Source organism: Nocardia sp. NPDC004573 (assembly GCF_053602135.1).
Map to the genome: position 1 here is coordinate 115,344 of NZ_JBSGDA010000013.1, position 57,198 is coordinate 172,541.

Sequence of the window (57,198 nt, forward strand, 5' to 3'; positions counted from 1 at the left end):
ACTTCTTCACCGATGTCGCGCTGACCGGCACCAATCCGCAACAGGTCACCTACACCATCAATCCCGCGGCGGTCTGGTCCGACGGCACGCCGATCACCTGGGAGGACCTCGCCGCGCAAGCACACGCGCTCAGCGGCCGCGACAAGCGCTTCCTGATCGCGATCACCAACGGCTTCGAGTTCGTCGACAAGGTCGAGCGCGGTGTGGACGACCGGCAGGCGGTCCTCACCTTCGGCCATCCCTACGGCGAATGGCGCGGCCAGTTCGCGGGCAACTCCTCGCTCTTCCCGAAATCGGTGACGGCGACCCCGGAATCGTTCAACAAGGGACTGGTGGACCGGCTCGGCCCCAGCGCGGGCCCGTTCGTCGTCCAGTCCACCGACCGTGCCCAGGGCCGGATCGTGCTCAGCCGTAATCCGCGATGGTGGGGCGAGACGCCGAAGCTGGACACCATCACCTACAGCGTGCTGGATCATGCGGCCTGGACGGGCGCGCTGCAGAACAACGAACTGGATCTCGTCCGGCTGGCCTCGATCGACGAGGTCAAGACGGTCCGCAATACCGACGGGCTGGTGATTCGCCGTGCGCCCGGTAACCGCTGGCGGCACATCACCTTCAACGGCGCACCCGGCTCCATTCTCGCGGATGCGCGCGTGCGGGTGGCGATCGCGAAGGCCATCGACCGGCAGGGTATCGCGACCGCGACCCAGAACGGCCTGGTGGAGAATCCGAAACCGTTGAACAACCACATCTTCCTGCAGGGGCAAGACGGTTACCGGGACAATTCGGCGCCGGTCGCCTACGACCCCGACCAGGCAGCACGGGAACTCGACGCGCTCGGCTGGAAGCTCAACGGCGACGTCCGCGAGAAGGACGGCCGCAAGCTGGAAATTCGCGATGTGATGTACAACGACCCGCTGTGGGTCCAGATCGCGCAGATCATCCAGCAGAATCTGGCCCGGATCGGCGTGCGGCTCACCATCGATACCAAACCGGGTGCCGGTTATTTCACCGACGTCATCATCCCCGGTGATTTCGACGCCGCGCAGTTCATCTTCGCCGGGGACGCCTTCGCGATGAGTTCGATCCGCCAGATCTACTACTACGACCCGAACGATCTGCAGGGCAACTACGGCCGTATCGGCTCGCCCGAGCTCAATGCCCTGATCGAGCGCACGCTGACCGAACTCGACCCGAAGAAGGCGATCGAACTGGCCAACGAGGTCGACCGCAAGGTGTTCGAGGAAGGGCATTCCCTGCCGCTGACCCAGTCCGACGGCAGTTTCGGCGCCCGCGCGGACCTCGCCAATATCGGTTCCCCCGGACTGGCGTCCTACGACTACACCAAGATCGGATTCGTGAAATGAGACCAGCACAGGCAACTCTCGACCGCCGGCGGCGGGCACGCAGCGTGATGGTCCGGGCTCTCACCGTTGGCACGGCGCTCGCGATGCTGGTCGGCTGTGGTTCCGGCGGCAGCGAGGTGAAGTCGGGTTCCAGCGCGCTCGGATCGACCAACGACATCAATCCCCGAGACCCGAGCGAAGTGCGCGACGGGGGCAATCTGCGTCTCGCCATCACGAATTTCCCCGCGACGTTCAATTCGCACCACGTCGACGCCGACGGTGACCTCGCCGAAGTGGTCGACTGGACATTGCCGGGGCCGATCACCGCCAACGCCACCGGCGAACTGTCGATCGATCACAACTTCTTCACCGACATCGCCCTGACCGAGACAAACCCGCAACGGGTGGTCTACTCCATCAACCCGAAGGCGGTGTGGTCCGACGGCAGCCCGATCACCTGGGAAGACCTTCGGTCTCAGGCGGAGGCGCTGAGCGGCCGCAACACCGAATACCGGGTCTCCGCGACCCAGGGCTACAACCGGCTGGCCAAGGTCGAGCGCGGCGTCGACGACCGACAGGCCGTCGTCACCTTCGCGCAGCACTACGCGGAGTGGCGAGGACTGTTCAGTCAACTGATGCCGAAGGAATCGACCGAGACGCCACAGGCGTTCAACGAGCGCGACCGCAACGGGCTCGCCAAGTCGGCCGGACCGTTCGTGATCACCTCTGTCGACCGGGCGCAGCAACGCATCGTGCTCAGCCGCAACCCGAAGTGGTGGGGGGAGACGCCGAAGCTCGACACCGTCACCTACAGCGTGCTCGACTATTCGGCCCGCCTCAACGCCTTGCAGAACAATGAACTCGACGCCATCGATATCTCGGGCATCGAGGAGGTCAAGTCGGCGACCAACTCGCCGGGCATCATCGTGCGGCGCGCCTCGCGCCCGTACAACTCGCACATCACGTTCAACGGCGCGCCCGGGTCGATCCTCGCGGATGCGCGCTTGCGCGTCGCGATCGCGAAGGCGATCGATCGCCAGGGCATCGTCACCGCGCTGCAGAACGGGATCGTGGAGAATCCCAAGCCGCTGAACAATCACATCTACCTCGACGGGCAGAAGGGCTACCAGGACAACTCCGCGGTGATCGCCTACAACCCCGACGAGGCGGCCCGCATGCTGGACGAACTCGGGTGGAAGCTCAACGGCGACGTCCGCGAGAAGGACGGGCGGCAGCTGGTGATTCGGGATGTGATGTTCCAGCAGGACACCTGGGTGCAGATGGCGCAGATCATGCAGCAGAATCTGGCCCGGGTCGGGGTGAAACTGGTGATCCAGACCTTCCCCGGCAACGGCCTGTTCACCGATGTGATCGACCCCGGCAACTTCGACATCGCCCAGTTCAGCTGGTCCAGGAGCATTTTCCCGCTCGGCGCACTGCCCCAGATCTACGCCTACGACCCGGCGAACACGCTCAGCAACAAGGGACGGATCGGATCGCCCGAACTGAACGAGCTCATCGAGCAGACCATTTCCGAACTCGACCCCGAGCGGGCGATCGAGCTGGCGAACAAGGCCGACCGGATCATCTTCGAGTTGGGCCACTCGGTGCCCATCGCGCAGTCGCCGGGCAATGTGGCGGTTCGAGCGGGCCTGGCCAACTTCGGCGCCTTCGGCCTGGCTTCCACGGACTACCTCCGGGTGGGCTTCGAGAAGTGAGGCCGTTCCGCAGGACGTAACGAGCAGGAAGGATCACCATGCGGATTACCTCTGCGTCTACCCGGCTGGCGTTGTCGCTGGTCGTGGTCGGGCTGACCGTCACGGGTTGTGGCGGCGACAACGCCGCCGCGCCCGGCACCAGCACGGTCGGCAGTACCAACGACATCAATCCGCGGGACCCCGGCGAACTGCGCGACGGCGGCAATCTGCGGCTGGCGCTCACCAACTTCCCGGAGACCTTCAACTACCTGCATGTGGACGGCGGCACCGAGAGCGTCTCCTCCATCGTCGAAGCGACGATGCCCACCGCCTTCGTCAGCGACGCGGCGGGACAGCTGAGCGTCGACCGCGACTTCTTCACCGACATCAAGCTGACCGGGACCAGCCCCCAGCAGGTGGAGTACACCATCAACCCGAAGGCCATGTGGTCCGACGGCTCACCGATCACTTGGGAAGACCTCCGCTCCCAGGCGAATGCCCTGAGCGGCAAGGACAACGCGTTCCTCGTCTCGGGCACCGGCGGTTTCGAGCGGGTCGGCAAGGTCGAGCGCGGCGCCGACGACCGGCAAGCCGTGGTGACCTTCGACCAGCCCTACAGCGAATGGCAAGGGCTGTTCAACCCGCTGTACCCCAAGTCGGTCACCGCGACGCCCGACACCTTCACCAACGCGGCCAAGAACGGGTTGCCGGTCAGCGCGGGCCCCTTCGCGGTCACCTCCATCGATCGCAGCCAGAATCGGATCGTGCTCGGGCGAAACCCCCGGTGGTGGGGCGATACGCCGAAACTGGATTCGGTCACCTTCAGTGTGCTCGACCACTCGGCCTGGCTGCCCGCGATCCAGAACAACGAGCTCGACATCGCCTACATGTCCGGCATCGAGAACGTCAGCGCAGCGCGCAATGCCGCGAACGTGGTCATCCGGCGCACGCCGGAGCCGACCTGGTCGCACATCACGTTCAACGGGGCGCCCGGTTCCCTGCTCGCCGACCCGCAACTGCGGATCGCCATCTCCAAGGCGATCGACCGGCAGGGCGTGGTCACCGCCTCGCAGCACGGCGTCGTCGACGATCCCAAGCCACTGAACAATCACGTCTTCGTGTCGGGGCAGAAGGGCTACCAGGACAACGCCGCGCCCATCGCCTACGACCCGGACGAGGCGGCCCGCATGCTGGACGCGCTCGGCTGGAAACTCAACGGCGACGTCCGCGAGAAGGACGGCCGCAAGCTCGAACTCCGCGACGTGATGTACCAGCAGGACCAGTGGGTGCAGACCGCGCAGATCGTGCAGCAGAATCTCGCGAAAGTCGGAGTGAAACTGACCATTCAGACAGTGCCGGGCACGGGACTGTTCACCAATGTCATCGATCCCGGCAATTTCGATCTGGCCCAATTCAGCTGGAACGGTAGCGTTCTCCCCTTGAGCGGACTGCGGCAGATCTACTACTACGACCCGGCCAACCTGCAGGGCAACAAGGCGCGGATCGGCACCCCGGAACTCAACGCGCTGATCGACCGGACCCTCTCCGAACTCGACCCCGACAAGGCCATTCAGTTGGCCAACGAATGCGATCGGATGATCTTCGAGGAGGGGTACTCGATCCCGCTGCACCAGGCCGCGGGCACCTACGCCGTCCGGACCGATCTGGCGAACTACGGTGCCTTCGGCCTGGCCTCGCGTGACTACACCAAGGTCGGCTTTCTGAAGTGAGCACCGGACCGGGCCACGCGCTGGCCTATCCGCTCACGGTGACGATCGGCGCCCTCGCGGTCTGTGCCGCTTGGGCGCCGTTCGGCACTGTGGATCAGGTGGCGGCGCTGGTCGCCGTTGCCCTCGGCATCATCGGGTATACCGGGTACCGGCTCGCCGTCGCCTTCGGCGTGCTCCCGTTCCGGCGTTCGGGCGCCGCGCGCACCGTGCGGGTAGCCCGGATCCGCCAGCAACATCGCCTGGACAGCCGGTCGTGGTTGCAAGTCGCGGGCACCGGGCGGCCACGGTGGCTTCCGGTGTACTTCGACCCGGCGCTGACCATCCTCACCGAAACCGACGCGGACCTCACCGACCGCACGATCCACGTCGCCGGACAACGGCTCTACCCCTCCGGCCGCATCCGCGACGTCGAACCGCCCGGTCGTCTCGTCGACAATCCCAGCCGCCCCGACCCGGACGCACCCGCCCACACCGCGAAGGCCACCCGGCTGCGCCGTCGTCTGCTGCTCGACGCGCAGTCCACGGTCGCCGCCCCCGTCGCCGCACTCCTGTGGGTCTATCTCGACGGCGGTGGCTTCCCCGCCTTCGTCGCCGCCACCACCGTGGCCGCCGCCTGCACGATCTGGCTGTCCGCCGTCCGGGGCTCCGATCCCAGCTGACATCCGCGTGTCGGCGCGGATCATGGACTGTCCTGCCCAGACCCGACGGTGGAGCGAATCGGCTCCGCCCCACCGTCGGTACTGTCACACTGACGGTGCTAGTCGATGCCGAACGGTGCGGCGTAACGGACCGTGCCGCGCGGCAGCGGCTGAGCAGGGTCGAGTGTCAGCGCCATCAACGCCTCATCCGGGACATCAATGCTGAGGCCGATCCCGTGCTCGGACGCCCGGCCGAACCCGAAGCGCGGGTAGTACGCCGGATGACCGAGCACGATGACGAAACGCTCGCCCATCCGCGTCGCGGCCGCGAGCGCGGCTCGGATCGCGGCGGAACCCGCACCGGTCTTCTGGTAGTCGGGCAGCACCGCGCACGGGCCGAGGCACAGCGCGGGCGTCGTGTTCACGTGGCAGCGAGTCAGCAGTGCGAAGCCGACCGGGGTGTCGTCCGGCAGCGTACTGACGATCGACAAGCCGTCGATCCATGCGGGGTCGTCGCGCAGTGCGCCGACCAGCTCGGCCTCGTCGGCCCGCTCGAAGGCCGCGGCGTTGATCTCGTGGATCGCGGGAATGTCGGCATCAGTTTCGGCGCGCACGCGCCAATCGATGGTGGAACTCAACTCGGATTCTCCGTGTTCATGATGGTCGGGCCCGGTCACGGACACAGCGCCACCGTCACGCGAGCCGCGAGGCTCGCAACACGAACGCCGGACGAAGAGGGATCAGACCGGGACCCGGGACGTTGGGACAGTCCGGGCGGCGCGTGTGACGGCGGTCTTCGGCGCGGTCATCCCGCCCCACCTCCTCGGCAATGCTTCCACCGCGAATACGGACGAGCGGATGTTAACTCCCCCACGGCAAGCGGGACACCGAATTATTGCTGCGGACCCGGCACCTGCCGGCGCAGCGTTCCGAACGGTCCGATGAGTGCCATGTCGCCGCTCCGGTCAGAACCGGCGGTCGGCGAGACCGAAGATATCGCTCAGCTGTCGTACGCGTTGTCCGGCATGTCCTCCTCGATGCAATGGCCGCCGAGGGCAGCGATGCTGGCAATTGGTCTGACCACTTGACCTTCTGACCAAGCAGGCGCACAGTAGACGCATGGCGTTGCAACCTGTGGTCAAGCGGTCGGTATCGGCGGATGTGTTCGAGCAGATCGCCGCGGACGTGCTCAGCGGCGAGCTGGCGCCCGGGGCGACCTTGCCCAGCGAGCGGCAGTTGGCGGAGGCGCTCGGGGTGTCCCGGCCCGCCGTGCGGGAGGCGCTCCAGCGGCTGGCCGCGGCCGGGCTGGTAGCCGTGCGGCAGGGAGACGCGACCACCGTGCTGGACTATCGCCGCGGCGCGGGGCTCGAGGTGCTGCCCAGGTTGCTGATGCAGGCCGGGGAACTGGACCCCGCGGTCGCGCGCAGCATTCTGGAGGCCCGCTTGCACAACGGGCCGAAGGTGGCGGAGCTGGCCGCGCGGCGGGTAGGCGCGATCGGCGCCGACGGGGTTCGTCCCCTGCTGAAGGCGTCCGTCGAAGCGCTTGCCGCCGAGCAGGACCCGATCGCGCAGCAGCGGCACGCGATGGAGTTCTGGGATCACGTCGTGGACGCGGCCGACTCGATCGTGTTCCGGCTGATGTTCAACATGTTGCGCGCCGCCTATGAACCGGCGCTCGCGGCGCTGGCCCCGATCATGTCCGCCGAGGTGGGCAACATCGAGGCATACCGCGAACTGGCCGCCGCCATCGCGGCGGGCCGGCCGCAGAAGGCCGCCACCAGCGCTCGGGCGCTGCTCGAGCCGGCGACCACCGCCCTGATCGAGGTCCTCGGCGGACCGCCGGTCACGCACAGCTAGGAACGAACATGACGAAATCCAAAGCATCCGAACGGGCCTCGGTCGAGGCGGACGCGCGGGCGCGGGTGCGCAGGGACGAGCGGGCGTTGCGTCGCGGGCTCACCCTGGGCCAGGCATTCGCGGAATTCGTCCGGCATCCGTCGCCGTGGATGATCGGGACCACCCTGGTGGGCGCGCTGATCGCCCGCGTCGTCGTCGGCGACTGGCAGCCGGCCGACCTGCTGGTTCCGGCGGTGATGCTGGCGGTCTTCCCGGTCTTCGAGTGGGTCGTGCACGTCACCGTGCTGCATTGGAAACCACGGCGGCTGGGCCCGCTCGCGCTGGACAGCGAACTGGCCCGCAAGCACCGCGAGCACCACGTCGATCCGCGCGACATCCCGCTGATCTTCATCCCCACGAGAACCCTCGCGGTGCTGGTCGTGGTGTTGATCGCGCTGGCCGCGTTCGCCTTCCCCCGTCCGGGCCTCGGCCTGACCTTCCTGATCACCATCACTCTGCTCGGCCTCGGCTACGAGTGGACGCACTACCTGATCCACACCGACTACAAGCCGAAAGGCGCGCTCTACCGAGCGGTCTGGCGCAACCACCGCCATCACCACTACAAGAACGAGCACTACTGGTTCACGGTCACCAGCTCCGGCACCGCCGACCGCCTCTTCGGCACCTACCCAGACCCGGCCACGACCGAGACCTCACCTACCGCACGCAACCTGCATTCGGCTTGATCCCAGCAGGTGCCGCCTCGCGACGTCAGCGGGGCGGCACTGGTGCGCATGACCTCCTCCGCACCACCCGTTCCAGGTATTCGGACCTCTCCGACCACGGTCCCGCTACGACTCCACCAGACGGGCACGACGGCCAGCGGCTGATCCCGTTTCACCCAGCCCGGTCCGCGAATCATGGCGCGGGCCGGGCTTTCGTCTGCACCCGAACTTGACATCTTTATACCCTAGGGGGGTAGGGTAGAATGCATTCGGAGACAACCGCAGGAGGACAACGACCATGAGCACAACCACCGTGACCGTCACCGGCATGACTTGCGGCGGCTGCGCCGCCTCGGTCCGCACCGAGATCGGCCGCCTCGAGGGCGTCGGTTCCGTCGCCGTCGATCTCGCCGAGGGACTGGTGACCGTCGAGAGCGCGAGCCCGATCGAGCGCGCGGAACTCGCCGCCGCCGTGGCCCGCGCCGGCTATGCCGTCACCGACTGACGGACGGAGCACGTCGATGAACGCATCCACTAAATTCGGCGGCTTCGCCCTCGGCCTCGCCGCCGTCTTCGGCATCGCCCTCGCGGCCGGTGCGGTGATCGGGCCGGAGCCCGCCGAACCCGCCGCCCACGACGCGAAAACTCACGACGCCGACTCGGCCCAGGCCGACGCGCTACCAGCGGGAATGATGGCCACCGACCGCGGCTACACCCTGCGACTGGACACCGCCCAGACCACCGCCGCGGCGAACGTACCGTTGCGCTTCACGATCCTCGACCGCGACGGGAAACCCGTCACCAGGTACGTGCGCAGCCATGACAAGGACCTGCACTTGATCGTCGTGCGCCGCGACATGGTCGCCTTCCAGCACGTGCACCCGGTGCTCGACGGCAACGGAACGTGGAGCGTCCCGCTCGACCTCACCCGCGCCGGTGACTACCGGGTGTTCGCCGACTTCACCCCGGCGGGCGGCGCCGGGCTGACGCTCGGCGCGGACCTGCGGGTGGCGGGCCGCTACGACCCCCAGCAGTTGCCCGCGGCAACCTCCACCGCGAACGTCGGCGACTACACCGTGACGCTGGACGGCGCAGTGGTCCCGGGCCGGGCCTCGAAGGTGACCCTGTCGGTCAGCCGGGCAGGCAAGCCGGTGACGGATTTGCAGCCCTACCTCGGGGCCTACGGCCACCTGGTGGCCCTGCGCGCCGCCGACCTGGGCTATCTGCACGTCCATCCGGAAGGCCACCCCGGCGACGGCGTGACCACGGCCGGACCGGGCATCACCTTCGCCATCACGGCGCCGAGCGCGGGCGACTACCGCCTGTTCCTCGACTTCCAGCACGAGGGCGTGGTCCGCACCGCGGAATTCACCCTGACCGTCGCGCCGGGTACCCCCGCCGTAGACGCCTCGAACCAACAAGAACACACTGGTCAGCAGCCGGACGGCCACGCGCACTGACCCGACGACCGTCCGCGCACAGAACGGAGCAACCACGATGACCACCGCGACACAACCGCCGCCCTCCGGGCAGGTCGAACTCGTGATCGGTGGAATGACCTGCGCGTCGTGCGCCGCCCGCATCGAGAAGAAACTCAACAAGCTCGACGGCGTCACCGCGACCGTGAACTACGCCACCGAGAAGGCCCGGGTCGAGGTCACCGGCGACGTCTCGCCGGACGACCTGATCGCCACCGTCGAACAAGCGGGCTACACCGCGGCCCTGCCCGCTCCGCCGCAGCCACAGGAGAAGGCCGCCGAGGAAGATCCCGCCGCCGCCCTGCGCACCCGCTTGCTGGTCTCGCTGGTGCTGTCGGTACCGGTGATCGCCATGGCGATGATCCCGGCCTTGCAGTTCACCAATTGGCAGTGGCTGTCGCTGACGCTGGCCGCGCCGGTGGTGGTGTGGGGTGCGCTGCCGTTCCACCGTGCGGCATGGACCAACCTGCGCCACGGCGCGTCGACCATGGACACCCTGGTGTCGATGGGGACGCTGGCCGCCCTGGGCTGGTCGCTGTACGCGCTGTTCTGGGGCACCGCGGGCACGCCGGGCATGACGCATCCGTTCGAGTTCACCATCTCGCGGATGGACGGCACCGGCAGCATCTACCTCGAGGCCGCGGCGGGCGTCACCACGTTCATCCTGGCCGGGCGCTTCTTCGAGGCGCGGGCCAAACGGCGCGCGGGCGCGGCGCTGCGAGCCCTGCTCGAGCTGGGGGCCAAAGAGGTCTCCGTCCTGCGTGACGGAACCGAGCAGCGTATTCCGGTGGAGCAGTTGAGGGTCGGCGACCGGTTCGTGGTGCGGCCCGGCGAGAAGATCGCCACCGACGGCGTCGTGACCGAAGGTTCCTCCGCCGTCGACGCCTCCATGCTCACCGGTGAATCGGTGCCGGTGGAGGTCGGCCCGGACGACGTGGTGGTCGGCGCGACCGTCAACGTCGGTGGACGGATCGTGGTGCGTGCCACCAGGATCGGTGCGGACACCCAGTTGGCGCAGATGGCGAAGCTGGTCGAAGACGCGCAGACCGGCAAGGCGCAGGCCCAGCGGCTGGCCGACCGGATCTCCGGGTTCTTCGTGCCGATCGTGATCGCGCTGTCGGTCGCGACGCTCGGATTCTGGCTCGGCACCGGCGGATCGGTGGCCGCGGCGTTCACCGCGGCGGTGGCGGTGCTGATCATCGCCTGCCCGTGCGCACTCGGACTGGCCACGCCGACCGCGCTGATGGTCGGCACGGGACGCGGCGCGCAGCTGGGCATCCTGATCAAGGGCCCGGAGGTGCTGGAGTCCACCCGGCGGGTGGACACGATCGTGCTGGACAAGACCGGCACCGTCACCGCGGGCAAGATGAGCTTGCTCGAGGTGATCCCCGCCGAGGGCGAGCAGGTCGAGCGGATTCTGGAACTGGCCGGAGCTCTGGAGGATTCCTCCGAACATCCGATCGCCCAAGCCATCGCCAAAGGCGCCCGCGAGCGAGTGGGCGAGTTGAAGCCGGTCGAGGATTTCGCGAATGCCGAGGGCTTGGGCGTGCAGGGCACGGTAGACGGCCACGCGGTGGTCGTCGGTCGCGCCCGGCTGCTCGCCGACTGGTCACAGCACCTCGACGAAGTCTTGACCGCGGCGATGCGCGCGGCCGAAGCCGAGGGCAGGACCGCCGTCGCGGTGGGCTGGGACGGCGCGGCGCGCGGCGTGCTCGTGGTGGCCGACGCGGTGAAACCCACCTCCGCCGAGGCGATTTCCCAGCTGCGGGCCCTCGGACTCGCCCCGATCATGCTGACCGGCGACAACCGGGCCGCCGCGGAGGCGATCGCCGCGCAGGTCGGCATCGACGAGGTGATCGCGGAAGTGCTGCCACAGGACAAGGTCGACATGGTCAAGCGGTTGCAGGCCGAGGGCAAAGTGGTCGCGATGGTGGGCGACGGCGTGAACGACGCCGCGGCGCTGGCGCAGGCCGACCTGGGCCTGGCCATGGGCACCGGCACCGACGTGGCGATCGAGGCGGGCGATCTCACTTTGGTGCGCGGCGATCTGCGGGCGGCCGCGGACGCGATCCGGCTGTCCCGCCGGACGCTCGCGACCATCAAGGGCAACTTGTTCTGGGCCTTCGCCTACAACGTGGCCGCGATCCCGCTGGCCATGGCGGGCCTGCTGAACCCGATGCTCGCGGGCGCCGCGATGGCGTTCTCCTCGGTCTTCGTGGTGAGCAACAGCCTGCGGCTGCGCGGTTTCCGCTCGACCGCGAACTGAAACGAATCACCGGACGGGACGGCACACGTAGTGTCGTCCCGTCCGGGCGTCGTCAGCAGCCTATGCGGCAGTGCAGTTGACTCGGCGAATCATTCGCTTGCCGTAGGCACCACAAACTGGGCTGCCGCCGAACAAATGTCCCCGTTGATCGGGCAGGCCAGCGGATCGTAGTGGTTTCGGAGGGTTTTCAGCAATTGTGCATGCTCAGACCAGTCCCAACGCAGCCATCGATCAAAACACAAAGCCGTCACAGTGCGCGCGCCCGCATCCTTTACCGCGATCGCGGCCCCTTGCATACTTGCGCCGGTTGTCCAGGTGTCATCGACGATGAGTACATTTTTGCCCTCCACCGCTGAACGATACCTGTCCGGCACGATGAACCGGTCGTTGACGAGTGCATGCCGCACGACTATGCCCGGACCAGTATCGAGCAGGAACTTTGTGGGCATGATCGGCGGCGACGTCAGCTTCGTGAGCACTGCGTTGGCAAGCATCGATACAGGAGGCTCTCGCCCATTTCGCTGTTGCGAGGGGACGAATGTCAAAGAATCCCATTGCCAGCCGAGATGCGCGGAAATACATTGATGATGCAGTGTTACCGCCGACCTGATCACAAGCTGAAGATTCTCACGACACAAGTCGACGCCCTCTTTATAAGCACGTACTTCGTGCGCCGATTGATGCTTTCCGCCTGGAAGGTTACCCTGCGCGTACGTCAGCAAAATCGTCTTGTCGGCCAGCAGGCTTCCGTACGCCGTCCGGTGTTCTCGACAAGCTCCACAGTAATCGACATCGGACGCCGGGCCACGGCACACACGGCATATTCCGAGCGTCCCTGGAACGTACGTATTGTGGAAGGTGGTTCCTACCCGCTCTTGAACGACTTGCCGCAGCACGTCAGCCGCAGGGCTGATGGGTCTCATCGATCGCTGTGCAACCAGTTTCGCACCAGCGCACGATGTCCCAGAATAGTATCGATATGCCGTATCACTTCGTATGGAGAATCCGCGATGTAGACGCCCGGTTTTCCACGAAGCTGCCGCGCCCATTCTGTCGACTCGACAACCGTGGTATTCAGGATCACCGGCCTTCCGTGCGCAACCGCTTCCCGCGCCTGCGTACGGGTTCCACTGTGCTCTCCAGCTTCTACGATCACCGTCGCCACCCCATAGGCACTCATGATCACATTCCTTGCCAGAAATGAATATCTGGTGGGCGAATATTCGGGCAGGAAGTGCGTCAGCAGCATACCCCGCTCCGAGATTTCGCGCTGCAACTCACGATTCGATCGAGGATACACGTGGTTGAGACCGTTGCCGAGTACAGCGACCGTTCGACCGCCGGAATCGAGCGCCGCTCGGTGCGCCGCCGTATCGATTCCCTCAGCCAGTCCGGCCACGACGGATATATCGCGCGCAACCAGCCGACGGGCAACCTCCTCGGCAAAACGGATACCATCGTCGGACGATTTCCGAGAGCCTACGACACACACGCCGTCGTCGTGGTCGAGGAGCAGTCCGTGCGTGAAGACTACGGGCGGCATCTGCCGGACCGTGCGAAGTTGCGTAGGGTAGGAATCGTCACGGAACGTATGGAACTCGAAATCGGCGCGCTTCCATGCTTCGATGTCATTTCGCGCCGCTTCCAAGAGGTCAGCATTGTCTGCTTCACCGAATAGATCCCTGGGATGAGCGGCGTCCCAAAGCGCTCTGGCACCTCCATGCTGAATCACTTCTTCGGACAGGCAGGACCAGTCCCCATTCTTCGGCTTCAGCCGCATCAGGGACACGAGCGCGGCACGTTCACCGTCATCCCAGGTCAGCGAGTGGCCAGTCACGCTGTCCGTGGGCGCGTACGGGTTCGTCACCTACCTCCTCCAACCTGCTAGCTATCGAACGCACGTTCGATATATGTCATGATAGACCGACGAGCCATACCATGGGGTCTCCCCGAGCCATCTCGGGGAACGGGCCACGCTCGACGTTATACGATCCCTTCTCTCTGCGGTCGACCCCGACGCACGCGGAGAAGTCATGAGCAGTACGACCGGCCCATACCGCACGGCAGCCGGTCAGCGCTTCTTGAACTCCGCCGTCCCCATCCGTCCCGGTCAGACCCTCGAAGATCCCGCCTGATTGCTTCCAGGACGTCCCGGCATCCGACCGGCGACTACTCCCCCAGCCATCCGCCTGGCGCACGTTGCCGTGTGGATATCCGACATCCGGTAGGAGCGGATATCTGCCACCGAAGCAGCAGCCTTCTCAGCGATAGTCAGTCCTGGAACTGTCGACCGGCCCGCTGCAGGGCGCGATCCGGCCGGGCACGGCGGCGCGCTGTTTGCGTTCTTCGCGGCACGCTCGCGGGCGCCGCGATGGCGTTCTCCTCGGTCTTCGTGGTGAGCAACAGCCTGCGGCTGCGCGGTTTCCGCTCGACCGCGAACTGAACACCGGACGGGACGGCACACGTAGTGTCGTCCCGTCCGGGCATCCGCCAGGAGGTCTCCATGTCGGTAAGCACCGAAGGCGCGGCGCGGGTCGCGCGGCAGCCGGATGTCTCGCCGCGCGCTTGCGCGCCGCCGCTGTCCGAGCCCTATGCTCGAGCACAGCGGATTCGGGCAATGCATGCGCATAACGCCATGGGCGAGCATACCCCTGGCACACCGAATCACAAACGGGAAATAGCTCAGCCGCGCAGGGTGGTGACCGTGACCAGCGAGGGCTGGAGGAACGACCCGTAGACCTCGATCGACACTCCGCCGGTCGGGGATTCGCCTGCCCACCGGGCGTGCTCGGTGATCCCCTCGCCGAGCATTGCTTTCGCGCCCGGCGACCAAGCGACGGCCACTTGACTCAACGCCGGGCCGAGATTCATGTTCGCGATCGCAGCGGATTCATTGTTGTCGAAGTAGACCTCCGTGCCGCCGGGGAAAGGGTTCACCGCCACGGCGGACGCGCTCGCCCCGCCGAACGCGGCGGCGGACCCGCCTGCCACAAGCGCTACCAAGACCGTCATGACCCGTTGACGCATCCGAATTTCCTTTTCGTGTAAGCACACCGGCCGTTCAGCCGGTCATGTCACCCTTGCCGAGCGGACATCGTTCGGCAATTCGATGTGGCGCTGATCACATGCAGCCTACGGTGTGCTGTCGGCGGCCGCGAACGCACTCGCGTGATCGGCGGCCCATTCCGCGAAAGTTCTTGCTCGACCAAGAATTTCGATCACGTCGGCGGTCACGATCGCATTGTGCCCGGCACGCGCATATGCTTGCCCCGCCAGCGCACCGTCGGCGAATTCGACGGACATTCCGGACGCGAGCATATGCGCCCGCGCCTCGGTCTCGGGAATATCGGTCACATCCACCGGGCGGCCGGTGACCGTAGCCAAAGTCGCGGCCAGGTCGTGCGTGGTGAGCAATTCCGGCCCGGTGAGGGTGTAGACGCGGCCCGCGTGGTCGGCGGAAATCAGTGCCTCGACGGCGACTCCGGCGACATCACGGGGATCGATGACACCCTGGGCGGCGTTGCCGGTCATGTTCGGCACCGGTTGTCCGGCCCGGATCGCGGCGGCCCAGCTCAGCGTGTTGGAGGCAAAGGAGCTGGGGCGAAGAATGGTCCAGTCCACGCCGCTCTCGCGCGCGGCCTGCTCACCGGGCAGATGCCAGGTGCCGACGCGGCCGAGACCGCTGTCGCCGGTGCCGATGGCGGAAAGTTTGACGATCCGCCCGACTCCCGCGTCGCGCGCCGTGGCGATCAGCGCACGATCGAGTTCCACATACTCCGGCCCGAGCACGCCGACGATGAACGCGGCCTCCGCACCGGCCATCGCCTTCGCCATGGAAGCGGGGTCGGTGTAGTCGCCGCGCACCACTTCGACGCCTGTGGGGACGTGGGCCCGATCCGGGTTGCGGGTGACGGCGCGGATTGCGGTCCCGCGCTCGCTCAGCTGCCGGACGATTTCACTGCCGATGGTGCCGGTGGCACCGGTGATCACGATCATGTGGATCACCGTGCCGGGCATTCGCGCAGGTCTCTAGGAAATTCCGGCACACCTGCCGAGCGCGCGACTGCCTATAGTGGATGCGGTGACCACCCTGCCGCGCCCGCCCGTCGTGACGGCCGAGCTGGTCGAGACGTTCCAGCCCGCGCCGGAGTCACTGCGGCCGTGGCTGGCCGAACTCGGCCGCATCCCGACCGTGCTCGACCTGTCGGAGCCGTTCGCGCATGTGCCGCAGACGGCCACCACGATCGTGCTGCGCACCGAGCACGGAGAGGGCGGCGACCACCGTGTCGCACTGGTCGTCGGGCCGCAGACCAAGGCGAGCTACTCGCGCGCGGCCAAACCCGCGGGCTGTGTTCGCTTGCGGCTGGCCCCCGGTGCGGTCCCCGCGCTGCTCGGCGTTCCGGCGGCCGACCTCACCGATCGCGTATTGCGATTGGACGACCTGCCCGGCCCGGTCGCGCACCTGGCCGCCGAGCTGATCGAACTCGACCACGACGAGGTCGTGTCATACCTGGAGAACGAGCTGCCGCGCCGCATCCCCGACGACCCGGCCCAGCGTGCCCGCCGAGAACTGCTCACCACCGCCGTAGCCGCCATCGCCGCCGACCACCCACTTTCGGTCACCGAGCTCGCCGCGCGCCTCTCCGTCAGCGAACGCCAACTCCGCAATCTGTTCACCAACGGAATAGGCGTCTCCCCCAAGCATTTCGCGCGCATCGACCGAGTCCGCCGGGTCCTGTCCCGGACCGACGAGGCATCCTTGGCCGATATCGCCACCGGCACGGGCTATTACGACCAGTCGCACATGACGGCCGACTTCCGCAGCCTGATGGGCGTCCCACCCACCTCGTACCTCCGAGGTGAAGTCCCGGCCCCTTCCCCGTGCCGCGCACTCACCCGTTTGCGCTGATCGGGGCAACATCGCGTTCCTTGTGGAAATGATGCACAACCCGCGAGCTGACGACCGCCTTTCCCGGGCAGTGCACTTACCGGCCTCCACTGACCGGGCGTACGGCACGCGCGCAGTACAGACGTTCGCAAGGGAGGCGGGGGAAGCCCTCCACGCCGTCCGGAAGGATTTCGACCGCATCGGGGTAATGGGCGTGCCGCCATTCGCGCGCGAATGTCATCGCTGCCGTAATGCATGCGACGAAATCCATTCGCAGGCCGTGCAGGAAGACGCTCACGTGGACGTCATCCGACGGATTCGTGCAGGAATCACCGCACATCACGCACCTGATCCCAGTGTGGGCGTCCAACCGCCTCCGGTTTCGGCGCGGTTCGTTTCGGTGCGGCGAAAGAACCGGTAGTCCTCTCGGCTGACTATCACCGCCGCGACGAGCGTCGTACAGGACGAATAGTCACAGTCGTGGTGCAATACCAGCGCCTTCCTGGCATCCGCGGGACTGGATACCGGCCAGTGTGGGTTGTCATGCGAGCGACGGGACCGGAACTCGTCGACGCTGAGGAACCGCCGAGTGCGAGATTCGTCATCCGTCATGAGTCATCCCTGCCCTCCGCCGAGTACGCGGCATCTGATCCGCCCACGCCCGAACCGCTTCGACCACCACCTGACCCGATGGGCGGAAGGCATTGCGCGGCGGCACGATCCAATGCCGAATCGCTCCCACGGCAGCGGTGGGCGAAGGCAGCGCGATCGTCGCTCCTGACCGCGCGACCGCCACGTCCAGCCGGAACAACTCCGCGAACAGTCGCACGTCATCGGGCAGGTCGGGCCGTGTGAGGAAGGTCCAGCGCCCCGAACGCGGATGCCCCACGATCGGCCCGAGTACGACACCTCTGGTCTGCATGTGCGCTTTCACCGCCTGCCCGACGCGAGTTGGCATCGTCATCGCCCACACCGATCCCGCGCGCATGACTATTCGCCCGAGTTCCGGCGGATCGACCACAGCGGGGAGGCCGCACTCCCGCCGGTAGAACAGGCACCGCGACAACGGTGTATCTCCCTCTACATGCGTTTCCATCTGTTCCCCTCTCGCAACAGAAAGACGGTTGACGAGCGCCCGGTTCCGCCGACCCACGAAAGCAGCCGACCCTCCACAGCACGCGCGCAGCACAGCAGTCCCCCGCCACGCATGGGTGATCCAATGAGTGATTCGCGAAAACCTTCTCGTTTTCCCAGGTGACCACCCATACTTGCTGTTCGGTGGCACCCGTGGCGCCGCAGCAGCGTCATCCACAGCTCGGGGGTTGGGCCACCCACCAATGCAGTGCTTGCCATCTACCAGAAGGGGACAGCAGCAGTGGCCAAGCCGCTCACCAGGGGGAATTCGCAGCGCAACACAGTTTCGTCGTCATCCATGGCGCGGACTCCGGGCGTACCACATCGACAACTGGGCCGCGTCTTACGTGCGATGCGCCTGGAGTCCGGCCTGTCGATCCTGATGGCCGCGAAGGCGATCAGTCGGGGGTCCGGCACATTGCAACGGCTCGAGACGGGCAACGCGAACAAGATCTCCGATTCCGACATCGACAACCTGTGTCGGCTCTATCGACAGCCTGAGCGGGCAAGTGAGCTGAAAGCGCTCGCTGCTCAGCGAATGGAGCCGAGTTGGTGGGACGAGTACACCGACCAGGTTGCACCTAGTTTCGGGGTGTATCTCGGCTTGGAGTCTGCGGCCGAATCGGTGACCGTCTACCGGCCGGATATCGTGTCCGGCTTGTTCCAGACACGCGAGTACGCCGAGGCATTGGACCGGGTGTACTTCGTTGATGATTTGCCCGAAGAGCGCGAGCGGCGTCTTCGCGTACGACGGGAACGCCAGAACCTCATACTGCGCACAGTCTCTCCCCTCCACGTCGACCTCGTCATCGACCAAGGAGTTCTGCGGCGAGTAGTCCACGGTCCCAGAGTGATGGCGAGACAGTGCCGCCACCTCGCAGACTTGCCGCCGAACGTATCGGTGAGAGTGCTGCCCGACACGGCAGGTTACCCAGTGGGCACGACGGCCGGGCCGTTCACGATCCTTGATTTCGGTACCAGCAGCGATGGCAAGGCGCTCGAACCGCCAGTCGTGTACATCGAGAGTTACGCGGGCAGTATTCATCTCGAAAGGCCGGACAGCGTGCGCCGTTATCGCAACGCCTTCCAAAAGATTCAGCGAGTAGCGTTGGGACGAACCGAAAGCAAGCGCCTGCTACGGCAGGTGGCAAAGGAGTACGCGCCATGAGCATGGACCTATCCGGGACACGCTGGTTCAAGAGCAGCCACAGCGGCGGCAAGGACGATTGCGTCGAGGTCGCACACCTGGAAGGCGGCATGGTCGGCGTGCGGGACTCCAAAAACCCCGCTGGGGCCGCGCTGGTGTTCACACCTGGTGCATGGGACACATTTACCCTGAGCGTGCTCAACGCCAAGTACGACCAGCGGTGAATCCGAAGCCCGGCTGGGAGCGATCCGTCGCCACCGGGCTTCGTCGTACTGGCAGGGGTGCGTACACCGAGGTCCCGATGTCTCGATTCCATCGAGGTCATAGATGAGCAAGCGCGGCAACCTTCACAGAGATGCGCATACCTCCGCTGGTCGACGTGTCGGAGATTCGCTGGCGACCGAAATGGAGCGACGTGTCGTCGAGCTCCGGCATCTGGATGACAGCGTTGGTAGCGAGGACTTGTTCCCACTGGTACGACAGGAGTTCGAAAGCGCGCGAAAGGTCATCACGGAATGCAGCTACTCCGAGCGAGTGGGCAAGCGGCTGTTGACAGTCGCGGGTGAACTCGCACAACTTGCCGGGTGGGTGGCCAGCGACGCAGGTAGATACGACGACGCCCAACGGCTGTACCTGAGCGGCGCGTCGGCCGCCGACAACGCCGGAGATCGCGTGTTGACGGCACAACTTCTGTCGAGCCTGAGCTATCAAATCGCCAATATCGGAAATCCCAGCGAGGCGACGCTGCTCGCACGTACCGCCGTCAAAGGCGCGACGGGCGCGCCTCCGGTAGTCCGATCCCTGCTGACGGATCGCTTGGCGTGGGCATGCGCACGCTCACGAGATCACGAGGGAACCAAACGGGCGCTCGATGCGGTAGATGAGTCGTATGACCGCAGGTCATCGGATATACCTGAGCCCGAGTGGGTGTACTGGGTGGACCGCGCCGAGATAGATGTGATGGCAGGCAGATGCTTTGTGGAGTTGGGCGAACCGGCCAAGGCAAGCCCGCTGCTCTCGCGTGCGATCGGACAACTCTCGGCCGACCGAGTCCGTGAAGTGGCCCTGTATCGCACCTGGCTCGCGGAGTCGTACCTGAAGAAGCGTGAACTCGACGCAGCACGCGCCACCCTCCGACAGGCGCAAACTGCAGCGGCCACCGCGCACTCGGCACGGCTGCATCGGCGTATCGCCGAAGTCCGGGGAATGCTGACCTGAATGACCAGGCGTCGCGACTACTACCGAGATCCGCATGCCCCCAGACCGAACACTCTGGTGCCGGGTGGCTCCGCTCTGATCGTCGACGGCGGCCGGGGCGATTCTCCTGCAGCGCCGAGCCGACTCCGGCAACTGGTCGCTGCCGGGCGGCACCATGGAAATAGGTGAAACCCTCGAACAGTGCGTGATCCGGGAGACCAAGGAGGAAACCGGGCTCGACATCGAAATCACCGGTCTACTCGGCACCTACACCGACCCGGCACATGTCATCGCCTACGCGGGTGGCGAGGTGCGCCAGGAGTTCGACATCACCTACTACGCCCGTGTGATCGGCGGCCATTTGGCGGTCAGCGACGAATCCATCGACGTCCGGTTTCTCCACCCGCGACAGCTCCGGCACGAGCCGATCCACGAAACCGTCCGCCTCCGTTGCGACACCATATCGAAGGCCGGACGCAGCCCTACCTGGGCTGAGCAAGCCGCGGCCGGCCCGCATCGGCAGCAGGCTGTGCAGCGTCCGCGGACATGGCGTGATCATGTGGGACACCGCGGGAGCGGCCGGACCAGGCGGCAATTCGATACCAGGCCGATCACACGTCGACGCATGCGGCCATTCGTGCCCGGAATGCGGGGGGTGCGAACGTTTCCGCGTGGGCGCGGATGACGTGGGGGTCGTAGTGGGCGGTGTCGAAGTTCGCCATTGCCGTGGCCAGGCGGGTGACGACGTCCGGATCGGCGCCCGGAGCGATGTGTTCGCCTGTTGTGCCGGGTCTTACCGTGTCGAGCGCGCCGCCCGCGCCGATGGCGATCACCGGGGTACCGCAGGCCATGGCTTCGACCGGGACGATGCCGAAGTCTTCCACGCCGGGCATGAGCAGGGCGCGGCAGCGTTGGTACATGTCCCGCAGAGTGTCGGTAGGGGTGGCGCCCAGAAAAGTCGTCTCAGGTCCGGCGAGAGCTTCGAGCTGAGCCCGGAAGCGTCCGTCGCCCAGCACGACCAGCCGTTTCCCGGCGAGTTGGGCGGCTCGGATGGCGAGATCGGCGCGTTTGTAGGGAACAAGGCGACCGGCGTAGAGAAAGAAGTCCTCGCGGGCGCGTGTGGGATCGGGGGTGAAGCGGTCGACATCGACGGGCGGATTGATCACGGTGGCCGGCAGGCCCCACCAGTCGCGGATCCGGTCGGCGACGGCGGTCGAGTTGGCGATCACCCGGGCCAGGCGAGGAGCGGCTCGCAGCTCGGCGTGGCGGGCCAGTGCGCCCAAGGCGCCGAGGGCGACCTGGCCGGCCCGTCCGCCGGCTTCGCGGATACGGAACTCTCGATCCCAGGCCCATCGGGCAGGGCTGTGCACATAGGCGATCACGGGCGCGTCGGTGGCCAGTGCGGCCTGGGTGGCGAATGAGTGGTGGCTGACGACCACGGCGTCGTAGCCCCGCAACGGCATACGCCGCAGGGAACGGGGCACGAGCGGCAGCAGAGGGGCGTGCCGGCCGCGGGTCAGTATGTGGGCGCGGGATAGCCAGCTGTCGTGGACGTGCTGGACGGGCGGGCGGATTCCGCTCGGCATGGCGATCGGCGCGTAGATGTCCGCGCCGGGCCAGGTGCGGGCGAACTCCCCCACCACGGCTTCGGACCCGCCGAATTCGGTGAACCGTTCGTGGACGATGGCGATGCGGGGTGCGCTCATCGGGATGCGCTCGTTTCGATCTGTCGCGGTGCTGCGGTGCGGCGAAGGGCGGGAGCGACCGGTCGTCCGCGCAGCAGTCCGTCGACGGCGCCCCGTTCGAGGGCGGTGCGGTACACCTGTGCCGCCTCCGCGCAAGCCGCCAGGGTGGCGGCGATCGCGTCGTGGTCGTGTGCCGCCGAGGTGACGAAGGATTGCCCGAGCACTCCGCGTTGGAGCAGTTCTTGCAGGAACAAGGTGCGGAATGCCTGGCTCGGTTTTCCGTGGGAATCGAGGGTTTCGAAGATGAGGCAGGAGGAGCGACCGCGGACCCGGAGGTGGTCACCGATGCCCAGTTCGTCTGCTAGCGAGGCGAATCCGGTCGCCAGTGCGGCGCCCGCCGTTTCCATGCGGGAGATCGGATCCCCGGTCCGGTAGGCCGCGGCGACCGCGCGGAAGGCCGCGAGCCCGCTGGTTTCCGGTCCGTGCGTGGTGGACAGCAGGAATACGCGGTCGGCACCGGTGCGCAGGCCGCCCCGCTCCAGATACTCGCGTCGTCCGGCGAGGGCCGAGATGGGGAATCCGTTACCCATGGCCTTGCCCCAGCAAGACAGGTCGGGAGTCACGCCGTAGACCGACTGCGCGCCGCCGGCGGCCCAGCGGAATCCGGTGATCATCTCGTCGAACACCAGCAAGGTGCCGTGCCGATCGCACAGAGCGCGTACCGCTTGGAGGTAGCCGGGCTCGGGTTCCGCCGTTGCGGTGGCCGCCTCCATGACGACCGCGGCCACGCTGTCGCCCGCCAGGACCGCGGCGAGAGCGTCGACGTCGTTGTAGGAGAACCGGACGATATCGGCGCCGACATGATCGGGAATGCCCGCCGACATCGGTGTCGTCGCGATGAACCAGTCGTCGACCGAGAAAAACGGCTGCTCGCAGACGGCGATCCGCTCGCGGCCGGTCACGGCCCGGGCCAGCCGGACGGCGGCGGTGGTGGCATCCGAGCCGTTCTTGGCGAACTTGACCATGTCCGCACCGGGAACGAGATCCAGGAAGTCCTCGGCGGCGAGCAGTTCCAGTTCGGTCGGCCTGCTGAAGTTCACGCCGTCGGCGATCGTGGTCGTCACGGCGTCGAGAACCGGTGCGTAGCCATGGCCGAGAGTGACCGAACGTAAGCCCATTCCGTATTCGACGTACTGGTTGCCATCGGCGTCCCACACGCGGCATCCGTTGCCGCGCACCAGTATCGGCGCCATCTGCTCGGGATACTGGTCGGCTCCGCGGGCGTAGGTGTGAGCGCCGCCGGGCACCAGCTCGTGCAGCCGACGCTGCAGCGCATTGCTGCGGGCGAACCCGTGGTGCGGTGGGACGTCGGGGTGCAGGTTCATCTGGTGCTCCCTATGCGGTGCGGGCGGGTACCGGCGGGAAGCCGGGATCGCAGAGCGGAAGTGGCGGACGGGGATACGCTCCGGCGTAGGGCGGGTCGCGGAACCGACCGGAGGCGTTGTGGTCGTGCGCCGGGGCGCACCCGGTCGCCGAACGCACGAGCTCGGCCCTCCACGGGGGCGTCATCCGGGGGCAGCCGTGCCGGCCGGATGACTGTACGCCCAGAGGTCGTGATCGCCACGCGGTCCGAAGACATCGAGGTACCCGCGCATCCGCCCCTCCTCGGCGAACCCGGCCGTGGCGGCCGCGGCCGCCGCGGCCGGGTCGGATACCGGGATCGCGATGGCGATGCGGAGGATTCCCAGCCGTTCGGTCGCATGGCGCACCAGTAGGCGGAGCACGCGTGCGCGCAGTTCCGGGCGGGCCGAGGCATCGGTCCAGACGCTGAGCCGGATGTTGTGATCGAACATGTCCAGCCCGTGCAGGCGGGCTTCCCCGGCGAAGCGGCCGTCGTCGAGGATCGTCAGCGTCAGCCCCGGCCGGGAACGCAGGCCGGTCCTGGCTTCGGCGAGTTCGGCCAGCCAGTGGCGCAGCGAATGCCGGCGCAGCCAGGCGGCGGGTGACATGTGCGGATCACGCGCCAGCGTCGCACGGTTGCGGATACGGGCCGCGCGGCGCCGGCGGAAGTCGGAGACACGGCGTGATCGCACCAGCACACCGCGGTCATCGGAGTCGGTGAGTGCGATGGCGGCGCTGCCCCGCAGCCATCGGAACACCCGCCGCAATCGGGATAGCTGGTACCGCAGATGCGCGGCCGCGATGCTCATGGGGGGCGGCCCGTGCGGGACGGCAGCGGCGGCGGGCAGTCGCGTCGTCGTCGGGTGGAGGCGTTGCCGGGCCGGATGGCCGGCGGTGAACCCGTGGTCGGGCCGATCGGCGCGGGTTACCGCCCACAGCTCGTGGTCCCGGCGTGCGCCCCCGGCATCGAAATAGGTGCGCATCCGGGCTTCGTACCGCAGGCCCGCCGCGGCCGCGATCTTGGCCGCGGCGATGTTGCCGGGCGCGATCGGTGCGCTGATTCGCATGAGGCCGAGGCTGTCGAATCCGAAGACCGTCATCATGGTCAGGACGAGGGCGCCGATACCGCCGCCCGCGACGGTGGAGCCGATCCAGATGCCGAGCTCGGCGCTGCCGGTCGCCGGGTCGATCGAGGCCAGTTCGACCTGTCCGGCGAACCGACCGGCCACCTCGATGACCATGCTCATCCGTCGCCCGGCGCGTGCGTCGGCCCGGTTGTCGAGGCATTCCCGCACCCAGTGGCGGGCGGTGTGGCGGGCGGGCCAATCCTGTTCCGAGCTGACCCAGTAGGGCTCGATGATCGCGCGGTCACGGAGCCGGATCCGCCGCCACTCCGCGAAATCATCGAAGCGCGGCGGCCGCAACCGCACCGCCGTACCGATGGGACCGGTGATGGCCGGCTGCGCTTCGATGCGGCGGTGCCGTCGTCGGGTCATCCGCCGGGACGCTTCCTGCCGAGCGCTACCGTGCTCAGCTTGCCGTCGTCGGAGACGGTGAGCCGCCAGTATCCGCCGTCGGGCGCCTTCAGCACGGGACCGTTGTCGGCGTGCTCGCAGACCCAGGTTCCGTCGGCGGTCACCGCGGCGCGGACGGCGCCGTCGCCGCTCTGCGCCTGGAACACGTCCGCGCCGTGCGGCCCCGCTTGGGACACCACGGTGCCGGTGAAGCGCGGCGTGCGCATGCCCTTGCGGCCGATGACGTTCCAGCCGGTCGGAAACGTCTCGACGGGAATGTCGTCGGTGATCCCGGAGATCAATCCGACCGCGGTGCCTTCCGGACACCCGACGGGATCCACGCGCACCGGGATGCCCGGCGGCCGCGACTCCGCGTCGAAGATCACGTTCGCCAGATACGGCTGTCGGCAGTAGTTCAGTTCGATCCCGACCGAACGGGCCGCGACCTTCGCGTTGACCATGCCGAACTGCGCGGGCCCGCCGCGCCCGTTCTCGCCGACCGACAGGGCGACCTCGGCGCCTTCGAACCACACGTTGGTCAGCCACCAGTCGTTGGCGGCACCGTCGACCCGCAGGTGGCGGTCGGTGGTGAGCGGATTCTGGTCGGAGACGAATTCGACGTTGGTGAGTGCCAGCCCGGCGTTGTGGTCGTTGCCGGTGCCGAGGACGCCGGTGTGATTGCTGGTGAACTTCGAGGAGGTGACGTAGTTCTGGATACAGGATGTGGTCAGCCCGATCCCGAAGTTGTTGATATCGCAGTTGATGAAGGCGGTGCCGCCGGTGTTGTCGCGCAACACGACGCCGCGCTGGGTCAGGTACTGCGGATGGTTGTCGCTGAGGTGGTTGCCGCGCAGTACCACCGCGTCGAAGGAGCAGCGGAAGCATTCCGACAGTTCGACCGCGGTCGAGCCGGGACCTGTGGTGAAGATCCCCAGCCTGGCGAAACGGACCCGGCTGCGCCTGCGCAGCCGCACCAGAGTGCCGTTGCCCGCGTAGACGATCGTGGTGACGTCGGCGCCGTCGCCGAGAATCGTGGCATAGTCGGGCAGATCGGGCATCGACTCGACCCGGTAGTGCCCGGCGGGCAGGTAGAGCACCAGCGGCTCGTTCGGGTCCGCGGCCACGGCTGCGGCCAATGCCTTGGTGTCATCGGCGATTCCGTCTCCGACGGCTCCGAAATCCCGGACGTTGCGTGCCCCGGGCGCATCGGTGGTGGGCGACCGGAACTGCGGGTCGTCCGGCTCGGCTGTGCCGCAGGCGGCGGTGAGCGGAATCGCTGCCGCCGCACCCAGAGTCGCGGCGAGCAAACGGCGCCGCCGGAGAAAGTCGTCGCTCATACCTTCAACCTTTCCACCAGCCGGTCCACCGCCGAACCGGGTGTGCGGTGGCTGACCACACCGGTCAACCCGGCCGTGCCGAACGCGGTCAGGGCGGCACGCAACTGTGGTTCGGTGAGTCTGCCGAGATCGGCGACGCCGAGGACGGCATCGGATAAGGGCGCCACGGCGACCGCGTCGGCGGCGGAGCCGACCGGCGCGGTCTCGATGACCACGCGGTAGTAACGCTCGCGCAGATCGGCGATGAGATGAGCGAAGTGCTCCGAGGCGATCAGGTCGGACGTGTCCGGCTCGATGTGCCCGATCGGCAGCACCGCGACCCCCGTCCCGCCCCAGTCGGCGGTGATCGCCCGGTCCAGTGGTACGCCGCCGCGCAGCAGTGTCGTCAGGCCCGGACCCGGCATCGCACCGGAGCTTCCGCCGCCGGAGGTGTCGGCGTCGACGAGGATCACCGGATGACCGGCATCGGCGAAGGCCAGCGCCAGGGTGTTCGCCACCTTTGATTGTGATCGGTCGGTGAGGCTGGTGCATTCGATGATCTGGGCCCCCCGCAGGTGATTGCGCAGTCGCCGGGCCGCCTCGGAGGTGGATTCTCCCTGGTCGAAGGCAGCGACGACCGGGACCGGCGCGACCTCGGCGAGGTTGCTATTGGTGCGAATACGCCGGTCGGTGCGTTCACGCAGAAACGCGGCTGCGAAGCCGAGCAGCAGTCCACCGAACAAGCCCATGGCGACGAACCGGCTGGTGCCGGGGCCTGACGGAGCAGCCGGTAGCCGGGCACGGTCGACGACCGAGACGCGGGCGGCGGGAGCAGCGCCTGTTTCGATGGATTCCAGACTGTCGACCAGAGCACGGAACTGGGCGACCGTGGCGTCGGTGAGATCACGCGCCCGCTGCGCGGTGGGCGCGGAGACCGCGATCTCCAGGATCGTGCTGGCGGGCGGCGACGAGGCGGTGATCCGGCCGCGGAACTCGTCCGGCGATTCGGTCAGCCCTTGGTCGTGGACGACCCGCTCGGCGACCGCGGCGCTGGTGGCCAGTTCGAGATAGGAGCGCACGCGCTGCTGGGCCGCCAGGCCGCCCTGGTAGGAGTCGTTGACCGAGGTACCGGTGGCCATCGAGACGTACATGGTGCTGCTGGCCACGTAGGTCACCGCCCGCGACGAGGCGTTCCAGACGGCGGCCACCGTCACGGTCAGCGCGATCACGGCGATCAGCACCCACCGCCGCCGAACGATGTGCCAGATATCGATCAAACCCATGGACTGCGACCTCATGTCTTCGTAACTGCTGAAGCGTGCGCCGGTGCCGGGAGCGGCGGCGGGCGGCGGCGGAATTCCGTGACGATCAAATGGACGAACCAGGCCAGCACGGCCGACTGCGCGAATTTGCCGAGATTCTCGAAGCTGCCCAGGATGCCGCGTTCGAACAGGGTGGAGGCGCCGGTGATCGCGAGCCCCAGCACCAGGACGGGAAAGTACCGCGAATACAGCGATCGCTCCCAGGCGAGCAGCAGCACGAAGGTGAACACGACGGCGACGACCACGCCCGCCTCGCCGCCGAGCAGATAGCCTTCGTTGACGTTGCCCTCCGCCAAGGACACCGACACGGTGCTCATATCCACCGACGCGCCACGCACGTCGTTCGCCCACGCCGTGCCGGATTGGAGCTTCTCGGCGCCGAGCACCTGCGCCGGGATCAGGCTGAGGCTCGCGTGGTGCAGTACTTCGCCGGGGGACAACCAGCCGCCCGGGCCGACGAAGTAGGCGTCGGTGGCGGCTTCGAGCAGGTCGAAACGCCGCAGGATACTCAGGAACGGCCGGACGTTCGCCGGGTAACGGGAGTCGACGACGGTGGCGTCGAGGGCGGCCGTGCCGGAGTTCTTGAACGACTGCAGCCAGCCGAACCCGGCGACGCCGAGCACGCCGATCAGCGCCACACCGACGGTGGTGCGCCGGTTCCAGCCGAGCATCGAAAACCGGACGGCCAGAGCGAGTGCGGCGGCGAGGATCGGTGTCTTGGACTGCACGGCCGACGACCAGTACAGTTCGCCCGCGAACAGCGCGCCGAGCACCAGCGCCGTGGTCTGCGGCCGGGCCGGCCGGAGGAAGACGATCATCCCGAGCGCCGCGATCCCGGCGAACGTCGCGACGAAACTGAGCAGCGGGTTGCCGCTGCTGACCTCACCGGCAGTGCCCAGCGATCCGGTGGCCACCGAGGCCGCCCGGCCCAACAGCCCGACCGCGTAGAGCATCAACAGCGTCGGCATCACGTCGGGGTCCGCGACCGCGGCCGGGACGGCGCGAGGCGGGTGCCGACGCCGCCAGAGCGCGTAACCGATCACCAGCACCGCGTAACACCACAAGCCGAGTACGACGTGGTCGAGCACCAGACCGATTCCCCGGTCGTACCCCAGACCAGCCAGCCGGGGGTCGGAGATGTTGTCGCCGTAATGCGGGTCCGGCTGCACCGCGAGCAGCACCAGCGGCCGCGCCACGTAGGACAGTGACCAGAAAAGTGCCTGCGCGATGAAGAACACGCGGGCGATGCCGGGAACCCACAGTGCGGCCACGACGACCGTGATCAATGCGGCCGCGACGGCGGCTATATCGGTGTAGGCGTTCAGTTCGCGACCTCCGCGGCGAGGCCGACGATCTGCCGGGCGCGATCCACGTAACGATGCCCCTCGGCGGTGATCCGCCGGTGCCCGGCCGCCGCGACCTCGGCGGCCCGATCCGGATGGGCGGCAACCCAATCGAGAATCGACACCAGCTCGTCGGTGCCGTCGAACAGGAAGCACTCGACGGTATCGCGCAGCAGGTCGGCGTGTTCGCCGGTGCGTTCACCGACGAACAATCCACCGGCGGCGGGCACCTCGAAGGTGCGGCAGGTATGGGTGTCGCGGTTGCCGGAGTTGAGCAGCACCAGATTGGCCCTCACCTGGGCGATCGCGGCCGAATACCCGGCGCCGTACACCGCGCCGCCGACGACGGCGCGGGTGGCGCGCAACTCCGGAACGCGGCGCCAGCCGGGGCCGCGGACCAGCAGGCCCGGTCCGTAGCGTCGAGCCAGGGACACCAGTTCGGCGCGGCGGTCGGGCCGGCACACTCCGATGAAACCGACCAGATAGTCACCGGCGCCGCGGCGCGCCGCCGGATGATGCCACGCCGGGTCGTAAGCGCTGAGCACGAAACCGGCGGCCCGGGCGCCACGCGCCCGCAACTCCGGCACGTTGTGCTGTTTGGTGGTGACGATCAGGTCCCAGCCGGGTTCCGCGGCCAGGTAGGCGTCGGTGAGGTTCTCGGGGTTGGACACGTCGTCCGGGCTGTAGTGCACGTGCAGTGCGGCGGACACGTCGAGCAGTCGTTGCTGGTCCAGATGGATCCCCTTGAACACGAACAGCATGTCGGGCCGGAACGTGGCAGCGTTGCGTTCGATCTGGGTGTGTACTCGTTCGATCGTGCGCCGGTCGCGCCGACCGGTCGCCTTCGCGTACACCCACGGTGGCGACAACCTGGCCGGGAGAGTCACCGGGGTGGAGTCGACCACGAGCACGTCGTGGCCGGCTTGCCGGAAGCCGTCGGCCAGCGAACGCGCGTTGCTGCCGAGCCAGTCGTCGCCGACGAACAGAATTCTCATGGTCAGGTTCCCTTCCTTGGCACGACAGGCAGCGGCACGGTGTCGGCTTCGGCGTGGTCGCGGCGGGCCAGGAACCGCATCCGCAGCAGATGCCAGGTGGCGACGGTGATTTCGGCCAGCAGCAGGCCGTAGACCAAGGTGTGCACCGAGCGGGTCCAGACGGTCAGCAGCAATGCGCCGATGGCGACGAGAGTGCCGAGCAGCGCGCCGATCAGGACACCGGTGGTGTCCTGGCGCACCGGCAGGATGGCCGTGGTGATGAACGAGGTGACCGTCGTGGCGGGCAGGATCAGCACCTCGATCCGCAACAGACCGGTGGACGCGGCGAATTCGGTACCGAAGACCAGCCGGATCAGCAGGGGCGCGGCCAGCCAGATGCCCGCTGAAGCGAGCGCGGCGACGGCGACGGTCACGGCCAGCGCCTGTGTGCTGTACCGCCAGAACCCGAGATGGTCGCCGCGCCGGGCCATCCGTGGCAACAGTGCGAAGCCGATGGCGTCGAGCAGTGATTGGACCGCGCGCACCAGGCGGTCTCCGGCCGAGTACAAGCCCAGCGAGACGGCGTCGAGCACGGCCGAGTACAGCGTCGCCGCGCCTTGTCCGTAGCCGGTGACCAGCAACCGGGAGACGAACACCGGCACGCTGCGGCGCAGCACGACGCCGTAGTAGCGGGGACGGGCCGGTGACCCGTACCGGCGCCAGGCATCCCACCATGTCAGTGCCACCGTCGGCACCGAGGACAGCAATAGGCACAGCAAGGCGACGTGCGGGTTCGGCAGTTGCGGAAGCAGGCCGACCAGCAGCCCGAGATAGCACAGCCGCCCGATGCTCTGATACGCGGTGGAGGTGCCGAACCGCCCCTCACCGATCAGCAGCCAGTCCTCCGACAGGGACCAGAAGCCACCGACGAACAGGCCGAGCAGCAGCATCTGCGCGGCTTCGGGCACGCGGACGGCAAAGGCTACGGCGAGGGCGACACCGAATAGCGCCGCCGTGGCGAGGCGGATGGCCAGATAGTCGCCACGCAGCTGGTTCATCTCCCGGAACCGGGTGTCCCTGCGCGCGTTGATCTCCGGCACGCGGGCGGACAAGAACTGCGTGACGCCCAGATCCACGACGAGCGAGCCGATGAAGTAAGCCGACATGCCGATGGCGAGCAGACCGAGGCCGTGGGCGCCGAGTACCCGGGCGATCAGCGGCACGGTGACGACCGTGACGATGTACTGACCGTATCTGCCGAAACTCACCAGTGCGATGTCGCCGAGTACCTCGAACCGGCTCGGCTTGCTGTGCGCGCCACCGCCTCCTGGGCCGCGCGCGCCGTCGGCGCGACGGTGTACCCCGCCGGGGCGCCGGGGCAGTTCGACCCGGGGGAAGACGTCGGTGGTCAGCGTGGCGAGGTAATCGGGTTCGGTCACGGCGGCGCCACCTCGTCGAGGAAACGGGTGACCACGCGCGCCGTGGTGTCGATGTCGAAGTCGCGGGCGCGGTCGGCGCCTGCGGCGGCGATCCGGGCGCGTGCGGCCGGATCGCCGAGCAGTTCGGTGAGAGCCGCGGTGAGCGCGGCTGCGTCACCGGCGGGCACCAGCCGGCCGGTACGCCCGTCGGCGATGATCTCGGCCGGGCCGCCGGGGACCGTCGCGATCACCGCGCATCCCGCGGCCATACCCTCGACGACTACCTGCCCGAACGGCTCGGGCAGCACCGAGCAGTGCACGAGCACGTCGGCCTCGGCGAGATACCGGTCGGGGTCGTCGACGTGACCGGTGAACGTCACGGCCAGGCCGAGTTCGTCAGCGAGTTGTTCCAGGTGCTGCTGGAAGGGTTGTTCATCGAAGAACGTCCCGCCCACGAGGTACACCGCCGCGGGCCGGGTCGGTACCGCCGCCAGGGCACGCAGAAACACGTCCTGGCCTTTCCAGGGGCTCAGCCGTCCCACGACGACCACGACCGCGTCGGCGGCCGCGCGGGTGCGGGGAGTCGGCGGTGTGGCGGGCAGGACGACGCCCGGGTAAGCGACGACCCCCGGGATGCGCGCGGGCAATGTCTCCCGGGTGCCCTGACTGTTGGCGAGCAGTCCCCGGCAGAACAGAGCGGCCAGCAGCCGGATAGCGGTGGCAGGGAGCAAGCCGAAGTAGTCCCGGGATACTCGGTCGTGGACCTGCCAGACGAGGGGCACCCGGGCGCGGCGGGCCGCGACCACCCCCAGCACCAGCGCTTTGCTGCTCTCCGCGACCAGTACTCGAGCGCCCAGCTCGCGGACCGCGCCGCCGACCGTCCAGCCCAGCCGCAGCAACGCGAGAAACCCCGTGATCAGCCGCAACGGGCCGGATCCCGTGGTCATCGCCCGGCTGTCGAATCGGCCTGTCACGACACGGGTTTCGATCCCCGCGTCGCGGGCGCGGGCCAGCACCGGGCCGTCGTCGGTGCACACCAGCGCCACTTCGGTGCCCTGCGTCCGCAGCGTGCGCAGCAGCCGCAAGGTGGCCAATTCGGCTCCGGACGGCGCGGCGGTGTGGCCGAGGAAAACCGCGGGGCCACTCATGTGAGTTCCCGGTACAGCGCCGCGTGCCGCAGAGCGGCGACCTGCCAGCTGAAGGTCTCCGCGTGGGCGCGGCATTGCGCCGGTGAGGGCCGAGCGCCTGCGATCGCCGCGCTGATCCGAGCCGCGAGCGCGGTGGGGTCGCCGGGCGGCACGATCAGCGACGGATCCAGGCCCCGCACGGCGTCGGGCAAACCGCCGCACCGAGTGACCACCGGCGCCCGGCCCGCGGCGAGCGACTCGAGGGCGATCAGGCCGAATCCCTCCAGGGCCACCGTCGGCACCACGGTCAGCGCGGCGGCGGTGTAGCGGGCGGCGAGTTCCCGGTCGGGAATCCGGCCGGTGAACTCGACGCTGACGTCGAGCCCGCCCTCGATCGCTCCGCGTCGGAGATCCGCCTCGGCGCTGCCGGTTCCGACGATGACCAGACGAGCCTCCGGATGCTCGGCGAGTACCCCGGGCCACGCGCGCAGCAACACATCGATCCCCATCCGGCGCTCCAGCCGCCGCACACACAGGACGACCGGCGGGGCCGCGGGGACCGGGGCGGCTCGGAACCGGCTGAGATCGACTCCGGGCGCGATCACCTCGACGCGATCCGGCGCGATGCGGTAGTCGTCGCACAACACAGTGCGGAAGTGATCGGAAAGCACGACGAAACGATCCGCGCAAACGTAACGCAAACGTTCGATGAGGTATTTGGCGAAAGCTGCGGCGGAATGCTGTCCGTGCATTCGGCTCTCCGCCGCCCACGGACCGTGGAAATGCACGACCAGTGGTAGCCGTCGACCACGCCGGTCTCTGGCGGCCGGGCCGTAGAGGCAGAAGTGGCGATCCACGACGGTGCCGGGGTGCAACGCGTCGCGAGCGCGGAACGCGGTGCGGGCGCGGTGCAGTGTCGACCCCCCGACCGGTCCCCAGGATCGGGTACCGGCCACCGTCCGGTCGGGCGGGCCGAAGGCGGCGGCGGACAACGAAATACCAGGAACGTCCAGCAATGCGCCGTGCAAGTCCGTGAAGTATCGGCCCAGGCCGCCGGGCGCGGCGCCGAACCACTCCGATCCGGTCATGTGCACCCGCACCGCGCCGGAAGCGCTGATCATGACCCGATCCCCTCATCCAGCATGCCGCACCGCGGAGTCGTCGGCCGAACTCGTTTACGGCCGGGAAGTATAGGACCGGCCACCGGTTCCGGCCTTCCCACACAGATGCGCGGTATCCGATTTCCGGCACCGGGCATTACGAGCCCGGATGCCGGCTCCAAGCGAAATATGGCATAGTTTGGGCAATTACGAGGCAATGTCCGATTGCGGTTCTGACAAAAAGGCGGCTGGCGATGCGGAAACTGTCGGTGTGCGTGCCGGCCTACAACGCGGAACGAACGCTCTGCGCGACCCTGGATTCGGTACTGGCCCAAGACCTCGATTTCGAAGTCGTGATCCTCGACAACGCGAGCACCGACCGCACCGGCGAGATCGCGCGGGCGCGCCACGATCCGCGGGTGCGCGTCCTGCGCAACGATCGCGTACTGCCGATCGGCGCGAATTGGGACCGGGTGATCCGGGAATCCACCGGGGACCTCGTGAAGGTGGTCTGTGCCGACGACCTGCTGCGTCCCGGCACCCTCGCCGCGCAGTCGGCGGTGTTCGACGACGACGCGATCGCGTTGTGCGCGGGCAGGTTCGACGTGATCGACGAGTCCGGCGACCTGCTCGAGACCGGGCTTGGGCTGCCGGATCTGATCGGCAGGCACGGCAGTCGCCGGCTGGCCCGGGTGATCGTGCGTCGCGGGGCGGCCGACTTCGGCCCCACCGCGGCCGCCATGTTCCGGCGTGCCGACTACGACGCCGTCGGCGGACTGCGCGGCGACCTCGTCTTCCCGATGGATGTGGACCTGTTCGCCCGCGTCGGAAGCCGCGGCGCTTTCCTCGGGCTCGACGACATCGTGGCCGCCTGGCGGAACTCCTCGTTCAACCTGTGCAGTCGCACATCGACCCGCAGCAAGCTCACCGAGCAGCTGAGATTCCATCATCGGCTGGGCGCCGATCACCCGGAGCTCGTCCGTCCGGCCGACGTGCTGGCCGGTGACCTGCGCCTGGTCCGGGCCTTGGGAACGCGGCTGCGGGTGCGCGCGCGGGCCGCGGTCGGCCGCTGAACAAGACCGCGGTTGTTGCCGTCCGGTAGTGGCCACCGCCGATCACACCGTCGAGGCCGGGCCGTCGGCGTCGCCGCTCGGCGACATCGGTTCGGCGCGGGGGCGCCCACGCACCGGTCCGATCGCCTCGATGTCGGCGAGCACGAGGCCGCCGGACCGGTCGGCCACGACCATCGGCGCCGTGGCCGGTGCGACCGCGTCGGCCGGTGAATGCGGCTGTCGGCGCATCCTCGAGGTGGTGTTCATCGGTACGGCTGTCCTCGCTCGGGAACTGCTGGCCGGGTGCGGCCCGGGAATCGTGGTCGGCGGGATGGAGTCACACGGTCGGGGGTCGGTCATCCACTCCCCCTTCTGGGTCCGCGCGGATCGTCCACGAACCAGCGCCCGTCGAGTTCTGGAAGTCCGGTCGACACTTCATCCAGTAGATCGGGCAGCGTCAACAGCACCCGGTCGGGTGCTGCCGCGATCAGATCCTGCGGGCTGATGATCGGGATGTCGGTGCCGGGCATCCGGCGTCCCCGTTTGGCGGGTGCGGCGTCGGCGACTCCGGCGACAAGTCCTTGGTGTGCCCCGGCCAGCGACAGCAGGGCAACCGCCCGGGACGCGGCGCCGTAGGCGTAGACGCGCTGTCCGGACGCGGCCGCATCGATCAGCCAGTTCCGCAGCGCGCGCACATGGTCGTCCACGAACCGCTGGAGCCGACGCAGCGATTCCGGGGTGAGGAGTTCGCGTTCGCGGGCCAGGATCTCGCGCGCGGCGCGGTCCGGCTCGGTAGGGCCGCGCCGAGCCGCTACCAGCACCGTCCCGCCGTACAGGTCGAACTCCCACGCGGTGGTCACGCCCATGCCCGCGGCGGTGAGCGCCAGGCTCAGCGCATGCAGGGAGTAGTACGCGAAATGCCCGTGCCGCAACGCGTTCCACTGCCGTTGTGCCACGATGGCGGCCAGCGAATGGAACTGCAGCAGGAGCAGCCCGCCCGGCGCGGTGGCCGCGGCGCGTGCGGCGAACGCGGCCCGCTGGTCGGGTTCGTGCATGATGCCGAAACAGTCCACGACCAGGTCCGCCCGCGCCGCGCCGGCTTCGGTGCAGCCACGCTCGGCCAGCAACGGCAGCCAGGAACCACCGTGCGGACTACCGAACTCGATGACCGTGCGCCCGCGCAGCAGACCGGCCGCGTCGACCCGGGCGATCGCATCGGCCGCTTGATCGCGCAGGGCCCGCGGCTCCACGCCACGGGGTTCGGCGGCCACGGTGTCGTCTTCGGCGAGCTGCGCCAGCTCGCAGTGCGGGCACCGCACCATCCGCAGCGGGTGCGTGGTCTCCGCCGGTGTCACCGGCCGTCCCGCGGGCGGGAAATCATCGGCTGCGGGCACCGTCCCGAGATCGAGGACGGTGTGCAGAACGGCGCCGGAGCAGGCGCGGCAGCGGCCGGTCATGACACGATGTCGGTGTGCGTATCGAGCAGACCGACCTGGTCGGCGTGGTGGTGCTGGTCCCAGCGCCCGCCCGGGACGACCGGGGCCTGTTCACCCGGACCTTCGATGCCGCGGAATTCGACGCCCATCTGGGAATGCCGGGGTTCTCGGCCGGTTTCGTGCAGGACTCGCAGTCCCGGTCGCACCGCGGGGTGGTGCGCGGCATGCACGGCCGGTCCGGGCGCGGGGAGGCCAAACTGGTCCGCTGCGCACACGGCGCGGTGCATGACGTGCTGGTCGACATCCGGCCGTCGTCGCCGACGTTCGGCCGGACGCAGGCGTTCCGGCTCGACGACGAGGAGTTCCGGCACCTGTACGTGCCACCGGGCTTTCTGCACGGATTCCAAGCACTCACCGACACCGCCGATGTGTGCTATCGCATCGATCGGCCGCACGATCCTGCCGAGGATCTCAGCGTCGCCTTCGACGATCCGGACTTGGCGATCGCCTGGCCGCTGCCGGTGACGGCGGTGTCGGATCGCGACGCGAACGCCGGACGATGGAGCCATCTGCGGGCTATCCTGTCACCGGCGCGGTGACCGCACGCAGTCGCGGGTCCACAGCGCCGGACGCTCGCAGCCGCTGCAGCCACGCGAGCCGGGTGAATCGCTGGGAGAATGCCTCTTCGGTGAGGCCACGCTCGGTGTACTCGCGGTAGAGTTCGGCGGCGCCGTCCGGCACCGACCACTGCGCCTCGAAACCGAGCACCGCGCGGGCGGCGGAGAAGTCGACCCGGTAGGAGCGGGGGTCGGCGCCGGTCTCCCCGGTGATCAGCAGTCGCGACCCCGGCACGGTGGCCACCACCGACTCGGCGATCTCGGCCACGGTGAGGTTGTTTCGCTCCGTGCCGATGTTGAACGCCCGCCCGGCGACGGCCGACGCCGGTGCGGTGAGGCAGCGTTCGAAGGCCGCCGCGATGTCGCGGGCGTGGACCAGCGGCCGCCAGGGCGTGCCGTCGGAGAGCACCTTGACCGCACCGGTGAGGACGGCGTGCCCGACGAGGTTGTTGAGCACGATGTCAGCGCGCGGACGAGGGGAGAATCCGAACGCGGTGGCATTGCGCAGGAAGACGGGAACGAAATCGTCGTCGGCCAGCGCCGCGACATCGTCTTCGACGCGCACCTTCGACTCGGCGTAGGGGGTGATCGGCCGCAGCGGCGCCGACTCGTTCACCAGTTCGTCTCCGGCGGCACCGTATACCGAGCAGGTGGAGGCGTACAGAAACCGGGACACACCGGCTTCTTTCGCGAGCCGAGCCAGACGCACCGAGGCGCGGTGGTTGATTTCGTGGGTGACTTCCGGCGCGAGCGCGCCCAGGGGATCATTGGACAGCGCGGCGAGATGGACGACCGCATCGATGCCGCGAAGGGCGTCGATCTGCACCGATCGCAGGTCCAGGCGCAGGCCCTCCGGATCGCCGGCGAACTCACCCAGCAGGCAGTCGGCGAACCAGCCCGTGTCGAGCCCGACGACCTCGTGCCCGGCGGCTTGCAGTATCGGGACCATGACGGTGCCGAGATATCCCTGATGCCCGGTGACCAGGACTCGCATCGTTGTCACTCCTTTTCCCATGAGATCACGGCCTTGTTCACCACGAAGGCTTCGGCGTACTCGGTGCGGCACTGCACGCCGCGGATCCGCGCGGAGGCCAGGAACGCGGTTTCGTCGAACCAGTCGCGCCCGGTCTGCGATGGGTAATACCGATGCAGCAGTCGCGATTTCCGCTGGATCAGTTCCGCGTCGACCGGGTGGAATACGGTCGGCGCCGGTGTGTCGACCTCCGCCTTGAGGATCTCGTAGCCGAGGATCAGGTGGTCGCGGAACTCGGTCGGCACCAGCTTCGCGAGCGTGCGGTGATCCTGGTGCGCGTCGCCCGGTTGCGGGGCGAACACCAGGTCCGGTTCACCCGCACGGCGAAACTCCGCTACGGCCGTCTTGATCCGATCCCAGTGCGCCGGTGCGCGTCCGTCCGGGACGTCGAGCACCGTCAATTCCGGTGTCCGTCCCGAGCAGAAGGCGGTGAGCGCCGCCCGTTCTTCCCGCTCGCGCTCGGTGCCCGCGCCGGAAAGGACCAGCGCGCGCACCCGCATACCCGGATGGGCGCTGGTCAGCGACAGCAGCGTGGCTCCCATGCCGATCGGGATGTCATCGCAATGCGCGCCGAGCAGGGCGATCTCGGCGGGCCGCGGGGAAAGCAGAGCGATCACTGCTCCCACACCATCCACGGTCGGTGTCCGCTGCGGTAGGCCGCATCGAGTTCGGCGCGCTCCTTGAAAGTATCCGCCGGTTTCCAGAATCCGTCGTGGCGATAGCCGAACAACCGGCCCTGGCCCGCGAGCGTCCCACAGGCGTCCTCCACCAGATCGCCACCTGGTGGCAGCAGGTCGAATATCTCCCGGCCGAGCACGAAGTAACCGCCGTTCTCCCACAGGGGCATACGCGCCACGGGAACGATGTCCTTGACCTCGCCGGTAGCACTGAGGTCCACGCAGTGGAACGACGATTGGGGTGGCACCACCAGCAGGGATGCCGCGGCCCCCGAAGCATGGAACTGGCTGATCATCTCGTCCAGGGGAGCGTCGGTGAGGACGTCCGCGTAGTTGGCCAGGAAGTACTGGTCGTCGCCGAGGTGCTCGCGCACCCGGCGCAATCGCTCTCCGATGGCCGACTCCACGCCGGTATCGACGAAAGTGATCGTCCAGTCGTCGATATCGCTGCCGAGCAATACGACCCGGCCGTTGCGGATCACGAAGTCGTTGGACGCCGACTCACGGTAGCTGAGGAAGAAATTCTTGATGTGCTCGGCGCCGTATCCGAGGCACAGGATGAATTCGGTGTGACCGTAGTGCGCGTAGTACCGCATCACGTGCCAGAGCAGGGGGCGGGGTCCGACGAGTTGCATCGGCTTGGGCACCATGTCATCGGTGCCGCCGCGCATGCGCATGCCGTAGCCACCGCAGAACAGAACGACTTTCATCCGCGCCGGTTTCCTTTCGACTCGGCTCCGGCCGGCCGGGCCGGGGCCGGGCAAGCCGGGTCGACCACGTGCAGCTCGGGCAAGGGATAAGCGAGCTGACCGCCCCACTCGGCGACATGCCGCAGCTGTGCGGTGATCTCGTGCTCGAGATTCCAGGGCAACACCACGACCACGTCCGGACGATCGGCGTCGAGCCGGGCCGGCGGGTGGATCGGGATTCGCGTTCCCGGCGTGAATCTGCCGTGTTTGTAGGGATTGCGGTCGACGGTGTACTCGAGTAGGTCGGGCCGGATCCCGCAATAGTTGAGCAGTGTGTTGCCCTTGCCCGGCGCACCGTATCCGACGACGCGTTCGCCCCGGCGTCGGCAGTCGAGCAGGAACGCGAGCAGCTCATGCCGCACGGACTCGGCACGCCGCCGCAGCGATGTGTAGCCGTCCGCCGAGTGCAATCCCGCGGATCGCTCGAGGTCGAGCACTTCCCGCACCCGGTCGCTCACCGCCGCCACGGCGGCATCGGGACGCACCCACAGCCGGATCGATCCGCCGTGCGTCGGCAGCTGATCGACATCGACCACGGTCAATCCCGCGACAGCGAGCGCACGTTGCGCCGAAAGCACGGTGTAGTACTGGAAATGCTCGTGGTAGATGGTGTCGAACTGGCCGAGCCCGACCAAGTTCAGCGCATGGTGCACCTCGATGGTCAGCATGCCGTCGTCCGCCAGCAGGATGCGTAGCGCACGGGTGAATCCGCGCAGATCCGGGATATGGGCATAGACGTTGTTGGCGACCACGAGATCCGCGGGGCCGTGTTCGGCACGGATCCGGCGAGCCGAATCCTCGTCGAGGAAGGTGGTTTCGGTGGGTACGCCCGACTCGCGAGCCACGGTCCCGACGTTGACCGAGGGCTCGATACCCAGGCATCGGATCTCGCGGTCCACGACGTGGCGGAGCAGGTAGCCGTCATTGCTGGCGACCTCAACCACGAAGGAGTCCCTGCCCAGTCCCAGCCGGGCGGCCGCGGTGTCGACGAACTCGCCCGCGTGGCGGACCCAGCTGTCGGAATAGGAGGAGAAGTAGGCGTATTCGGTGAAGGTCTCCTCCGGTGTGATCAGCGCCGGAATCTGCAGCAGCAGGCAGTCGACGCAGACCCGCAAATGCAACGGGTAGGTCGGCTCGGGCAGATCGAGCTGGTCGGCGGTGAGGAACGATTCGCACGGCGGCGTGGCGCCGAGATCCAGAACGCTGGACAGCCTGCCGGAGTCACAGAGTCGACAGCGCACAGATCCGATCCTTTGCTCGAAACGTCTCGGCCCCGTCGGCACGCCTGTCGCGGCGCACGGAAGCGTGAGCTGCCCGGCGTATCACGAGATGCGCGCGACGAGAACGTCATTCGTGGTACGGGCCGCATTGTCGCGACTGTCAGCGTACCGACGGCAATATCGGCTGGATTACAGATCAGTGTTACAAACTGTGATATACAGCACACTCCATATTCACCTTCATGGTGTTATTCCCGATGCGTATCGAGATCGGTCGCCGAGCGGATCCGGTTCAGTTAACATCCCGATCACGCTGCTTCGCGCATACCTTCTGATCGGCGAGAGACCTTGTGCCACTTGCCGATCAAACTGCCGATGAAGCGCTCGGTAGAGGCGGTCGGGACGCTGCCGGGAAAGACGATCTCCGGATCGGGTAGCAATTCCACCGTTGCCCCAGGAGGGGTGTTCTCTTGATGAAATCCAAGGCTGTCCCGGAATGGAATGGGACCGCCGAATCCCCACGATCCTTCGTGGCTCCACTGGTTACCGTCTCGACCCGTAAGGCCTGGCGATCGGAGTACGTACGTCGCCTCGCCATCACCGATTTCGCCGCCGTTTCCATCGCCGTGGGGAGTGCGCAGCTGATTCGCTTCAACGGGGGTGGTGCTCCGCCGCTGGCCTGGGAGGGGCCGTACCGGGTCGGTTACACGGTGGTATCGGGCATGCTCGCCTTGGGCTGGTTCGCGATCCTCGGCAGCGCGGGCAGCCGCGCGCCGCAACTGGTCGGCAGCGGTGTCGAGGAGTTCCGGCGGCTGTTGTCGGCGACCATGCACTTGTTCGGCGTACTGGCACTCATGTCGCTGGCACTCGAAATCAATTTCGCCAGAGGTTATCTCGCGATCGCCTTTCCGGCCGGCGTCCTCGCGGTGGTCGGTGGACGACTGTGGTGGCGTCATCGGCTTGCCAGGGAACGCCGCCGGGGACGCCATCGGTCGGCCGTACTCGTGGTCGGCACAGCCGACGCGGTCGCTGCGATGACCGCGGCGTTCGCCGCAGACCCGGGCGCAGGTTACGACGTCGTCGGCGCCTGCGTGCCGGGTGGGCAATCAGGCGATGCGCCGCTGGCTTTCGCCGGCGGTACGGTGGCGGTCGTCGGTGACGACAGCGCCGTGCTGCGAGCGGTCCTGCACACCCACGCCGACACTGTCGCCATCGGTCCCACCCGGCATCTCGGTCCGACCGAGCTGCGCAGACTCGCTTGGGAACTCGACGCGCTGGGAGTCGAGTTCATGCTGGCGCCAGGGGCAGTCGACATCGCCATATCCCGGCTGACCAATCGGCAGGTCGCGGGGATGCCGATGATGCACATCGCGGAGCCGCAGTACGAGCGTGCTCGGTCGGTCAGCAAAACGGCCTTCGACATCGGTTTCGCGACAGTGTGCGTACTGCTGCTCCTGCCGGTGTTCCTGGCGATCGCGATCGCGGTGAAGACCACCAGCCGCGGCCCGGTCTTCTACCTGTCGGAACGCATCGGCCGATACGGCCTGGCGTTCCGCATGATCAAGTTCCGCAGCATGTACGACGACGCCGACCAGTATGCCGAGGCATTGATCGCACAGCACGGTGGAAATCCGGTCTTCTTCAAGATGAAGGTCGACCCCCGGGTCACGCCGGTCGGGCGGTTCCTGCGCAAGTACAGTCTCGACGAACTGCCGCAGTTCCTCAACGTTCTGCGCGGCGACATGAGCGTTGTCGGGCCGCGACCGCAGGTGCGGCGGGAAGTCGACACCTACGACCACATGATGCGCCGACGCCTGCTCGTGAAGCCGGGGCTGACCGGCTTGTGGCAGGTCAGTGGCAGGTCGGACCTTCCGCTCGAGGACGCGGTGCGACTCGACCTGTCCTATGTGGAGAACGTGTCCATGCGGATGGACCTGCGGCTGATCGCGCGCACGGTCGGTGTCGTGGCGCGAGGCGAGGGAGCGTACTGACGCCGCGGAGCGGTGGTCCCGAAGCGCCGATCGTGCCGGGAACGCACGGTGTCAGTGGCCGTATCAGGCGAGTGTCAGCGTGGTGTCAGGCCCGGCGCCGACAGTAGTTCTCATGACGAACAACAACACCTCCTCCACCGCTTCGAAGTGGACCGGTATGGTGCCGGTCGACGATACGGCCCTGGCCGTCACCGACACCGGCGGGCGCGGCATCCCCGTGGTCTACTGCAATGGCCAGTTCGCCACTCAGGGGTACTGGCGGCGGGTCATCGCCGAACTCGGCTCCGAATTCCGGCACATCACCTTCGATGAGCGGGCTCGCGGCAAATCGCGGCGTTCGGCGGACTATTCCTTCGAGGCCGCGGTCCGGGACGTCGACGCCGTCCTGGCCGCCCGTGACGTGGACCGGGCGTTGCTGGTCGGCTGGTCCTACGGGGCAGTCGTCGCGGCGCACTGGGCCGCCAGGAACCCGGACCGTGCCGTGGGTGCGGTGCTGGTCGACGGCGCGTTCCCGTACGACTGGCTCGACGCGGCCATGGAGCAGCGGATCCGCAAGCTGTTCAAGCGGCTGGGCTGGTTCACGCCGCTGCTGCGCCCGACCGGCCTGACCCCGCGGATGACCGCCGCACAGATGGCCGAAAGCAATATCGAACTCGGCAAGCTCTCCCGCGAACGCGAGCTGGGTCGCGTGCTGGACGAGATCAGCGTGCCGTTGCGGTATGTGGTCGCTTCGGGCACGTCGTTCGGAAGCCGCGGTGACGAGCAGGAACGGATCCGGGCCGGCCTCGACGCGGTGTGCGACCGCAACCCGAACATCCGCATCAGCGCGAAGGTCGCCAGCAACCACGGCGCACTCCTGCGCAAGGATTTCCGTGCCATCGCCCAGGCCGTGCGCGAGACCGCAGCGGCCCACGATCAGCAGGGTTCGCCGAGCCGCTGACCTGCCATCAACGTGGGTGACTTCGTTCTCCCGGCACCAACCCCCGGCAATCCGGGACACATCTATCCGACCCCTTGCAACACAACACATTCCGAAGGAGACACCACCATGTCCATCACCCTCACCGACCAGGACAAGGCCACCATCCGGACCGCCGCCTACGGCGCGGTATCGCTGCTGGCCGCCGCGGACGCGACCGGCTCACCGCACAAGGCCGCCACCCACGGCTCCATCGCCCTGTCGTCGGCGACCGGCGCGGTCGGGCACGTACTCGCCGCGAAGTCCAAGGACATCACCCTGAACGGCAAGAACGTCGCCGAACTCGCCGACCAGGTGCTGCCTGCCCTCACCGCGGCCATGAACGTGCTGCAGAAACAGGATCCGGCCGAGGCCGACAACTTCCGCAACACCGTCCTCGTCGCCGTCGACGCGGCCATCGGAAGCCGCAAAGGCGCGCCCAGCCCCGTCCTGGCCGACATGACCCGCAAGATCACCGCGGCGCTCGACGCCGCCTGATCGGATGCAGCCGGCACCGCCACAGCCTGTCACGGGGTCCGCACCGGACCTCGTGACACGGCAGGAGTGCAGCGGCGTCGCCCTGCGTCGCAATTCGACTGGGTTCACGGCGCCTTCGCGCGCCGCCGCCTCTCCATCTCCTCGCGTTCCAGCACAGCCGCCTCCGCGAGGGTCGGGGCGGTCCCGCCGAGCCGGGCGGGCACCCAGCGGGCGCCTTCCACCATCGGATAGTCGCGTTGCGCGCGTTCCAGCAGCTCGCTCATCCGAGTGCGCAGGGTGGCGGTGAGTTTCTCGGCCGGTTCGTCGGGTGGGATCGGCGCGCCGATGCGGATATTGATCGGAAAACGATGGCGGCCGAGCTGTTTCGGGATGTCCTTGGTCCAGATCCGGTGCGCGCCCCAGATGATCATGGGGACGATCGGGACATCGGCTTCCACCGCCATCCGCGCCGCGCCGGACTTGAATTCCTTCAGTTCGAAGCTACGGCTGATCGTCGCCTCGGGATAGACCACCACCACCTCACCCTCGCGCAGCGCCGTCACCGCGCGGGCATACGACTCGGCCCCGGCCGTGCGGTCCACACCGATCGCCTTGCAATGCTTCATGAGAAAGCCGATGATGCCGTGCTCGAGTTCGGCCTTCATCATGTACCGGACATTGCGCCCTGACTTCCGCCCGACCAACCCGACCTCCATGAAATCCAGGTAGGCCGTGTGGTTCACGGCGAGCACCGCGCCTCCGGAACGCGGAAAATGCTCTTGCCCTCGGATATCGATGCGCAAGCCCTGCGCGAAGAAGATGGCGCGGGCCAAACCGGTGAGGATGTCGTAAACCGGTTCCCGCGCCATCACAGCTCCCGTTACCCCGCCGCGTTCTTCCGCGCGGCCTTGGCCTCCGCTTCGGCGGCATCCATCGCGTCCGCCTCTTCCAGGGTAGGAGCGCTGCCGCCCAGCCGCGCCGGAACCCAGTACGCGCCGGGCTCGTGCACGTAGTCCTTCTGCAGGTCCAGCAGCATTTCCTGCATGGTCGAACGCAGCTTGGCGGTGAGCTCGGCGGCGGGCTCGAACGGCTGGATCGGCTCGCCGACCGCGATCGAGATGGGCGTGTTGGTGCGGCCGAGCCGCTTCGGGAAGCCCTTCGTCCAGACCCGCTGCGCGCCCCAGATGACGATCGGGATGATCGGCACCGCCGCTTCGATGGCCATGCGCGCCGCGCCGGACTTGAATTCCTTGATCTCGAAGCTGCGACTGATCGTCGCCTCCGGGTACACGCCGACCAGCTCGCCGCGCCGCAGATACTCCACCGCCGCTTTGTAGGAGTCCGCACCGGCTGAACGGTCCACCGGGATGTGCTTGAGCGCCCGCATGATCGGGCCGGAGATCTTGTCGTCGAAGACCTCCTTCTTGGCCATGAACCGGATGTAGCGCTTCGGAGTGCGCACCGGCAGGCCCGCATAGGTGAAGTCCATGTACCCCGTGTGGTTCACCGCCAGCACGGCGCCACCTCGGGCGGGAATGTGTTCATCGCCCTTGACGGTGAACTTCAGACCTTCGATGAAGAAGACGGTACGGGCGAGGCCGATGATCGTCCGGTAGACGGGTTCCACAAGTCCGCTAGCGTAGTCGCTGCTCGTCCCCACCGGCAGCGCGCCGCCACCGCGCGCCGCGACGCGACGAGGACGCACGAGCAGCCCCGACCGCACGCCTTGAGAGAAGAGGATCGTCGAAGTGGAACGCGCCCGATGGGTAAAGCGCGAGTACGACCCCGGTGCAGCACACGAGCGGAATCGGGCTTCGAACGGGCGAGCGGCCCGCGCCGCGCTGACCGGCGGAGTCCTGATCGCGGCGCTCGCCATGACCGGTTGCGACTCCGTCGTCGGCATCCCGGAGGAGAGCGCCCCGCAGGCGGCGGGGCGCACGACGCCACCGGCCGCCATCCCCGCCGCGCCGTCGCCGAGCACCTCGGCGTTGCCGCCGGTCCCCGCCGACGCGCCGCAGGTCGGCGCGGTCGCCGGACTGCCCGCCGCCGCACCCGTGTTGCAGCGCTGGGCCGCCGACCTGCGCTCGCACACCCTCGCCGAGATGCAGGACAAGTGCTGGACGGTCGCGCCGAAGAACGTGACCGGCATGTACGCCGACCAGCAGGCCGTCCTCGCCGCCTTGGCCCAGCCCGGCACGGCGACCGAGGACGCCGTGGTGTGGAAGGGCGCCGACGCCACGGTCGCCGTCCGGCGCGCCGAGCTCGCGACCGGCTACGCCTGCCCGCGCGTCGCCACGGCGGGCTCGGAGATCGCCTACGACGACGCCGACGCCCGCCACACCGTGCGCCGGTACCTGTCCCGGTTCGTCGGCACTCCGCTCGACCCCGCCGACAAAGAAGGCGACTACCCTCTGATCTGTAAGGCGTCCCCGGCGACCTGGGACCCGAAGGGCACCGGGCGTCCGAGTTCCGCGCCGCTGGCGACCAACCAGGGCGTGCTCACCGGGGCCACCGAGTTCGCCGACCAGCAGATCCGGTCGGAGCAGGTGAACACCGATTACATCGCGGTGCTCGTGCCGGTGACCAACTCCTCCGGTGTGACGCAGACCCGCACCTTCACCTTGCGCTCCGGGCCGGACGGCTACTGCATCGGCGACATCTCGCCGTAACTACTACCCTGGTTGGCTGGTAAACAGCAGGAGGAGCAGCTAGTGCAGATCACCAGCGTCGGACACGCCGGATTCCACATCCGCACCGCGGCCGGGTCGATCCTTTGCGATCCCTGGGTGAACCCCGCGTATTTCGGTTCGTGGTTCCCGTTCCCCGACAACACCCAGCTGGACTGGGACGAGCTGGGCGCGTGCGACTTCCTGTACGTCTCGCATCTGCACCGCGATCACTTCGACGCGAAGACGCTGACCGAGCACGTGAACAAGGACGCCACCGTCCTGCTGCCCGACTATCCCGTGCCGGACCTGCGCCGCGAGCTCGAGCAGCTGGGCTTCCACAAGTTCTTCGAGACCGAGGACTCGGTCAAGCACACGGTGACCGGCCCCGGCGGGGACCTGGACGTCATGATCATCGCGCTGCGCGCCCCGGCCGACGGCCCGATCGGCGACTCCGGGCTGGTCGTCTCCGACGGCGAGACCACCTGCTTCAACATGAACGACGCCCGGCCGGTCGACATGGATGTGCTGCACGACGCGTTCGGCCACGTCGACATCCACCTGCTGCAGTACTCGGGCGCGATCTGGTACCCGATGGTCTACGACATCCCGGCGCGCACCAAGTCGAATTTCGGCAAGCAGAAGCGTCAGCGCGGCATGGACCGCGCGCGCAGTTACATCGAGCAGGTCGGCGCGACGTGGGTGGTGCCGTCGGCGGGCCCGCCGGTGTTCCTGGACGACGAACTGCGCTACCTCAACGACGACCGCGGCGACGAGGGCAACATCTTCCCGGACCAGAAGGTGTTCCTGGAGCAGATGGAGATCCACGGCAACACCGGCGGCATCCTGATGATCCCCGGCTCGGTTGCCGACGTGCGCGGCGCCGAGCTGACGCTGACCCATCCCAGCGACCCGGCGGAGATCTACGACAACAAGGCCGAGTACATCGAGCGGATGGCCCAGCGCCTCGCGCCGGTGCTGGAAGCCGAGAAGGCGACCTGGGAGCGCGGCGACGGCTCCCTGCTGGAACCGCTGCAGAAGCTGTTCGAGCCGATCATGGCGCAGAGCGATGTGATCTGCGACGGCATCGGCTACCCGGTCGGTTTGGTGATCGGGGAGGAAACCATCGTGCTGGACTTCCCCAAGCGCACGGTGCGCGAGCCGATCGAGGGCGAGGGCCGCTACCGCTACGGCTTCCGCATCGCGCCGGAGCTGGTGCGCACGGTGCTGCGCGACCGGGAACCGGACTGGGTGAACACCATCTTCCTGTCCACCCGCTTCCAGGCCTGGCGCATCGGCGGATACAACGAGTTCCTCTACACGTTCTTCAAGTGCCTCACCGACGAGCGGATCGCCTACGCCGACGGCTGGTTCGCCGAGGCGCACGACGATTCCGCCTCCACCGAGCTCAGCGGCTGGGAGGTGCAGCGCCGCTGCCCGCACTTGAAGGCGGACCTATCGAAGTTCGGTGTGGTGGAGGGCAACACGCTCACCTGCAACCTGCACGGCTGGCAGTGGGACCTGGACTCGGGGCGGTGCAAGACGTCCAAGGGGCACGAACTGCGCTCGCGCAAGCTGGACTGACCCGAGACTTCCGGCCGGCGACTCCGCCGGCCGGAAGCATTTGCCAGGAGATTACCTGTCCGCAACCTCGCGGGTCATCTTCGACGACCACGGACACCAGAAGCAGCCCGGCAAGAACGCGCCGCACGCTTCGTCCAAGTGGTCCTCGACGTACATGATGCTGGCGTCACAGACCTCGATCGCCATGGTGAAGAAGCTGATGGTGTCCGGGTCCAGATGGAAGCTCCAGCCGGGGTTGTAGGGAGCCGGAACCTTCCTGATCCGCCCCATGACGTGTACCGACATCTGCTCGTCACCCGACAGGATGCGGCGGGCTTCGGCGATCCGCTGTTCGTTGGTCAGCTGGATGATGAATTCTTTGCCGGAGTAGTCGGTGAATGCGAAGAGCGCCATGTCTTTCCCCTCTGTCGATGGGTCTGGTCGATGGATGGCGAATTCCGCACCGGTGCGACTCGATCCTATCGGCGCACCGCCAGAAATTAGCTAGAAATTAGCCAACCGGTGGATAACCGAACCACAGTCGGTATCGACCCCAGGAAAAGAGGTACGCCCCGAAACTAACGTGCCGCGCCGGCCGGGATCCTGTCGCGCGCGGGCTCGCGCGACGCCGGGCGCACCGCGCTGATCAACTCGCGGATCGCGATTGCGCCCCTGGCCACCGGCGCCGCGACGCGCCCGCCGGGATCGATCAGCACGGCGGAAGGCGTACCGCGCACCCGATACCGCAAGGCGGCCTCGTTCCCCTGCTGCACGAGCGAGGGAATGTCGCCCAACCCGTTCTCGATCCCCCATGCGGCCTGCTCGGCGGCATCGCCGTTGCCGACCGCCACGATCGCCAGGGCATGACCGGTCCGCGCGCGCCAGCGGGGCAATTCACGGGCCAGCGCCGCGCACAGTTCGCACCCCGGGTGCACGAAGACCAGCAACACCGATTTCGCCTCGCCCAGCAGATCCTCGAGCGTGGTCTTCGCTCCGTCCGGGCCGAGCAGTTCGAACTCCGGCGCTACCGCGCCGACCGGCAGGCCCTCCGCGCCCAACGTGGACAGCGCCTGTTCGTCCACCCGGCGACGCAGGACCCGAAGCTGTCCCGCGAGCCTGATCAAAACCGCGGCAAGCACCGCGACCACGGCACAGCCGATCGCGCCATCGGCGGGCAGGTCCATCGGCACCCGCGGATGGGTCTGCGCGCCGATGCCGACCAGCGCGGCGAGTACTGCGAAAAGACCGTTGCGCACGACGATCTTCGGCCCGATCGGCGTGGCGCTCGCGGCGCCGAAGCAGGAACAGGAAGGGTGCTCGCCCCGCCGCAGCAAGCGCGCGATCACCGCCGTGAACACGGCGAGCAGCACCAGCACCGCCGCCGCGGCCATGCCGGAAAGCCAGGGAATCAGCACCCCCACCGCGATGATCGCCTCCGCGATGGACAACACCCAGGCCACCGCGGGCACCCAGCGCAGCGGCACCCCGAAATCCCCCACCGCCTGCCGCGTCGCGCTTCGATCCGCCAACTTGCCCCACGCCGACAACCCGAACACGACAGCCAGACCCAGCCGCGAAACCCACACCCCGTATTCGATCAGCATGAGCGCACCATTCCACACTTATGCGGATTACGTATGAATGCGCGGCGAGTGTCCTCAGGACTGCGACCGAGCGGCGATGGCGACCGCGACCAGCGTCAACGCACAGCCGACGACCGCGCTGATCGACAGTCCCGCGCTGGTCGGGGCTAGCACGTCCAGGATCAGCGAGGCCAGCAACTGCCCGGCCACCGAGGTGAGACCGAGCAGCAGGACGCCGATCCAGCGGACCGTGAGCGCGGCGAGGGCGATGAAGGCGACGCCGATGAATCCGCCGAGATACAGCCACGGCTCGGCCGGAAAGTCGGCGGGGCCGCCGGAAGACACGATGACCAGTGCCTCGATGACAAGCAGGGCGGCCAGGCCGACGCCGAAATTCACCAGGGCCGCCGTCAGCGCTCCGCCGACGGCGGCCACCTTGCCGTTCACCGCCTGCTGCCAGGCAAGGCCGATGCCTGCCAGTGCGGGGAGCGCGATCAGCAGCACGGTCGGCGTGCCGCGCAGCGCGTCGGGCACGGAGAGACCACCGGCGGCGTGGGTGTGCCCGACTCCGGCGATCAGCACGGCGACCACGCCGAGCGCCGCCCCGGCCAGGCGCACCGCGGTGACCGGTGTGCGTCCGCTCGGGCCGAGGCCGAGCCGGTCGACCGCCAGGCTGCTGAGCAACTGCCCGGCGACGGTCGCAACGGTGAACGCGGTGACGCCGATGGCGGCGACGGTAAGCCCCTGGCACGCGACGAAGAACGCCCCGCACAGACCGCCGAGCAACTGCCAGGGCCGGAGCACGCCTTCCGGCAACGCCTGCCGCACTCGCCGCCCGCCCTCCCGCAACCGCCCACTGACCGCGAACGCCACCGCGAGCACAACCAGCCCCACCCCGAAACTGATCGTCGCCGCGGCGACCCCATCCGCCAGCCGCGCCCCCAGCGCACCGTTGATCCGCCCCTGCACCGCCACGCCGGCACCGATCCCGAACCCGAAAACCAGCCCCAACCGCACTCCCGCACGCTACCCAACCGTCGCGAGCGGCACATGGTTGCGGCATTTCCCGAAAAGGGCTCTCCGTTGTGCCACTCGCGATCAGTCTGCGCGGGATGGGAGCCAGCGGGGGGTGAGGGTGGCGATGGCCAGGAGGGACGCGCCCAGGAAGGCCAGGAGGGTGGAGATGGAGGCGTGGAGGGCGACCAGTGCGGCGAAGCCGAAGACCGCCAGGGCGATCACCTCGCCGAGAAGTCCGGAGACCGAGGTCACGGTGGCCCGGGCGGGGCCTTCGATGGCGTCCTGGAGGCGGGCGGCCGCGACGATTCCCGCGTTGTAGACGATGCCGTAGGACACGCCGATCGAACCGAAACCGAGGCCGGTGAGCAGGTAGACCGCGTCCGGCCGTCCGGTCGCGAGACCAGCGATCAAAGCGCCGCCGAGAAACAGCACGCCGGCGGCGCCCACCGCGATCGACATCGTCCGGCCCGACATCCGCTCGGTGCGTCCCGCCAGTACCGAACCGGTGAGCGAACCGAGCACGGTGAGACCCACCAGCAGCGGCACCACGGCTGTCGAGACACCCGATTCCTCCGCGAGCAGGGCGAAATACTCGTCGAACGCCGTTATCCCGAACAGCAGAGCCTCCAGCAGTACGCCGCAGCGCACGACCGGGACGCGGACTGCTTCGCTCACACCGGCCTTCAACATGGCGAGGTAGCGCGCGAACGGACGCTCGGGCGCGGAACCGCTTCCGCCCACATCCGCACCGGATGCCCACGCTCCGACCGCGCCGGAGTCGGCCGACATCGAAACTCGCGCGGGAACGACCGCCTCTTCCTCTTCCAGGTCGTCCACATGCACCGCGGACACCGCCTTAGGCGCGGTGGGCAGCGACAGCGCGATCAGCGTATGCACGGCCGCGACCGCGACGCTGACCCAGCCGACCAGGGCGTAGCCGCCGTAGAGATACAGGGGTGTCGCGGCGACGATCGCGATGACGACGGCGACTTCCGCACCGGCACGGGTGTGACCGAGGATGCGCGGATAGGCCGACGATTCACCCCGGGCGGCGAGGTCGTCGTACAACAGCGCCTCGAAGGTGCCGGAGGCCAGTGCCCCCGAGGTGCCCCAAAGCACGAATCCGGCGGCGAAACCCGCGAACGAGGGCGCGGCCGTCCACAGCGCGAAGCCTGCTGTCAGCAACGCACCGCTGAGGAGAAGCAGCCCGCGCCGCGAGACCGTGTCGGCCCAAGCACCGGAGGGCACCTCGAGCAGGAACGACGTCACCGACCAGACCGCGAACAGCAGAGAGATCTGCCCGGTGCTCATGCCGTGGTCGGCGAACAGCAGGGCGTAGAGCGCGTACAGCGGAATCAGTTCACCGATGCTCTTGAACAGCACCGCCCGAACCGTCAGCGAGCGCAGGCCGATGGTACGTGTGCCACCTGCCCGGATGGGGCGCAGCGATTCGGCGAATCAATAGGCGTAGAGGAGCAACCGCATGTCGATCAGCATGCGCACCGACGGCGCGAGCGGTCAAGCGAATTACGGCAGCGGCACCCAGCCGTTGGCGGCCACCGAGTCACCGTCGCCCAGTTCCCCGTCGGCGACGCCGGATCCGATCCGGCCCTTGTTCTCGTTGAGGTCGCTGATCAGCTCCGAGACCGGATGCGAGTCGCTGTAGTGGTAACCCTGCGCTAGCGCGAAGCCGAGTTCGGTGAGCACGGCGGCTTGGTACTCGGTCTCCACGCCCTCCGCGATGACCTGCAGGTCCAGCGCGTTGGACAAGGCGGCGATCACGCCGAGCAAGGGCGGCGCAGGAGAGTCGGAGCGGATCGCGGCGACGAAGGACTGATCGACCTTGAGGATGTCGCTGGGCAGGGTGGCGAGTCGGCTCAGCGAGGAGTAACCGGTGCCGAAGTCGTCGATGGCGATGCGCACGCCCCGGTCGCGCAGAAGATGTAGATTCTCGATCGCGGTCTGCGATTCGGCGGCCAGCTCGCTCTCGGTCACCTCGAGCACCAGCTGATCGGCGGGCCATCCGGTAGAGGCCAGGATCCCCGCCACCCGGTCGGCGTAGCCGGTCTCGGCCAGTTCCAGCCCGCTGACGTTCACGTTCAGCGTCAGATCCAGCTGCGCGAAGGTTTCCTGCAAGCGCGCGGCGTCGGCGCAGGCCCGGCGCAGCACCAGCTCGTCCAGATCGGCGATGAGGTCGTACTCCTCGGCGACGCGGATCAAGCCCTCGGTGGTGACGTCCGGCTGCGCGCTGGACGACCAGCGCAGCAGCGCCTCCACGCCGACCGCCTTGCCCCCGCCTTCGGTCAGGCTGACGATCGGCTGGTAGTGCACGTCCAGGGCGCCGCGGTCGATCGCCTCGCGCAGCTCCACCGCCAGCGGCAGCTGCCGGGACGACTCCAGCACCGTCCGGTTGCGCCCGGCCTGCTTGGCCCGGTACAGGCCGACGTCGGCGCGGCTGACCAGCAGCGACCCGGATTCGCCCGGCTGCCAGGAGGTCACCCCGGCCGAACAGCCGGTGGTCACCGCCGCGCGCAGCTGTTCGGTGAGCAGGATCGCGGCCTGTTCGGTGGTGTTCGGCAGCAGCAAGGCGAACGCGTCGCCGCCGTAGCGGGCCAGGCGCTGCTCGGGAGTCAGCAGTTTCGACCACGTGTCGGCCACCCGCTGCAAGACTGCGTCCCCGGCGCGGTGCCCGAGATGGTCGTTGATCTTCTGGAAGCGGTCGAGGTCGACGAGCACCAGCGCGAGCCCCTGCCCGGACCTGGTGGCCTGCTGGATCGCGGTGTTCAACGCCCGGTCGAAACCGCGCCGATTGAGCAGACCGGTGAGCACGTCGATGTCGGCTTCGGACGCCATTCTGGTCAGGATCCCGACGACCACGCCGACGCCGAAGGTCACCCCGGCCGGGATCAGGCCGGACCACCACGGCAGCCCGGGACTCACCGGCCGCGCGGGCAGCACCCATAGGCACAGCGCCAAGGCGAAGGCGATATGGGCGGCGGCCTGCGACCAAGCGAAGAACAGCGCCGCATCGCAGGCGATGAACACGTAGAACGCCGCGAGACTGATCGCGCCCACGGTGTTGGGGAACGAATGCACCGCGATCGTCACCAGCACCGTCGCGATCGCGACGTAGACATGGTGGATCGAATGCGGCAGTCGCGGCCCCCAGGCGAGCAGCGTCAGGCCGAGCACCAGCGCTACCGCTGCCGCCCCGCCTACCAGCGGGCGATTACCCTCCTCACCAGGGGCGATGGCGGTGATCAGTAGACCGAGCACCCCGCCCATGACGTAGAACGCCCCGGTGGTCCGAGCCATGACCATAGCCGTCGCCAGCGCAGACGCGGCCCGCACCCGGGTTCGGGTATCGCCGCGAGACCCGATTCCTCGCACGACGAATAGCCTAGACACAAGGAATCCCGCCGGTTGCCACATCCCGGGAATCCGGCATGGCGAACCAGTAGCTATTCATCCGAATGTCATTCGCGCGTTGTCAGTCGGCCGGGCGAAGCACGTCCGTGCCGACGAAGGGCACCAGGGCGGGCGGAACCCGGACCGACCCGTCGGCTTGCTGATGGTTCTCCAAGATGGCCACGATCCAGCGGGTGGTCGCGAGCGTGCCGTTCAATGTGGCGGCGATCTGCGGCCTTCCGTTCTCGTCCCGATAGCGGACGGCCAGCCGGCGCGCCTGGTAGGTGGTGCAGTTGGACGTCGAGGTGAGCTCCCGGTACGTCTGCTGCGTTGGCACCCACGCCTCGCAGTCGAACTTGCGCGCGGCGGAGCTGCCGAGATCACCGGCCGCGACATCGATCACCCGGTAGGGCACCTCGATCGCCGCGAGCATCTCCTGTTCCCACGCGAGCAGGCGCTGGTGTTCGGCGTCGGCCTGGTCGGGCGTGGTGAAGACGAACATCTCCACCTTGTCGAACTGATGCACCCGGATGATGCCGCGGGTGTCCTTGCCGTAGCTGCCCGCCTCCCGGCGGAAACACGACGACCAGCCCGCATACCGCTTGGGGCCGCCGCTCAGGTCCAGGATCTCGTCCGAGTGGTAACCCGCCAGCGGCACCTCCGAGGTGCCGACCAGGTAGAGGTCGTCGTCGGCGAGATGGTAGACCTCGGCCGAGTGCTGGCCGAGGAACCCCGTGCCCGCCATGACCTCGGGGCGCACCAGCACCGGCGGGATCATCATGGTGAATCCGTTGGCCACGGCCTTCTGCGCGGCCAACTGCAGCAACCCCAGCTGCAGCAGCGCGCCGTAGCCGGTCAGGAAGTAGAACCGGGCGCCGGAGACCTTCGCGCCGCGCTCCATGTCGATCAGGCCGAGCGACTCGCCGAGTTCCAGGTGGTCCTTCGGCTCGAAGTCGAACTCGGTCGGCGTGCCGATGGTCTGCAGCACGACGTAATCGTCCTCGCCGCCCGCGGGCGCGCCCTCTTGCACCACGTTCGAGATGGCGCGATGCGCGGCGTCCAGATCCGAGTCCGCGGCGTGCTGCGCGGCCTCGGCCTCTTTGACCTTGACCGACATCTCCGACGCCTGCGCCAGCAGCGCGGACCGCTCCTCCTTGCTCGCCTTGCCGATCAGCTTGCCCATCGCCTTGTGCTCGGCGCGCAGGTTGTCCGCGGTGGCCACCGCGGCACGCCGCGCCGCGTCCGCCTCGAGCAGCGCGTCGACGAGGGCGGGGTCTTCGCCGCGGGCGCGCTGCGAGGCGCGGACCGCGTCCGGGTCGTCCCGCAGGAATCGGAGGTCGATCATGGGCCATCAGCCTAGTAGTCGATGTGTTGCCGTTTCACGCCGATATCCCAGGATGCGGTCCATACCCGCCGGATCGCGCGCATAGTGGGCTTGTGGGCACGCCTTTCGACGAGACAGCCATCGACAACGCGCTGGCCGACCTCACCGCCGGCGAGAAAACGTGGGCCGCGACATCGCTGCGCCGACGCCGTGAGCTGCTCGACGAGATCCACGCCCGGACCGGCCGCTTCGCCGAGGACTGGGTTCGGGCCGCGTGCGTCGTCAAGGACCTCGACGCGCACTCCCCGCTGGTCGGCGAGGAATGGATGTCGGGACCGCTCGCCCTGCTGCAAGCCACGGACGCGCTGTCGGTCACCCTCGACGCGCTGGAGTCCGGGCGCAGCCCGCTCACCGGCGTCACGCTGCGGGAGGCGCCGGGCGGGCGGGTCGCCGTGCCGATCTTTCCGTTCGGCGTCTACGACCGGCTGCTGCTCAACGGCTTCCGCGGGGAGGTATGGCTGCGGCCCGGCGTAGACGCCGACACCGCACGCAGGCGAGCCGGACTGGCGCAGCTGGATCCCACCGCGACCGGGGGAATCGGCGCCGTGCTCGGCGCGGGCAACATCACCTCCATTCCCCCGTTGGACGCGCTGTACGAGCTGTACGCGCACAACCGGGTAGTGGCGCTGAAGCTCAATCCCATCACCGACCCACTGTTCACCGTGTTCGAGATGGTGTTCGAACCGCTGCTGGAACTCGGCGTGCTGCGGATCCTCACCGGCGGCGCGGAGCAGGGCGGCTATCTGGTGCGTCATCCCGACGTCGCGCATGTGCACATGACCGGCAGCGCCAACACCCACGACGCCATCGTGTGGGGCCCAGGGGCGGAGGGCTCGCAGCGCAAGCAGGACAGCCGTCCCCTGCTGGACAAGCCGATCACCAGCGAGCTGGGCGGCGTCTCGCCGACCATCGTGGTGCCCGGCGACTGGTCCGACGCCGATCTGCGCTACCAGGCCGAGCACGTGGCCACCCAGCGGCTGCACAACGGCGGCTACAACTGCGTGGCCGCGCAGACGGTGGTGGTCGCCTCCGAGTGGGACCGCAAGGACCAGTTCCTCGCCGAACTGCGCCTCGCCATGGAGCGAGCGCCGCAGCGCACGGCGTACTACCCGGGCAGCGACGCCCGTATCGCCGACGCGCTGGCCTCGTATCCGGAGGCCGAGCGACTCGGCGCGGGACGGCTGCTGGTCGACGGATTGCCGCGGACCGGCACGCCCCTGCTGCGCACGGAGTACTTCTCCCCCGTGCTCGGCGTGGTGGAGCTGCCCTACGCGGGCGGCGATTTCCTCCAGCGCGCGGTGGACTTCGCGAATGCCGAGCTCACCGGGACGCTCGGCGCGAACGTGATCGCCCATCCCACGACCATCCGCAGACTCGGTGTCGCCTTCGACCGCGCGATCGAGCGGCTGCGCTACGGCGCGATCGCGGTGAACACCTGGACCGGGCTGGCCTTCCTCGCGCCGCGCGCGGCCTGGGGAGCCTTCCCCGGGCATACCCTCGACGACGTGCAGAGCGGAATCGGCGTAGTGCACAACGCCCTGCTGCTCGACGACGTGGAGCGCACGGTGGTGCGCGGCCCCTTCCGGCCCGCGCCGCGCTCGCTGCTGGGCGGCGAACTCGCGCTTTCCCCGAAACCGCCGTGGTTCGTCGGCAACGCCACCGCCGCGACCACCGGCCGCAAACTCACCGAGTTCTACGCCGACACCAACCCCGCCCGGCTGCCGGGCGTCTTCCTGTCGGCCCTGCGCGGCTGAACCGTCCCGTGCCGCGCCGATCGGGGCAGGTCGTGGCACCACGGCACGGACGCTGCCATGATGGACCGCGATGTCCTCCGAACCCAGGTCCCGGTCCCCGCAGACGCCCAAGCGCGGCGCGTCGTCGCGTGCCGACTCGGTACGCCGCTCGTTCGACTCGGCCAAGGCCGCCCTCGCCGACCGCGATCTGCGCGATGTCCACCTGTCGGCGCCCACGTTGCGCAGAGGCCTGCTCGCCGTCGCCGCCGGCGCCGTGGTCGCGGCCTTGGTGACGCTGTTCATCACCGGGTTCGACAACGAGAAGGGCCTGGAGGCGCACAATCCCGCCGCC

54 protein-coding genes (2 of these 54 running past the window's edge) are annotated in these 57,198 nt (G+C 68.1%); 23 read left to right on the forward strand and 31 right to left on the reverse strand.

The annotated features are described in order from the left end of the window. The 4 genes in view from ACWEKR_RS21105 to ACWEKR_RS21120 are tightly spaced (at most 38 nt apart) and all read left to right on the forward strand, a layout consistent with a single transcriptional unit that may run on beyond the window. Nucleotides 1–1,367 carry the 3' portion of an ABC transporter family substrate-binding protein gene (locus ACWEKR_RS21105; RefSeq protein ID WP_452355904.1) on the forward strand. 319 nt of this gene lie to the left of the window's left edge, so only the last 1,367 of its 1,686 coding nucleotides appear in the window; its start codon lies off the left edge, out of view; it ends in the stop codon at nt 1,365–1,367. After that, nucleotides 1,364–3,064, forward strand: coding sequence for an ABC transporter family substrate-binding protein (locus ACWEKR_RS21110; RefSeq protein ID WP_452355905.1), 1,701 nt, complete (start codon nt 1,364–1,366; stop codon nt 3,062–3,064). Before ACWEKR_RS21105 ends, ACWEKR_RS21110 begins: the two co-directional genes overlap by 4 nt. Nucleotides 3,065–3,102: 38 nt before the next feature. After that, nucleotides 3,103–4,773, forward strand: coding sequence for an ABC transporter family substrate-binding protein (locus tag ACWEKR_RS21115; protein ID WP_452355906.1), 1,671 nt, complete (start codon nt 3,103–3,105; stop codon nt 4,771–4,773). Then, a complete protein-coding gene (locus ACWEKR_RS21120) occupies nt 4,770–5,432 on the forward strand; it encodes a hypothetical protein (RefSeq protein ID WP_452355907.1) in 663 nt (220 codons plus the stop codon). Before ACWEKR_RS21115 ends, ACWEKR_RS21120 begins: the two co-directional genes overlap by 4 nt. Nucleotides 5,433–5,530: 98 nt before the next feature. On the opposite strand, the gene ACWEKR_RS21125 is transcribed toward ACWEKR_RS21120, so the two are convergent. Next, the gene (locus tag ACWEKR_RS21125) at nt 5,531–6,049 is read right to left on the reverse strand and encodes a GNAT family N-acetyltransferase (protein WP_452355908.1); all 519 of its coding nucleotides are present in this window, start codon (nt 6,047–6,049) and stop codon (nt 5,531–5,533) included. Nucleotides 6,050–6,530: 481 nt separating this feature from the next. On the opposite strand from ACWEKR_RS21125, the gene ACWEKR_RS21130 reads away from it, so the two are divergent. The 5 genes from ACWEKR_RS21130 to ACWEKR_RS21150 all read left to right on the forward strand — a co-directional run bounded on the left by ACWEKR_RS21130 (nt 6,531) and on the right by ACWEKR_RS21150 (nt 11,716). Further along, nucleotides 6,531–7,268: a FadR/GntR family transcriptional regulator gene (locus ACWEKR_RS21130; RefSeq protein ID WP_452355909.1), complete on the forward strand. Its 738-nt coding sequence runs from the start codon at nt 6,531–6,533 to the stop codon at nt 7,266–7,268. A gap of 8 nt (nt 7,269–7,276) precedes the next feature. After that, a complete protein-coding gene (locus ACWEKR_RS21135; protein WP_452355910.1) occupies nt 7,277–7,993 on the forward strand; it encodes a sterol desaturase family protein in 717 nt (238 codons plus the stop codon). A 277-nt stretch (nt 7,994–8,270) separates the two neighbouring features. Next, nucleotides 8,271–8,477 (forward strand): heavy-metal-associated domain-containing protein, encoded by a 207-nt coding sequence (locus ACWEKR_RS21140; protein WP_452355911.1) that lies wholly within the window; start codon nt 8,271–8,273, stop codon nt 8,475–8,477. A 16-nt stretch (nt 8,478–8,493) separates the two neighbouring features. Continuing rightward, nucleotides 8,494–9,432 carry a hypothetical protein gene (locus tag ACWEKR_RS21145; protein WP_452355912.1) on the forward strand — a complete coding sequence of 313 codons (939 nt, stop codon included), beginning with the start codon at nt 8,494–8,496 and terminating at the stop codon, nt 9,430–9,432. A 37-nt stretch (nt 9,433–9,469) separates the two neighbouring features. Next, nucleotides 9,470–11,716, forward strand: coding sequence for a heavy metal translocating P-type ATPase (locus ACWEKR_RS21150; protein WP_452355913.1), 2,247 nt, complete (start codon nt 9,470–9,472; stop codon nt 11,714–11,716). Between the two features lie 89 nt (nt 11,717–11,805). Here ACWEKR_RS21150 and ACWEKR_RS21155 read toward each other — a convergent pair whose 3' ends face one another. The 4 genes from ACWEKR_RS21155 to ACWEKR_RS21170 all read right to left on the reverse strand — a co-directional run bounded on the left by ACWEKR_RS21155 (nt 11,806) and on the right by ACWEKR_RS21170 (nt 15,712). Next, nucleotides 11,806–12,639, reverse strand: a complete 834-nt coding sequence (locus ACWEKR_RS21155) for a ComF family protein (protein ID WP_452355914.1) — start codon at nt 12,637–12,639, stop codon at nt 11,806–11,808. Next, on the reverse strand, nt 12,636–13,583 hold the full coding sequence (locus tag ACWEKR_RS21160; RefSeq protein WP_452355915.1) for a DNA-processing protein DprA: 948 nt from the start codon (nt 13,581–13,583) through the stop codon (nt 12,636–12,638). Before ACWEKR_RS21160 ends, ACWEKR_RS21155 begins: the two co-directional genes overlap by 4 nt. 815 nt (nt 13,584–14,398) lie before the next feature. Continuing rightward, a complete protein-coding gene (locus ACWEKR_RS21165) occupies nt 14,399–14,743 on the reverse strand; it encodes a hypothetical protein (protein WP_452355916.1) in 345 nt (114 codons plus the stop codon). A 105-nt stretch (nt 14,744–14,848) separates the two neighbouring features. Further along, nucleotides 14,849–15,712 carry an NAD(P)H-binding protein gene (locus tag ACWEKR_RS21170; protein WP_452355917.1) on the reverse strand — a complete coding sequence of 288 codons (864 nt, stop codon included), beginning with the start codon at nt 15,710–15,712 and terminating at the stop codon, nt 14,849–14,851. A gap of 85 nt (nt 15,713–15,797) precedes the next feature. On the opposite strand from ACWEKR_RS21170, the gene ACWEKR_RS21175 reads away from it, so the two are divergent. Further along, complete coding sequence (locus ACWEKR_RS21175; protein ID WP_452355918.1) at nt 15,798–16,625, forward strand: helix-turn-helix domain-containing protein; 828 nt, start codon at nt 15,798–15,800, stop codon at nt 16,623–16,625. A 580-nt stretch (nt 16,626–17,205) separates the two neighbouring features. Here the strand turns inward: ACWEKR_RS21175 and ACWEKR_RS21180 are convergent. After that, complete coding sequence (locus tag ACWEKR_RS21180; RefSeq protein ID WP_452355919.1) at nt 17,206–17,568, reverse strand: hypothetical protein; 363 nt, start codon at nt 17,566–17,568, stop codon at nt 17,206–17,208. Nucleotides 17,569–17,979: 411 nt separating this feature from the next. Here ACWEKR_RS21180 and ACWEKR_RS21185 point away from each other — a divergent pair, with 411 nt between their 5' ends. From ACWEKR_RS21185 to ACWEKR_RS21200, 4 genes are all read left to right on the forward strand, one after another. Continuing rightward, on the forward strand, nt 17,980–18,906 hold the full coding sequence (locus ACWEKR_RS21185) for a helix-turn-helix domain-containing protein (protein WP_452355920.1): 927 nt from the start codon (nt 17,980–17,982) through the stop codon (nt 18,904–18,906). Continuing rightward, nucleotides 18,903–19,109, forward strand: a complete 207-nt coding sequence (locus ACWEKR_RS21190) for a DUF397 domain-containing protein (protein WP_452355921.1) — start codon at nt 18,903–18,905, stop codon at nt 19,107–19,109. Before ACWEKR_RS21185 ends, ACWEKR_RS21190 begins: the two co-directional genes overlap by 4 nt. Nucleotides 19,110–19,212: 103 nt before the next feature. Next, on the forward strand, nt 19,213–20,103 hold the full coding sequence (locus ACWEKR_RS21195; protein ID WP_452355922.1) for a hypothetical protein: 891 nt from the start codon (nt 19,213–19,215) through the stop codon (nt 20,101–20,103). 154 nt (nt 20,104–20,257) lie between these two features. After that, nucleotides 20,258–20,767 (forward strand): NUDIX hydrolase, encoded by a 510-nt coding sequence (locus ACWEKR_RS21200; protein ID WP_452355923.1) that lies wholly within the window; start codon nt 20,258–20,260, stop codon nt 20,765–20,767. On the opposite strand, the gene ACWEKR_RS21205 is transcribed toward ACWEKR_RS21200, so the two are convergent. From ACWEKR_RS21205 to ACWEKR_RS21250, 10 genes are all read right to left on the reverse strand, one after another. Continuing rightward, on the reverse strand, nt 20,694–21,788 hold the full coding sequence (locus tag ACWEKR_RS21205; RefSeq protein ID WP_452355924.1) for a glycosyltransferase: 1,095 nt from the start codon (nt 21,786–21,788) through the stop codon (nt 20,694–20,696). The two genes, ACWEKR_RS21200 and ACWEKR_RS21205, sit on opposite strands and share 74 nt — an antisense overlap. After that, nucleotides 21,785–23,152: a glutamate-1-semialdehyde 2,1-aminomutase gene (locus ACWEKR_RS21210; RefSeq protein ID WP_452355925.1), complete on the reverse strand. Its 1,368-nt coding sequence runs from the start codon at nt 23,150–23,152 to the stop codon at nt 21,785–21,787. The genes ACWEKR_RS21205 and ACWEKR_RS21210 overlap by 4 nt, the downstream gene beginning before the upstream one ends. Before the next feature lie 180 nt (nt 23,153–23,332). Continuing rightward, the gene (locus tag ACWEKR_RS21215; RefSeq protein ID WP_452355926.1) at nt 23,333–24,664 is read right to left on the reverse strand and encodes a GNAT family N-acetyltransferase; all 1,332 of its coding nucleotides are present in this window, start codon (nt 24,662–24,664) and stop codon (nt 23,333–23,335) included. After that, nucleotides 24,661–26,019: a glycosyl hydrolase family 28-related protein gene (locus tag ACWEKR_RS21220; RefSeq protein WP_452355927.1), complete on the reverse strand. Its 1,359-nt coding sequence runs from the start codon at nt 26,017–26,019 to the stop codon at nt 24,661–24,663. Before ACWEKR_RS21220 ends, ACWEKR_RS21215 begins: the two co-directional genes overlap by 4 nt. Then, complete coding sequence (locus ACWEKR_RS21225) at nt 26,016–27,281, reverse strand: protein tyrosine kinase (RefSeq protein WP_452355928.1); 1,266 nt, start codon at nt 27,279–27,281, stop codon at nt 26,016–26,018. The genes ACWEKR_RS21220 and ACWEKR_RS21225 overlap by 4 nt, the downstream gene beginning before the upstream one ends. A gap of 11 nt (nt 27,282–27,292) precedes the next feature. Beyond that, nucleotides 27,293–28,591, reverse strand: coding sequence for a hypothetical protein (locus ACWEKR_RS21230; protein ID WP_452355929.1), 1,299 nt, complete (start codon nt 28,589–28,591; stop codon nt 27,293–27,295). Between the two features lie 50 nt (nt 28,592–28,641). Then, complete coding sequence (locus ACWEKR_RS21235) at nt 28,642–29,658, reverse strand: CgeB family protein (RefSeq protein WP_452355930.1); 1,017 nt, start codon at nt 29,656–29,658, stop codon at nt 28,642–28,644. Nucleotides 29,659–29,660: 2 nt separating this feature from the next. After that, the gene (locus ACWEKR_RS21240; protein ID WP_452355980.1) at nt 29,661–30,914 is read right to left on the reverse strand and encodes a lipopolysaccharide biosynthesis protein; all 1,254 of its coding nucleotides are present in this window, start codon (nt 30,912–30,914) and stop codon (nt 29,661–29,663) included. Between the two features lie 158 nt (nt 30,915–31,072). Further along, nucleotides 31,073–32,203, reverse strand: coding sequence for a glycosyltransferase (locus ACWEKR_RS21245; RefSeq protein ID WP_452355931.1), 1,131 nt, complete (start codon nt 32,201–32,203; stop codon nt 31,073–31,075). Beyond that, nucleotides 32,200–33,276, reverse strand: a complete 1,077-nt coding sequence (locus ACWEKR_RS21250; protein ID WP_452355981.1) for a glycosyltransferase family 4 protein — start codon at nt 33,274–33,276, stop codon at nt 32,200–32,202. The genes ACWEKR_RS21245 and ACWEKR_RS21250 overlap by 4 nt, the downstream gene beginning before the upstream one ends. Before the next feature lie 260 nt (nt 33,277–33,536). Between ACWEKR_RS21250 and ACWEKR_RS21255 the strand changes: the two genes are divergently transcribed. Next, nucleotides 33,537–34,355, forward strand: coding sequence for a glycosyltransferase family 2 protein (locus tag ACWEKR_RS21255; protein WP_452355932.1), 819 nt, complete (start codon nt 33,537–33,539; stop codon nt 34,353–34,355). Between the two features lie 42 nt (nt 34,356–34,397). Here the strand turns inward: ACWEKR_RS21255 and ACWEKR_RS21260 are convergent, their stop codons facing one another. Both ACWEKR_RS21260 and ACWEKR_RS21265 read right to left on the reverse strand, forming a co-directional pair. After that, the gene (locus tag ACWEKR_RS21260; RefSeq protein WP_452355933.1) at nt 34,398–34,601 is read right to left on the reverse strand and encodes a hypothetical protein; all 204 of its coding nucleotides are present in this window, start codon (nt 34,599–34,601) and stop codon (nt 34,398–34,400) included. 89 nt (nt 34,602–34,690) lie between these two features. Continuing rightward, a complete protein-coding gene (locus tag ACWEKR_RS21265) occupies nt 34,691–35,791 on the reverse strand; it encodes a class I SAM-dependent methyltransferase (protein ID WP_452355934.1) in 1,101 nt (366 codons plus the stop codon). 14 nt (nt 35,792–35,805) lie between these two features. Here ACWEKR_RS21265 and ACWEKR_RS21270 point away from each other — a divergent pair, with 14 nt between their 5' ends. Then, nucleotides 35,806–36,369: a dTDP-4-dehydrorhamnose 3,5-epimerase family protein gene (locus ACWEKR_RS21270; protein WP_452355935.1), complete on the forward strand. Its 564-nt coding sequence runs from the start codon at nt 35,806–35,808 to the stop codon at nt 36,367–36,369. Here ACWEKR_RS21270 and ACWEKR_RS21275 read toward each other — a convergent pair. The 5 genes from ACWEKR_RS21275 to ACWEKR_RS21295 form a co-directional block, all read right to left on the reverse strand. Next, complete coding sequence (locus ACWEKR_RS21275) at nt 36,347–37,381, reverse strand: NAD-dependent epimerase/dehydratase family protein (RefSeq protein WP_452355936.1); 1,035 nt, start codon at nt 37,379–37,381, stop codon at nt 36,347–36,349. The genes ACWEKR_RS21270 and ACWEKR_RS21275 overlap by 23 nt on opposite strands. Before the next feature lie 5 nt (nt 37,382–37,386). Then, complete coding sequence (locus tag ACWEKR_RS21280) at nt 37,387–38,037, reverse strand: PIG-L deacetylase family protein (RefSeq protein ID WP_452355982.1); 651 nt, start codon at nt 38,035–38,037, stop codon at nt 37,387–37,389. Next, entirely contained in the window at nt 38,034–38,807 is a 774-nt protein-coding gene (locus ACWEKR_RS21285; protein WP_452355937.1) for a glucose-1-phosphate cytidylyltransferase, read from the reverse strand. The genes ACWEKR_RS21280 and ACWEKR_RS21285 overlap by 4 nt, the downstream gene beginning before the upstream one ends. Then, on the reverse strand, nt 38,804–40,087 hold the full coding sequence (locus tag ACWEKR_RS21290) for a methyltransferase domain-containing protein (RefSeq protein WP_452355938.1): 1,284 nt from the start codon (nt 40,085–40,087) through the stop codon (nt 38,804–38,806). The genes ACWEKR_RS21285 and ACWEKR_RS21290 overlap by 4 nt, the downstream gene beginning before the upstream one ends. A gap of 287 nt (nt 40,088–40,374) precedes the next feature. After that, a complete protein-coding gene (locus ACWEKR_RS21295; protein ID WP_452355939.1) occupies nt 40,375–40,512 on the reverse strand; it encodes a hypothetical protein in 138 nt (45 codons plus the stop codon). 84 nt (nt 40,513–40,596) lie between these two features. Between ACWEKR_RS21295 and ACWEKR_RS21300 the strand changes: the two genes are divergently transcribed. The 3 genes from ACWEKR_RS21300 to ACWEKR_RS21310 all read left to right on the forward strand — a co-directional run bounded on the left by ACWEKR_RS21300 (nt 40,597) and on the right by ACWEKR_RS21310 (nt 43,513). Further along, nucleotides 40,597–42,057 carry a sugar transferase gene (locus ACWEKR_RS21300; RefSeq protein WP_452355940.1) on the forward strand — a complete coding sequence of 487 codons (1,461 nt, stop codon included), beginning with the start codon at nt 40,597–40,599 and terminating at the stop codon, nt 42,055–42,057. A gap of 112 nt (nt 42,058–42,169) precedes the next feature. Continuing rightward, on the forward strand, nt 42,170–42,997 hold the full coding sequence (locus ACWEKR_RS21305; protein ID WP_452355941.1) for an alpha/beta fold hydrolase: 828 nt from the start codon (nt 42,170–42,172) through the stop codon (nt 42,995–42,997). Nucleotides 42,998–43,105: 108 nt separating this feature from the next. Beyond that, nucleotides 43,106–43,513, forward strand: a complete 408-nt coding sequence (locus ACWEKR_RS21310; protein WP_452355942.1) for a hypothetical protein — start codon at nt 43,106–43,108, stop codon at nt 43,511–43,513. 104 nt (nt 43,514–43,617) lie between these two features. Here the strand turns inward: ACWEKR_RS21310 and ACWEKR_RS21315 are convergent, their stop codons facing one another. Both ACWEKR_RS21315 and ACWEKR_RS21320 read right to left on the reverse strand, forming a co-directional pair. Next, nucleotides 43,618–44,361, reverse strand: a complete 744-nt coding sequence (locus tag ACWEKR_RS21315) for a lysophospholipid acyltransferase family protein (protein ID WP_452355943.1) — start codon at nt 44,359–44,361, stop codon at nt 43,618–43,620. 11 nt (nt 44,362–44,372) lie between these two features. Continuing rightward, nucleotides 44,373–45,119, reverse strand: coding sequence for a lysophospholipid acyltransferase family protein (locus ACWEKR_RS21320; RefSeq protein WP_452355944.1), 747 nt, complete (start codon nt 45,117–45,119; stop codon nt 44,373–44,375). 121 nt (nt 45,120–45,240) lie between these two features. Here ACWEKR_RS21320 and ACWEKR_RS21325 point away from each other — a divergent pair, with 121 nt between their 5' ends. Both ACWEKR_RS21325 and ACWEKR_RS21330 read left to right on the forward strand, forming a co-directional pair. Next, a complete protein-coding gene (locus ACWEKR_RS21325) occupies nt 45,241–46,161 on the forward strand; it encodes a hypothetical protein (RefSeq protein ID WP_452355945.1) in 921 nt (306 codons plus the stop codon). 42 nt (nt 46,162–46,203) lie between these two features. Then, nucleotides 46,204–47,742, forward strand: coding sequence for a Rieske 2Fe-2S domain-containing protein (locus ACWEKR_RS21330; RefSeq protein ID WP_452355946.1), 1,539 nt, complete (start codon nt 46,204–46,206; stop codon nt 47,740–47,742). Between the two features lie 51 nt (nt 47,743–47,793). On the opposite strand, the gene ACWEKR_RS21335 is transcribed toward ACWEKR_RS21330, so the two are convergent. From ACWEKR_RS21335 to serS, 6 genes are all read right to left on the reverse strand, one after another. Then, nucleotides 47,794–48,135, reverse strand: coding sequence for a BP74-related protein (locus ACWEKR_RS21335; protein ID WP_195085057.1), 342 nt, complete (start codon nt 48,133–48,135; stop codon nt 47,794–47,796). Between the two features lie 164 nt (nt 48,136–48,299). Continuing rightward, nucleotides 48,300–49,325 (reverse strand): TlpA family protein disulfide reductase, encoded by a 1,026-nt coding sequence (locus ACWEKR_RS21340; protein WP_452355947.1) that lies wholly within the window; start codon nt 49,323–49,325, stop codon nt 48,300–48,302. Nucleotides 49,326–49,379: 54 nt separating this feature from the next. Then, entirely contained in the window at nt 49,380–50,321 is a 942-nt protein-coding gene (locus ACWEKR_RS21345; RefSeq protein WP_452355948.1) for a DMT family transporter, read from the reverse strand. Nucleotides 50,322–50,402: 81 nt separating this feature from the next. Beyond that, on the reverse strand, nt 50,403–51,704 hold the full coding sequence (locus tag ACWEKR_RS21350) for an MFS transporter (protein WP_452355949.1): 1,302 nt from the start codon (nt 51,702–51,704) through the stop codon (nt 50,403–50,405). Between the two features lie 144 nt (nt 51,705–51,848). Next, nucleotides 51,849–53,636: a putative bifunctional diguanylate cyclase/phosphodiesterase gene (locus ACWEKR_RS21355; protein ID WP_452355950.1), complete on the reverse strand. Its 1,788-nt coding sequence runs from the start codon at nt 53,634–53,636 to the stop codon at nt 51,849–51,851. 175 nt (nt 53,637–53,811) lie between these two features. Continuing rightward, entirely contained in the window at nt 53,812–55,074 is a 1,263-nt protein-coding gene (gene serS / locus ACWEKR_RS21360; protein ID WP_452355951.1) for a serine--tRNA ligase, read from the reverse strand. Between the two features lie 92 nt (nt 55,075–55,166). Between serS and ACWEKR_RS21365 the strand changes: the two genes are divergently transcribed. Together ACWEKR_RS21365 and ACWEKR_RS21370 are read left to right on the forward strand one after the other, a co-directional pair. After that, a complete protein-coding gene (locus ACWEKR_RS21365) occupies nt 55,167–56,867 on the forward strand; it encodes an aldehyde dehydrogenase family protein (RefSeq protein ID WP_452355952.1) in 1,701 nt (566 codons plus the stop codon). Nucleotides 56,868–56,937: 70 nt separating this feature from the next. Next, a protein-coding gene (locus ACWEKR_RS21370; RefSeq protein ID WP_452355953.1) for a septum formation family protein crosses the window boundary here: on the forward strand, nt 56,938–57,198 show its beginning. Its footprint extends 879 nt past the window's final position; the window shows 261 of its 1,140 coding nt (coding positions 1–261); the start codon lies at nt 56,938–56,940; its stop codon lies off the right edge, out of view.

What these genes read in the sequence shown, in the direction of transcription:
- ACWEKR_RS21110 (WP_452355905.1), top strand. Translation starts at nt 1,364, where the DNA reads ATGAGACCAGCACAGGCAACTCTCGACCGCCGGCGGCGGGCACGCAGC.
- ACWEKR_RS21115 (WP_452355906.1), top strand. Translation starts at nt 3,103, where the DNA reads ATGCGGATTACCTCTGCGTCTACCCGGCTGGCGTTGTCGCTGGTCGTG.
- ACWEKR_RS21130 (WP_452355909.1), top strand. Translation starts at nt 6,531, where the DNA reads ATGGCGTTGCAACCTGTGGTCAAGCGGTCGGTATCGGCGGATGTGTTC.
- ACWEKR_RS21135 (WP_452355910.1), top strand. Translation starts at nt 7,277, where the DNA reads ATGACGAAATCCAAAGCATCCGAACGGGCCTCGGTCGAGGCGGACGCG.
- ACWEKR_RS21140 (WP_452355911.1), top strand. Translation starts at nt 8,271, where the DNA reads ATGAGCACAACCACCGTGACCGTCACCGGCATGACTTGCGGCGGCTGC.
- ACWEKR_RS21145 (WP_452355912.1), top strand. Translation starts at nt 8,494, where the DNA reads ATGAACGCATCCACTAAATTCGGCGGCTTCGCCCTCGGCCTCGCCGCC.
- ACWEKR_RS21150 (WP_452355913.1), top strand. Translation starts at nt 9,470, where the DNA reads ATGACCACCGCGACACAACCGCCGCCCTCCGGGCAGGTCGAACTCGTG.
- ACWEKR_RS21155 (WP_452355914.1), bottom strand. Translation starts at nt 12,639, where the DNA reads ATGAGACCCATCAGCCCTGCGGCTGACGTGCTGCGGCAAGTCGTTCAA.
- ACWEKR_RS21165 (WP_452355916.1), bottom strand. Translation starts at nt 14,743, where the DNA reads ATGCGTCAACGGGTCATGACGGTCTTGGTAGCGCTTGTGGCAGGCGGG.
- ACWEKR_RS21170 (WP_452355917.1), bottom strand. Translation starts at nt 15,712, where the DNA reads ATGATCGTGATCACCGGTGCCACCGGCACCATCGGCAGTGAAATCGTC.
- ACWEKR_RS21180 (WP_452355919.1), bottom strand. Translation starts at nt 17,568, where the DNA reads ATGACGATGCCAACTCGCGTCGGGCAGGCGGTGAAAGCGCACATGCAG.
- ACWEKR_RS21190 (WP_452355921.1), top strand. Translation starts at nt 18,903, where the DNA reads ATGAGCATGGACCTATCCGGGACACGCTGGTTCAAGAGCAGCCACAGC.
- ACWEKR_RS21195 (WP_452355922.1), top strand. Translation starts at nt 19,213, where the DNA reads ATGAGCAAGCGCGGCAACCTTCACAGAGATGCGCATACCTCCGCTGGT.
- ACWEKR_RS21200 (WP_452355923.1), top strand. Translation starts at nt 20,258, where the DNA reads ATGGAAATAGGTGAAACCCTCGAACAGTGCGTGATCCGGGAGACCAAG.
- ACWEKR_RS21205 (WP_452355924.1), bottom strand. Translation starts at nt 21,788, where the DNA reads ATGAGCGCACCCCGCATCGCCATCGTCCACGAACGGTTCACCGAATTC.
- ACWEKR_RS21210 (WP_452355925.1), bottom strand. Translation starts at nt 23,152, where the DNA reads ATGAACCTGCACCCCGACGTCCCACCGCACCACGGGTTCGCCCGCAGC.
- ACWEKR_RS21215 (WP_452355926.1), bottom strand. Translation starts at nt 24,664, where the DNA reads ATGACCCGACGACGGCACCGCCGCATCGAAGCGCAGCCGGCCATCACC.
- ACWEKR_RS21220 (WP_452355927.1), bottom strand. Translation starts at nt 26,019, where the DNA reads ATGAGCGACGACTTTCTCCGGCGGCGCCGTTTGCTCGCCGCGACTCTG.
- ACWEKR_RS21225 (WP_452355928.1), bottom strand. Translation starts at nt 27,281, where the DNA reads ATGGGTTTGATCGATATCTGGCACATCGTTCGGCGGCGGTGGGTGCTG.
- ACWEKR_RS21235 (WP_452355930.1), bottom strand. Translation starts at nt 29,658, where the DNA reads ATGAGAATTCTGTTCGTCGGCGACGACTGGCTCGGCAGCAACGCGCGT.
- ACWEKR_RS21245 (WP_452355931.1), bottom strand. Translation starts at nt 32,203, where the DNA reads ATGAGTGGCCCCGCGGTTTTCCTCGGCCACACCGCCGCGCCGTCCGGA.
- ACWEKR_RS21255 (WP_452355932.1), top strand. Translation starts at nt 33,537, where the DNA reads ATGCGGAAACTGTCGGTGTGCGTGCCGGCCTACAACGCGGAACGAACG.
- ACWEKR_RS21260 (WP_452355933.1), bottom strand. Translation starts at nt 34,601, where the DNA reads ATGAACACCACCTCGAGGATGCGCCGACAGCCGCATTCACCGGCCGAC.
- ACWEKR_RS21265 (WP_452355934.1), bottom strand. Translation starts at nt 35,791, where the DNA reads ATGACCGGCCGCTGCCGCGCCTGCTCCGGCGCCGTTCTGCACACCGTC.
- ACWEKR_RS21275 (WP_452355936.1), bottom strand. Translation starts at nt 37,381, where the DNA reads ATGCGAGTCCTGGTCACCGGGCATCAGGGATATCTCGGCACCGTCATG.
- ACWEKR_RS21285 (WP_452355937.1), bottom strand. Translation starts at nt 38,807, where the DNA reads ATGAAAGTCGTTCTGTTCTGCGGTGGCTACGGCATGCGCATGCGCGGC.
- ACWEKR_RS21305 (WP_452355941.1), top strand. Translation starts at nt 42,170, where the DNA reads ATGACGAACAACAACACCTCCTCCACCGCTTCGAAGTGGACCGGTATG.
- ACWEKR_RS21310 (WP_452355942.1), top strand. Translation starts at nt 43,106, where the DNA reads ATGTCCATCACCCTCACCGACCAGGACAAGGCCACCATCCGGACCGCC.
- ACWEKR_RS21315 (WP_452355943.1), bottom strand. Translation starts at nt 44,361, where the DNA reads ATGGCGCGGGAACCGGTTTACGACATCCTCACCGGTTTGGCCCGCGCC.
- ACWEKR_RS21335 (WP_195085057.1), bottom strand. Translation starts at nt 48,135, where the DNA reads ATGGCGCTCTTCGCATTCACCGACTACTCCGGCAAAGAATTCATCATC.
- ACWEKR_RS21340 (WP_452355947.1), bottom strand. Translation starts at nt 49,325, where the DNA reads ATGCTGATCGAATACGGGGTGTGGGTTTCGCGGCTGGGTCTGGCTGTC.
- ACWEKR_RS21355 (WP_452355950.1), bottom strand. Translation starts at nt 53,636, where the DNA reads ATGGCTCGGACCACCGGGGCGTTCTACGTCATGGGCGGGGTGCTCGGT.
- serS (WP_452355951.1), bottom strand. Translation starts at nt 55,074, where the DNA reads ATGATCGACCTCCGATTCCTGCGGGACGACCCGGACGCGGTCCGCGCC.